General features: G+C 68.3%; 41 protein-coding genes and 1 riboswitch. Of the genes, 16 read left to right on the top strand and 25 right to left on the bottom strand.

Going from position 1 to position 48,683, the window contains the following annotated elements:
• Positions 1–116: 116 nt before the first annotated feature.
• Genes AC3WQR_RS24015 through AC3WQR_RS23995 form a run of 5 tightly spaced genes read left to right on the top strand, consistent with a single transcriptional unit; the run spans position 117 to position 4,724 of the window.
• On the top strand, positions 117–506 hold the full coding sequence (locus AC3WQR_RS24015; RefSeq protein ID WP_062473535.1) for an S-adenosylmethionine decarboxylase family protein: 390 nt from the start codon (positions 117–119) through the stop codon (positions 504–506).
• Between the two features lie 14 nt (positions 507–520).
• Positions 521–1,249 (top strand): nucleotidyltransferase family protein, encoded by a 729-nt coding sequence (locus tag AC3WQR_RS24010; RefSeq protein ID WP_492744109.1) that lies wholly within the window; start codon positions 521–523, stop codon positions 1,247–1,249.
• Positions 1,246–2,190 (top strand): hypothetical protein, encoded by a 945-nt coding sequence (locus AC3WQR_RS24005; protein ID WP_492744107.1) that lies wholly within the window; start codon positions 1,246–1,248, stop codon positions 2,188–2,190. The genes AC3WQR_RS24010 and AC3WQR_RS24005 overlap by 4 nt, the downstream gene beginning before the upstream one ends.
• A 6-nt stretch (positions 2,191–2,196) precedes the next feature.
• On the top strand, positions 2,197–3,588 hold the full coding sequence (locus AC3WQR_RS24000) for an aminopeptidase P N-terminal domain-containing protein (RefSeq protein ID WP_492744104.1): 1,392 nt from the start codon (positions 2,197–2,199) through the stop codon (positions 3,586–3,588).
• Positions 3,585–4,724 (top strand): hypothetical protein, encoded by a 1,140-nt coding sequence (locus AC3WQR_RS23995; protein WP_492744100.1) that lies wholly within the window; start codon positions 3,585–3,587, stop codon positions 4,722–4,724. Before AC3WQR_RS24000 ends, AC3WQR_RS23995 begins: the two co-directional genes overlap by 4 nt.
• A gap of 36 nt (positions 4,725–4,760) precedes the next feature.
• Here AC3WQR_RS23995 and AC3WQR_RS23990 read toward each other — a convergent pair whose 3' ends face one another.
• The 15 genes from AC3WQR_RS23990 to AC3WQR_RS23920 form a co-directional block, all read right to left on the bottom strand.
• Complete coding sequence (locus AC3WQR_RS23990) at positions 4,761–5,099, bottom strand: DUF3325 domain-containing protein (protein WP_319358189.1); 339 nt, start codon at positions 5,097–5,099, stop codon at positions 4,761–4,763.
• On the bottom strand, positions 5,099–6,748 hold the full coding sequence (locus AC3WQR_RS23985; protein WP_492744098.1) for a PepSY-associated TM helix domain-containing protein: 1,650 nt from the start codon (positions 6,746–6,748) through the stop codon (positions 5,099–5,101). Before AC3WQR_RS23985 ends, AC3WQR_RS23990 begins: the two co-directional genes overlap by 1 nt.
• A complete protein-coding gene (locus AC3WQR_RS23980) occupies positions 6,745–7,053 on the bottom strand; it encodes a DUF3649 domain-containing protein (RefSeq protein ID WP_420906996.1) in 309 nt (102 codons plus the stop codon). Before AC3WQR_RS23980 ends, AC3WQR_RS23985 begins: the two co-directional genes overlap by 4 nt.
• Positions 7,054–7,202: 149 nt before the next feature.
• Complete coding sequence (locus tag AC3WQR_RS23975; RefSeq protein ID WP_492744096.1) at positions 7,203–8,555, bottom strand: esterase-like activity of phytase family protein; 1,353 nt, start codon at positions 8,553–8,555, stop codon at positions 7,203–7,205.
• Positions 8,556–8,630: 75 nt separating this feature from the next.
• Entirely contained in the window at positions 8,631–10,940 is a 2,310-nt protein-coding gene (pbpC, locus tag AC3WQR_RS23970; RefSeq protein ID WP_492744093.1) for a penicillin-binding protein 1C, read from the bottom strand.
• A 33-nt stretch (positions 10,941–10,973) separates the two neighbouring features.
• Positions 10,974–16,985, bottom strand: coding sequence for an alpha-2-macroglobulin (locus AC3WQR_RS23965; RefSeq protein ID WP_492744091.1), 6,012 nt, complete (start codon positions 16,983–16,985; stop codon positions 10,974–10,976).
• Between the two features lie 123 nt (positions 16,986–17,108).
• Positions 17,109–17,585 (bottom strand): DUF2269 family protein, encoded by a 477-nt coding sequence (locus AC3WQR_RS23960; protein WP_492744089.1) that lies wholly within the window; start codon positions 17,583–17,585, stop codon positions 17,109–17,111.
• A complete protein-coding gene (locus tag AC3WQR_RS23955) occupies positions 17,582–17,959 on the bottom strand; it encodes a DoxX-like family protein (protein ID WP_492744087.1) in 378 nt (125 codons plus the stop codon). The genes AC3WQR_RS23960 and AC3WQR_RS23955 overlap by 4 nt, the downstream gene beginning before the upstream one ends.
• Positions 17,956–18,462: an SRPBCC family protein gene (locus AC3WQR_RS23950; RefSeq protein WP_159279106.1), complete on the bottom strand. Its 507-nt coding sequence runs from the start codon at positions 18,460–18,462 to the stop codon at positions 17,956–17,958. Before AC3WQR_RS23950 ends, AC3WQR_RS23955 begins: the two co-directional genes overlap by 4 nt.
• A complete protein-coding gene (locus tag AC3WQR_RS23945; protein ID WP_492744084.1) occupies positions 18,443–19,582 on the bottom strand; it encodes a saccharopine dehydrogenase family protein in 1,140 nt (379 codons plus the stop codon). Before AC3WQR_RS23945 ends, AC3WQR_RS23950 begins: the two co-directional genes overlap by 20 nt.
• Positions 19,579–21,189 (bottom strand): FAD-dependent oxidoreductase, encoded by a 1,611-nt coding sequence (locus tag AC3WQR_RS23940; protein WP_492744082.1) that lies wholly within the window; start codon positions 21,187–21,189, stop codon positions 19,579–19,581. The genes AC3WQR_RS23945 and AC3WQR_RS23940 overlap by 4 nt, the downstream gene beginning before the upstream one ends.
• A gap of 117 nt (positions 21,190–21,306) precedes the next feature.
• Complete coding sequence (locus AC3WQR_RS23935) at positions 21,307–22,863, bottom strand: polyamine aminopropyltransferase (protein ID WP_370680733.1); 1,557 nt, start codon at positions 22,861–22,863, stop codon at positions 21,307–21,309.
• On the bottom strand, positions 22,860–23,078 hold the full coding sequence (locus AC3WQR_RS23930) for a DUF350 domain-containing protein (RefSeq protein WP_062473571.1): 219 nt from the start codon (positions 23,076–23,078) through the stop codon (positions 22,860–22,862). The genes AC3WQR_RS23935 and AC3WQR_RS23930 overlap by 4 nt, the downstream gene beginning before the upstream one ends.
• Before the next feature lie 60 nt (positions 23,079–23,138).
• Positions 23,139–24,620 (bottom strand): DUF4178 domain-containing protein, encoded by a 1,482-nt coding sequence (locus AC3WQR_RS23925; RefSeq protein ID WP_070063341.1) that lies wholly within the window; start codon positions 24,618–24,620, stop codon positions 23,139–23,141.
• A gap of 106 nt (positions 24,621–24,726) precedes the next feature.
• Entirely contained in the window at positions 24,727–25,776 is a 1,050-nt protein-coding gene (locus AC3WQR_RS23920; RefSeq protein WP_101490731.1) for an SPFH domain-containing protein, read from the bottom strand.
• 176 nt (positions 25,777–25,952) lie between these two features.
• Between AC3WQR_RS23920 and AC3WQR_RS23915 the strand changes: the two genes are divergently transcribed.
• The 3 genes from AC3WQR_RS23915 to AC3WQR_RS23905 all read left to right on the top strand — a co-directional run bounded on the left by AC3WQR_RS23915 (position 25,953) and on the right by AC3WQR_RS23905 (position 29,371).
• On the top strand, positions 25,953–28,301 hold the full coding sequence (locus AC3WQR_RS23915; protein ID WP_062473579.1) for an NADP-dependent malic enzyme: 2,349 nt from the start codon (positions 25,953–25,955) through the stop codon (positions 28,299–28,301).
• Positions 28,302–28,481: 180 nt separating this feature from the next.
• Positions 28,482–28,895 carry a guanyl-specific ribonuclease gene (locus tag AC3WQR_RS23910; RefSeq protein ID WP_056574987.1) on the top strand — a complete coding sequence of 138 codons (414 nt, stop codon included), beginning with the start codon at positions 28,482–28,484 and terminating at the stop codon, positions 28,893–28,895.
• 50 nt (positions 28,896–28,945) lie between these two features.
• Entirely contained in the window at positions 28,946–29,371 is a 426-nt protein-coding gene (locus AC3WQR_RS23905) for a barstar family protein (RefSeq protein ID WP_095747788.1), read from the top strand.
• 285 nt (positions 29,372–29,656) lie between these two features.
• Here the strand turns inward: AC3WQR_RS23905 and rsmA are convergent, their stop codons facing one another.
• Genes rsmA through AC3WQR_RS23890 form a run of 3 tightly spaced genes read right to left on the bottom strand, consistent with a single transcriptional unit; the run spans position 29,657 to position 34,465 of the window.
• Positions 29,657–30,424, bottom strand: a complete 768-nt coding sequence (gene rsmA, locus AC3WQR_RS23900; RefSeq protein ID WP_139702942.1) for a 16S rRNA (adenine(1518)-N(6)/adenine(1519)-N(6))-dimethyltransferase RsmA — start codon at positions 30,422–30,424, stop codon at positions 29,657–29,659.
• Positions 30,425–30,450: 26 nt separating this feature from the next.
• Positions 30,451–31,854 carry a peptidylprolyl isomerase gene (locus AC3WQR_RS23895; protein ID WP_492744080.1) on the bottom strand — a complete coding sequence of 468 codons (1,404 nt, stop codon included), beginning with the start codon at positions 31,852–31,854 and terminating at the stop codon, positions 30,451–30,453.
• Between the two features lie 19 nt (positions 31,855–31,873).
• Positions 31,874–34,465, bottom strand: a complete 2,592-nt coding sequence (locus AC3WQR_RS23890; protein WP_492744078.1) for an LPS-assembly protein LptD — start codon at positions 34,463–34,465, stop codon at positions 31,874–31,876.
• Positions 34,466–34,597: 132 nt separating this feature from the next.
• On the opposite strand from AC3WQR_RS23890, the gene AC3WQR_RS23885 reads away from it, so the two are divergent.
• The 5 genes from AC3WQR_RS23885 (at position 34,598) to AC3WQR_RS23865 (ending at position 39,817) form a co-directional block, all read left to right on the top strand.
• Positions 34,598–35,695, top strand: a complete 1,098-nt coding sequence (locus AC3WQR_RS23885; protein ID WP_492744076.1) for an aminoglycoside phosphotransferase family protein — start codon at positions 34,598–34,600, stop codon at positions 35,693–35,695.
• Positions 35,696–35,774: 79 nt separating this feature from the next.
• On the top strand, positions 35,775–36,506 hold the full coding sequence (locus tag AC3WQR_RS23880) for a 16S rRNA (uracil(1498)-N(3))-methyltransferase (RefSeq protein ID WP_492744074.1): 732 nt from the start codon (positions 35,775–35,777) through the stop codon (positions 36,504–36,506).
• A gap of 106 nt (positions 36,507–36,612) precedes the next feature.
• The gene (locus AC3WQR_RS23875; protein WP_492744072.1) at positions 36,613–37,968 is read left to right on the top strand and encodes a M20/M25/M40 family metallo-hydrolase; all 1,356 of its coding nucleotides are present in this window, start codon (positions 36,613–36,615) and stop codon (positions 37,966–37,968) included.
• 100 nt (positions 37,969–38,068) lie between these two features.
• Complete coding sequence (locus tag AC3WQR_RS23870; RefSeq protein ID WP_095948391.1) at positions 38,069–38,533, top strand: YidB family protein; 465 nt, start codon at positions 38,069–38,071, stop codon at positions 38,531–38,533.
• Positions 38,534–38,638: 105 nt separating this feature from the next.
• On the top strand, positions 38,639–39,817 hold the full coding sequence (locus AC3WQR_RS23865) for an MFS transporter (RefSeq protein WP_095948392.1): 1,179 nt from the start codon (positions 38,639–38,641) through the stop codon (positions 39,815–39,817).
• 3 nt (positions 39,818–39,820) lie between these two features.
• Here the strand turns inward: AC3WQR_RS23865 and AC3WQR_RS23860 are convergent, their stop codons facing one another.
• Together AC3WQR_RS23860 and AC3WQR_RS23855 are read right to left on the bottom strand one after the other, a co-directional pair.
• A complete protein-coding gene (locus AC3WQR_RS23860; RefSeq protein WP_492744070.1) occupies positions 39,821–40,696 on the bottom strand; it encodes an alpha/beta hydrolase in 876 nt (291 codons plus the stop codon).
• Positions 40,697–40,846: 150 nt separating this feature from the next.
• Positions 40,847–42,358, bottom strand: coding sequence for a M20 family metallopeptidase (locus AC3WQR_RS23855; protein ID WP_492744068.1), 1,512 nt, complete (start codon positions 42,356–42,358; stop codon positions 40,847–40,849).
• 92 nt (positions 42,359–42,450) lie between these two features.
• On the opposite strand from AC3WQR_RS23855, the gene AC3WQR_RS23850 reads away from it, so the two are divergent.
• The gene (locus AC3WQR_RS23850; protein ID WP_492744066.1) at positions 42,451–43,305 is read left to right on the top strand and encodes a DUF72 domain-containing protein; all 855 of its coding nucleotides are present in this window, start codon (positions 42,451–42,453) and stop codon (positions 43,303–43,305) included.
• A gap of 33 nt (positions 43,306–43,338) precedes the next feature.
• On the opposite strand, the gene AC3WQR_RS23845 is transcribed toward AC3WQR_RS23850, so the two are convergent.
• Positions 43,339–43,854 carry a bactofilin family protein gene (locus AC3WQR_RS23845; protein WP_062473600.1) on the bottom strand — a complete coding sequence of 172 codons (516 nt, stop codon included), beginning with the start codon at positions 43,852–43,854 and terminating at the stop codon, positions 43,339–43,341.
• Positions 43,855–43,970: 116 nt separating this feature from the next.
• Between AC3WQR_RS23845 and AC3WQR_RS23840 the strand changes: the two genes are divergently transcribed.
• Complete coding sequence (locus AC3WQR_RS23840; RefSeq protein ID WP_492744064.1) at positions 43,971–44,903, top strand: ion transporter; 933 nt, start codon at positions 43,971–43,973, stop codon at positions 44,901–44,903.
• On the opposite strand, the gene AC3WQR_RS23835 is transcribed toward AC3WQR_RS23840, so the two are convergent.
• The 4 genes from AC3WQR_RS23835 to AC3WQR_RS23820 all read right to left on the bottom strand — a co-directional run bounded on the left by AC3WQR_RS23835 (position 44,848) and on the right by AC3WQR_RS23820 (position 47,908).
• Positions 44,848–45,435: an IMPACT family protein gene (locus AC3WQR_RS23835; RefSeq protein WP_095747369.1), complete on the bottom strand. Its 588-nt coding sequence runs from the start codon at positions 45,433–45,435 to the stop codon at positions 44,848–44,850. The two genes, AC3WQR_RS23840 and AC3WQR_RS23835, sit on opposite strands and share 56 nt — an antisense overlap.
• Before the next feature lie 37 nt (positions 45,436–45,472).
• Entirely contained in the window at positions 45,473–46,060 is a 588-nt protein-coding gene (gene metW, locus AC3WQR_RS23830; protein ID WP_070063357.1) for a methionine biosynthesis protein MetW, read from the bottom strand.
• The gene (gene metX, locus AC3WQR_RS23825; RefSeq protein WP_062473608.1) at positions 46,057–47,217 is read right to left on the bottom strand and encodes a homoserine O-succinyltransferase MetX; all 1,161 of its coding nucleotides are present in this window, start codon (positions 47,215–47,217) and stop codon (positions 46,057–46,059) included. The genes metW and metX overlap by 4 nt, the downstream gene beginning before the upstream one ends.
• Before the next feature lie 127 nt (positions 47,218–47,344).
• Positions 47,345–47,908, bottom strand: coding sequence for a TMEM165/GDT1 family protein (locus AC3WQR_RS23820; protein WP_062473609.1), 564 nt, complete (start codon positions 47,906–47,908; stop codon positions 47,345–47,347).
• Between the two features lie 9 nt (positions 47,909–47,917).
• Positions 47,918–48,104, bottom strand: a riboswitch (yybP-ykoY riboswitch).
• 259 nt (positions 48,105–48,363) lie between these two features.
• Here AC3WQR_RS23820 and rbp point away from each other — a divergent pair.
• A partial coding sequence (rbp, locus tag AC3WQR_RS23815) for an RNA-binding regulator (RefSeq protein ID WP_492744062.1) occupies positions 48,364–48,683 on the top strand: 320 nt, incomplete at its 3' end.

The raw sequence follows: 48,683 nt of genomic DNA, 5'->3' as shown, positions 1-48,683 counted from the left end.
GGGGATACGGGAGAACCCGAGATTTTACCGGGCGAGCCGCGCCCGGCCTCGATACAGGGCCAACACCCCGCTGATGCTCTCTTGTGTCGCAGGCCCGGCTGCTAGAGTTGCCCCCCATGCAAGGGCTGCACCTCACCGCCGATCTCCACGACTGCCAATGCGGCCTCCAATGGCTCACCGACGGGCGCGCGCTCGGCGAGGTCTGCACCAAGGCCGTGGCCGCCGCCGGGCTGCAGGCCGTGGGCAAGCTGGTCCACGGCTTTCCGGCCACGCCGCAGGGGCCGGGCGGCGTGACGGCCACGCTGCTGCTGGCCGAATCGCACCTGTGCATCCACACCTGGCCCGAGCAGCGCGGCGTGACGCTCGACGTGTACGTCTGCAACTTCGGCGCCGACCACTCGGCCAAGGCGCATGCGCTGATGGCGTGCCTGGTGGCGCTGTTCCAGCCCCGCCACAGCGAACGCAACGAACTGCAACGTGGCCGTGTGGCCGGGTCGGTGCAGTGATGGCGGTGCGCGCGATGATCCTGGCCGCCGGCCGCGGCGAACGCATGCGGCCGCTGACCGACGCCACGCCCAAGCCCCTGCTCGAAGTGCGCGGCAAGCCGCTGATGCAGTGGCCGATGGAAGCACTGGCCGAGGGCGGCTTCACCGAGCTGGTGGTCAACACCGACTGGCTCGGCGCGCAGGTTGCCGCCCGGTTCGGCGCGCGCCCTGTGCTGAATGGGCATGGCGCGCTGTCCATTTCGTATTCCGACGAGGGCCGCGACTTCGGCGGCGCGCTTGAAACAGCCGGCGGCATCGTGCGCGCGCTGCCGCTGCTGGGCGAGGTGTTCTGGGTCGCGGCGGGCGACGTGTTCGCGCCGGGCTTTCGCTTCACCCAGGCCGCGGTCGACCGCTTCCTGGCCAGCGGCAAGCTCGCCCACCTGTGGCTGGTGCCGAACCCGGCGCACAACCTCAAGGGCGACTTCGGCCTCTCGGGCGACGGGCTCGCGCTGAACCAGGCGGCCGACAAATACACCTTCTCGACCATCGGCCTGTACCGCGCCGCGCTGTTCGCGCCGCCGTATTGCGACATCCCGGCCGGCAACCCGGGCGGCGCCAAAGCCCCGCTGGCACCGATCCTGCGCGTCGCCATGGACAACCAGCAGGTGAGCGCCGAGCTCTACACCGGCGACTGGACCGACGTGGGCACGCCGCAGCGCCTGCAGCAACTCAACGCCGGGGTCGCGCCGGCAGCGGGCGCATGACGCTTGCGCCGCTGCCCGACGCCCTGCGCCTGCTGCCGCAGCGCCTGCAGGACCTGGCCCTGGCCACCGCCGCCGAACGCAACGACGGCGCGCCCGAAGACCCGCTGACCGTGCCGCTCTACGTGAGCGACTTCACGCGCCTGAGCCTCGCGCCCATGCGCCAGGGCTGGCACGTCGAGTACTTCGGCGACACCTGGGGCGACGCCTTCGACGAAACCCTGGCCTGCCTGAGCCGCCAGGACGTGGCCGACTGCATCACCTCGCTGTCGTTCAGCGGCCCCGACAGCGGGGCGAACGGCTCGCGCGAATGGATGTTCACGCCGCTGCTCGAGAGCCCGGTGATGTTTCCCCGCCTGCGCTCGCTGTTCATCAAGCCGACGCAGCCGGAGGACCACAACCAGTCGCTCGTCTGCACCAGCGACGGCATCCTCGAGGAAGGCGGCGACATCGCGCGCTGGGTGCGCAAGACGCCGCACCTGAGCGAACTGACGGTGCCGAACGCGCCGAACGCCGACTTCTTCGCCGTGCCGCTGCCGCAACTGAGCAGCCTGTGCGTCGGCGCCCATTTCGACACGCAGCACTTCATCCGCCACCTGGCCGCCGCAACGCAGCTGCCGGGCCTCAGGCTGCTGGATTTTTCCGAATCCACCGAGCAGCAGATGGCGTGGCCGGCCGACCGGACCCCCGGCGGCATCACGGCCTTCGAAGACTACGAGGCCTTGCTGCACAGCCCCGTGGGCGCGCAGTTGCGCGTGCTGAGGCTGCGCAACACCTGCCTCGACCTGGCCCAGCTGCAGCAGCTGCAGGGCGTGCGGCAGCGGCTGCAATTCATGGTCATCCAGTCAACGATCGGCGGCTACGTCAGCCACTTTGCGCAGGATGTGTTCCCATGGCGGCATCTGGTACCCGCGGACCCCGGACTTGCACCGTATCGAAAGTGAAATCCCATGCTCAATGACACCACGATCTACGCCGAGCGCCGCGCGCGCCTCGCTTCGCAACTGGGCAAGGACGGCATCGCCATCGTCCCGACCGCGCCCGAGCGCCAGCGCAACCGCGACAGCGACTTCCTGTTCCGCCACGACAGCTACTTCTACTACCTGACCGGTTTCACCGAGCCCAACGCCTGGCTGGTGCTGGCGGGCGACGGCCGCGCCACGCTGTTCTGCGCACCGAAAGACCTGGAGCGCGAGATCTGGGACGGCTACCGCCTCGGCCCCGACGCCGCCCCCGCCGCGCTGGGCGTGGACGAGGCCTTTTCGGTGAACGACCTCGACGCCAAGCTGCCGAAGCTGCTCGAGAACCGCTCGACCGTGTGGTTCCCCTTCGCCACCCACAAGGGCCTGGAAACCCGCATCGACGGCTGGCTGCAGTCGGTGCGGGCGCGCGTGCGCTACGGCGCGCTGTGCCCCGAGGAGCAGCGCGACCTGTGCGGCCCGCTCGACGAGATGCGCCTCGTGAAAGACGCGCACGAGCAGGACATCATGCGCCGCGCCGCGCAGATCAGCGCCCGCGCCCACATCCGCGCGATGCAGCTGTCGGCGCGCATGCTGCGCGAGGGCAAGGACGTGCGCGAGTACCACCTCGACGCCGAGCTGCTGCACGAGTTCCGCCTGGGCGGCTCGCAGTACCCGGCCTACGGTTCCATCGTCGCGGCCGGCGCCAATGCCTGCGTGCTGCACTACCGCGCCGACGCCGCGCCCGTGCGCCAGGGCGAGCTGGTGCTGATCGACGCCGGCTGCGAGCTCGACGGCTACGCCAGCGACATCACCCGCACCTTCCCGGCCGACGGCAAGTTCAGCGGCCCGCAGCGCGCGCTGTACGACCTGGTGCTGGCCAGCCAGGACGCCTCGGCCGCCGCCACCAAGGCCGGCAACCGCTTCAACGACCCGCACGACGCGGCCGTGAAGGTGCTGGCGCAGGGCATGCTCGACCTGGGCCTGCTCGACGGCAACAAGGTCGGCAGCGTCGACGACGTGATCGATTCGCGCGCCTACTTCCAGTTCTACATGCACCGCACCGGCCACTGGCTGGGCATGGACGTGCACGACTGCGGCAGCTATGTCGAACCCACGCAGGTGGGCGAGGTGAGCGAGCGCAAGGACCCGCTGTCCAACGAACTCATCAAGAACCGCCCGAGCCGCATCCTGCACCCGGGCATGGTGCTGACGCTGGAGCCCGGCATCTACGTGCGCCCCGGCGAGGGCGTGCCCGAGAAATTCCACAACATCGGCATCCGCATCGAGGACGACGCGATCGTCACGGCCACGGGCTGCGAACTGATTTCGCGGGGGGTGCCGGTGAAGGCGGATGAGATCGAGGCGTTGATGCGGGGGTGAGCACGGTCCGCAAGCGGCTCGCCAGGCTGGTGGACGACCGCCCGCCGTATTGGATGCAGCAGTGGCTGCTGCATCACAAGGAATCGGACCGGTTCGATGGACGTGAGTACCGCATCTACGACGTCCACGCGTCCAAGGGGCCGCCACTGTCCTCGGTCTGCGCCGAAGGCGTGATTTCGCGGATCAGCGATACCGCACTGGAATTGCGGGAGCCCGAGTCCGTCGTGTCCGCCTATGCGGTCTGGTTCGGTCTGCTGATGGCCGCGCCGCTGGTGGCCTTGCTGTTCCATGTAGACATACCCCAGACGATCATGGGCACGCTGATCGCGCTCTGGTTGATCGGCGTGACGCTGTACGCCGTGATTTTCGGCGCGCGCTCGATTTTTTTGACCTTCAGGGAGGTGCTGCGCCCCTCGCCGTTGAACGTCGGGATTCTGTGCGACCGGCGCAACCAAAGGCTGTGGTGGCGCGAGGGAGGGAAGGACCGCTGGGTCGCGTGGGACCGCATCCGTGTCGCCCATCGCAAGGGATGCCCCGCGACGCAGACCTCCGAAGACTTGCGTCTGCTGATGCTGAACAAGGACGATGCCCTCGTCACCACCGTGGAGCAGGGCACGGAGCCATTGACGTTGCCGCTGCCGAGCTGGGGCTTCGGTCATCGATGCACGCAATCGCATGAGAACGAGACGTGCAAGGCCGTCGTCGATTTCATCGCGGTGTTCATGCGTCACGGCCCCGAGCAATTGCCCGCCACCCGCTGGCGGACACCGGAACACGACCGCGAACGCCTGTTCCTGGACCTGGCTGGCACCCTGAATTTTTTCGCCGGGCCTCGTGCGCATGCATCAAGACCGTTGCGCGCCTTCTGCGCCGTGTTGATGGCACTGGCCGCACCGCTCCTGCTGCCACCGCAATGGCTGCATGCGCTCGCCGAATTTCGGCGTCGGCCGAGCGAATGGTCGGAAGCCACCCTGCAGGCGGTCGGGATCGATTCGCCGACGACCCGCCTGGCCGTGCCCGCGGGCAGCCGGCCGTTGCACGCGCCGCTCGATCAGGAGCAACGCGCTCTGGCGTGGATCTGGATCGCCACCGCCTTCGCGACCTACCTCATCGTGGGTTGGAAGAGCGTCCACTGAGTGCGCGGACGGGTGCGGGTCCGGATGCCCGCGCGATCACAGGCAGAACAGCAGACTGAGAAACGCAACGCCCCCTGCTGCAGACGCGATCCAGTGAAAGCGATGCGGCAACCCGCTCAACAACCCCACCGTCGCCAGCGCCGCCGCGGTCAGCGCTCCGAGCCACAGCACCCATCCCACCGACCCGCCCGCCGCCTCCAGGCTGGCCCACAGCGACAAGCACAGCAGCGCCGTCCCGCCGAGCTGCAGCCAGCGGCGCCAGGCGCCCGGCGTGCTGCCGCGGCCGAAGACGTCTTCGCTGTGACGGTCCATCGCGAGGCTCAGCGCGCAGAAGCCGGCCAGCGAGGCGGCGAACACCAACCCGAGCAGCGGCATCACGACCCCTGGCCCGACGCAGCGAGCTCGGTCGGCGGCGGCTTGACGGCTTTCTTCGGCGCGGCCAGCGCCTTGCGACGCTTGCGCTCCACCAGCCAGGTCGCACCCGCGAGCCCCAGGCCGAGCGCAATCGCCACGAGGTCGAAGCCCGCCACCGAACTCGGGCCGGTGCGCAGGCTCACGGTGAGCGGCGCGGGGCCGGTGAAGGCGTTGAGCACCGGCAGCAGTGCGAACAGCAGCGCGCCAAGCGCAAGCTGCGCCTGCCACATGCGCAGGGTCGGGCGCAGCAGGCCCAGCACGGCGGTGGCGCCCCAGACGATGAAGAACCAGCGGATCTCGGCCTCGTTGCGGCCGGCCACGTCGACCGGCAGCAGGCGGTTGGCCCAGAAGAAGGCGGCCATCGCCACGGGCAAGCCCGCGATCGCGCCGAGGTTCAGGCCGTCGACGAGCCGCAGGCCGACGCCGATGCGTCCGCCCTGCTTGAGGGTCTTGGCGTATTTCTGGCGCTCCTTCACGGCCCACAGCAAGAGGCCCGTCGCCACCATCAGGCAGCCCGCCAGGCCCGACACGAAGAACAGCGCGCGCAGCAGCGGATCGGCGAAACGGCCGATGTGCAGGCCGTAGAGCACGCCGCGCGTTTCGGCCGCGGCCTTGGGCACGTCGCCGAAGCTGCCGATGAGCGCGCCGGTCGTGCCGTTGAACTGCATGCTGGGCTGGTCGTACGACAGGTGCCGGCCTTCGGCCCGCGTGAGCGAGACCACGGCGTTGGCGTCGTTGGGCTGGTGCACCACGATGCGGCCCACGGGCGCGCCGTCCCAGTGGGCCGTGGCCTGCGCCACCATGGGCGCGAGGGGCGCCAGCGCGGCCTTGGTGCCCGAGGCCTTGATCTGCGTGCGCACGCCACCCGGGAAGGCCTCGGCGAAGAAGGTGTCGTTGCCGCCGTGCGCCTTGTAGGCCACCTGCGGCCCCCACGGCATGTACATGAACATCAGCGTGACCAGCCCGGTGTAGGTGATCATGGCGTGGTACGGCAGCGCGAGCACGGCGGTGACGTTGTGCGCGTCGAGCCACGAGCGCTGGCCCTTCTTCGGACGGAAGGTGAAGAAGTCCTTGAAGATGCGCTTGTGCGTGACGATGCCGCTGACGATGGCCACCAGCATGAACATCGCGCAGAACCCGACGATCCAGCGTGCCCAGAGCGCGGGCATGTAGTGCAGGTCGAAGTGCAGGCGGTAGAAGAACTCGCCGCCGCGCGTCTCGCGCGGCGCGGTGATCGCCTGGCCGGTGGCCGGATCGAGCATGGCGCGGTCGAAGCTGCGGCGCCGGTCCACGGGCGGCGAACCGGGTGGCGGCGGCGGCTTGGCCCACAGCAGGCTCACGCCGGGCTCGCGCTCGGTGGGCAGGGTGATGAACCAGCGCGTGGCATCGGGCGCGTGGCGCTGCATGAAACCCAGCGCGTTGTCGGCGGCCACCGGCTGCGGCACCGTGCCAGGCGTCACGGCATGCAGCTCCGGCTTCATCCAGAAGGTGATCTCGTCCTTGAAGTACGAGGCCGTGCCGGCCGCGAACACCATGAAGAGCACCCAGCCGACCAGCAGGCCCGACCAGGTGTGCAGCCAGGCCATCGACTGACGGAATCCTTCCTTCATGCGGCACCTCCGCCGCCCTGGGTCCACAGCAGCAACAGCAGGCCCTGCAGCGCCGCCGCGATGGCGAGGCCGGTCCAGGCGCGCCACGCCGAGCGCGCGGCGAAGACCCACATCACGGCCACGGCGTAGACGAGGAAGGAGGCCAGCGTGCCGGTCAGCGCGGCTTCGCTGCGCGCCATGCCGAAGAGGACGGGCAGGCCCAGCGCGAGCACGGCGGCCGACAGCGCGGCGACGCCGTAGCCGCCCGCGATGGCGGCGACGGCCCGCGACGCGACGCCCATCCGGTAGCGGAGGCCGGCGCTCACGACGGGCGCCGGACGACGTGCGAGGTCGTTCGGAAATTCATGGGACAGAGGGAGAGAGGAAACCTGGAGAATGAGAATCATACTCATCTTCTCGGTTTTTCTCGCCCCCGCCCATCCCGCGAGCGGGGCCTTGAAAGACGCGCGGCGCCTTACTTCGCCTGCAGCAACGCGCCGGCTTCGAGCAGCACCAGCTCGTTGTCGTCCGCCTTGTTCGGCTCGCGGCTGCTGGAGAACGGCAGGTTGTTGTCGTTGCCGACCACGATGTGCGTGGCGTCGACCACGTCGACGTTCTCGATGGTGAAGAACGGGAACTTCAGCACGCCATCGTTCAGCGGCTTGCGCGCGAGCTTGTTCGGGTCGGCGATGTTCAGCAGGTCGATGTAGCCGATCTTGCGCACCGCGCCGCCCACGTTCGCATCGCTCAGCTCGACCTTGTAGACGCGCTTGAACTTCGCGATGTCGTGGAAGCAGTCGGTGCGCTTCTGGCCTTCGGGGCAGGCCTTGTCGCTCGTGCCTTCGCCGTTGTCGCGCTCGATGATGAGGCCGGTGGTGCCGTCGATCATGTTGAAGTCGCCGATGGCGTGGCCGTTGGCTTCGAGCACGTACTTCCAGTGGCGGCCCGTCCATTTTTCGGACGCCACGTCGAACTCCAGCACGCGCAGCGCTTCCTTGCCGTCGACCTTCTCGTAGTCCTTGGCCTCGGCGTTCCACACCGGGCCTTCGAGCAGCGCGTAGAGCTTGCTGCCGTCCTTGGACGACGCCATGCCTTCGAAGCCCTTGGAGCGCTTGATCTGGAAATCGACCGCGCCGCCGGGCGCGCCCGGCGTGGTGACCGCCGGATGGTCGGGCGAGCGCACGGCCTTGCCGTCCACCTGCGTGTCGAACACCGCGAGCACCTTGCCCTTCAGGTCGGCCTTGATCAGGAAGGGGCCGAACTCCTCGCCGATCCACAGCGCGCCGCCGGCGAACTGGAAGCTCTCGGGATCGAAGTCCGAACCCGTCAGGTAGCGCTGCTTCGTGCCTTCGTGAACGATGCGGAACGGCACCTTCTTGTCGGGGTCGTGCAGGAAGATGGTGTTGATGCGATTGAACTTGCCGCTCTTGAAGTCCACCTTGTAGTGGTTCAGGTAGAGCATGAAGTCGGGCGAGTTGGCCTTCGCGCCGGCGCCGTTGTCGGTGAGGATCCAGAACGTGCCGTCGTCCATCTTCTTGATGCCCGAGTGCCCTTGCAGCGGCTGGCCCTTGAAGGGCACGGACACGCCGGTGCCACGGCCGGCCGAGAGGCCTTCGACGGTGCCCAGCGCCTCGACGCGCTTGCCCGAGGTGAACTTGCCGCTGACCTGCAGATCGGCCGGCGCGTCTTTCGGTGCGGCGACGAAGCTCTGCGCGGATAGCACGGCGTGGCCGGCGAGCGTGGCGGGGAAGGCGGTCTGTGCGGCCGCGCCACCGCAGGCGAGTGCGGTGGCCAGGGCGATGAAGGAGAGGGAGGCGAGACGCGTCATGGGCAGAAGAAAGGTTTCAGTCGAAACGCGAGACCATGCCGATTGCGCGTGACGGCGCCGTGACATCCACCGGCTTCAAGGTGCGATGTCCACCGTCACTTCGCGCGACTCGGCGCGGCCCTGGTCATCGACCGCACGCAGCACGTAGCGCCGGCCTGAATCGGCCATGTCCGGCATCCAGGTGATGCCTTCGCCGGGCGCGGCCTTGCCGACCAGGGCGTCATCGGTGAACCAGTAGATCGTCTGCGTGCCCGCCGCCGCTTCGGCGCGCAGCACGAGCGGCTCGGGCTTCTTCACACGCAGCGTGTGCCGCACGCCGCGCAAGGGCGAGGTGATGAGCGGTGCCGTCTCCGAGGCCTCGCCCTTCTCGCAGCCATCGGTCGGCAGGCTCGCGCGCGGCAGGCCCGCCTGGCGGAACAGCCGCCGCATGTCGCTGCCCCATTGCTCGACCACCTGCTGGCGCGCGTTGGGCTGCGGCCCGCACACCACCTTGCCGGTGGTTTCATCGACCCACACGGCGCGGTGCAGGTTGCTCACCTGGATCGGCGACTTGCCGGCGATGAACCATGTCGTGGTGCGCACCGGGCACAGCGCATCGGGCAGCCCGCCCGTCGCGGTGCACACCTGGACCTGGCGCAAGTCCGCCGGCTGGCGCGTCGCGATCTCGCCGGGATCGAGCCGCTCGGCGCGCAGCGCATCGACCATGCGCAGGAACAGCGGCGCGGCCGCATCGACGCCCACCAATGCGGGGTTGCTCGTGCCATCGAAGTTGCCGACCCACACCACGAGCACATGGCGGCCGAACACACCCGCGGTCCACGCATCGCGAAAGCCCCACGACGTGCCCGTCTTCCATGCGATGGCGGGGCGCGCGGGCAGCGTGGTGTCGGGGCGCGGCGTGTGGCGCAGCATGTCGAGCGTGATGAACGAGGCCTCTTCGCTCAAGAGGCGAAGCGGCTGCACCGGCCGCTCGTCGGGCGCGGGCTGCGTGTAGCGCAGCGGCTGCGAGATGCCGCCGTTGGCCAGCGTGGCGTAGAGGCCCGCGAGCTCCTCGGGCGTGACCTCTCCGCCGCCCAGCACCAGCGCGAGGCCGTAGTGCGATTCGCTCTGCAGCTTCTGCACGCCCGCGAGCCGCATGAAGTCGTAGAGCCCCGGCTTCGACAGCTTCGCAGCGACGGCCACCGCTGGGATGTTGCGGCTGCGGATCAACGCGTCCTGCGCAGGCAGCGGGCCCGCGAAGCGATGGTCGAAGTTCTCGGGCGTGTAGGGGCCGAAGGAGGTCGGTGCGTCCTTCAGCATGGTCTTCGGATGCAGCAAGCCCTGGTCGAGCGCGAGTGCGTAGACGAAGGGCTTGAGCGTGGACCCCGGCGAGCGCTTGGCCTGCGTGCCGTTGACCTGCCCCGCGATGGCGTCGTTGTGCCAGTCGGCCGAACCGATCAGCGCGCGCACCTGCATGGTCGAGGCGTCGAGCAGCAGCGCGCTCGCATTGGTCATGCCCACGTCGGCGTGCGTGCGCAGGTACTGGCCCATCACGCGTTCGAGCGTGGCCTGCATGCGCAGGTCGATGGTGGTGCGAACTTCCTGCACACCGCGCTCCTGCGCGAGCAGCATGTCGGTGGCGTGCGGCGCGAGAAAGGGGAGGCTGCCGCGCGACTGTGCCGAGAGCGCGAGCTGCGCATCGGGCGCATGCTGCTTCGCGGTCGGATCGCGCTCGGCCCACAGCGCCCACAGGCGTTCGCGTGCCGACTGCAGCTCGGCATTGCGGCCGCGCTCGGCAATGCGCTTGACCGGGTTCTGCGGAATCACCGCGAGCGTCAGCGCCTCGGGCAGGCTGAGCTTGGCGGCGTCCTTGCGAAAGTAGATGAGGCTCGCGGCCTGCACGCCTTCGATGTTGCCGCCGTAGGGCGCGGTGTTGAGGTACGCCTCGAGGATCTCGCGCTTGCTGAAGCGCGCTTCGAGCCAGAGCGCCGCGCCGATCTGCGCGATCTTGCCCATGGCCGTGCGGCTGTCGATGCCGTAGACACGCCGCGCCAGCTGCATCGTGAGCGTCGAGCCGCCCTGCCTGCGCTCGCCGCTGGCGATGCGCCACGCGCTGCGCACGAGCGCGGCGGGGTTGACGCCGGGGTGCCCGTAGAAGCGGCGGTCTTCGTACAGCAGCACCGCATCGACCAGCGTCGGCGAGATGCGGTCGAGCGGCACCCAGAGGCGGTATTGCTCGTCGCTTGCGAGGGTGAGGCGCAAGAGTTCGCCACCCTGCGCGTACACGGCGCGCGAGCTGCCGACGGTTTCGCTGAGGGGCGCGTGCGGCCAGAGACGCAGCAGCGCAAGCGGGACGGCCACCGCCAGCGCCCACAGCGCGGGCTTGCGCAGCCTTCCCAACTTCACGCTGAAGCGCATGACGGCCCCCGCTGCCTTGCGTCAGTTCGCGACGACCTGGAAGCGCGCACCCGCCGAGCGCGAATACACGCGCCGGTCGTACATCGCCTCGCCATACGCCGCAGGCACCACGAAGTCGCCGACGTTGGTGGCCCGCGCCTTGTAGGTCACTTCGAGCAGGTTCTTGTCGACGGCGCCGTAGAACACCACGCGGTCTTCACGGATGTCGGCGTACTGCACCTTCCACGAACCGCCGCCACCGAGGCGCTTTTTCCAGATCGGCGCATCGGCATTGGCTTCCTGGTCGTCGCCCACGGCCTGCAGCACCGGCTCCAGGCCGCCGGGCAGCAGGTCGACCAGCGCCACATCGTTGAGCTGTGCGCGCTCCAGGCTGCGCACGCGCACCCGCACGGTGACTTCTTCGCCGAGCCTGGCCTTGGTGATCGGGTTGCCCTTGGCATCGAGCACTTCATGGAAGATCTCCAGGCCCTGGTTCACCGGCGTGGCGGGCACGTTGCGCTCGAAGCCCTGTTCGGCCCAGCTGTAGTACAGGTTGAAGTCGCTGTCGTTCGACAGCTTGAGCCTGGCCGTGCCGGCGGGCACCGCGGCACGCGTGATCGGGTTCACCGAGCCCAGCGCGAGTGCCGCGGCCTGCCCTTGCGCGTTGACGCTCTGCGCCGTGAGCTTGCCCTCGGCGTTCTGCGCCACCGCTTCGAAGTACGCATCGACCGCGAGCAGCATCGAGGCCGACGACAGGCTGTTGTACCAGCCGTCGCGCACCATCGCGCCCATGCCTTCCCACACTTCGGGCTTCAGCGTCTTCAGGCGCGAAGGGAAGTGGCGGCCCACCAGGTGCAGCGTCATGCTGTCGTGCACCAGCGGGTCGTAGTAGGCGCCCCACACGTTGCGGCGCTGCTTCTTCTCGGTGCGCGCGAGCAGGTCGGACCACACCGGGTTGAGCAGCTCGTTGGCCACTTGCTCCTGCTTCACGAGCTGGTAGCTCGCGGCGAGGTACACGGCGCCCAGGTCGTCGCTCCAGCCTTGCGTCTGCTTGTTGCGCCACGCTTCGCGCAGGTTGGCCAGTGCGGCCGGCGCGATGATGCCCTGGCGCGTGAGCAGGTAGGCCGCCTGCGTGCGCTGGCGCCAGCCGTCGAGCGAGGTGTCGCCGCTGCCGAGCCAACCCTGCAGATAGGTGTTCGCCTTCTGCAGCAGGTCTTGCGGCACGGGCAGCTTGTGGTCCTTGGCTTCGATGAGCAGGTGCACCGCGTAGAGCGTGGCGAAAGCATCGGTGCCCGCGCCAGGCCACAGCGAGAAGCCGCCGTCGGCCGTCTGCCGTGCGCGCAGCTGCACGAGGTAGCGCTCGAAGGTCTTGCGCGCCTCGGGCATCGGGCCCTGCTCGGGCGTGCGGCCGCGCGCCATTTCCTTCACCAGCTCGGGTCGGCCCGACAGCAGTACCGCCGGGAAGGTCTGGCTCGTGATCTGCTCAGTGCAGCCGTGCGGGTAGACCTCCAGGTACTGCATGAGGCCGGTCGCGAAGGCCCACGGCGCGGCGGACACCGCCACATCGCTCTTGCGGAAGTTCGGATACAGGTCGGCCTTGCTGCTCAGCTCGCCCGCGCGCTGGAAGCTGCCCGCCTGCACCAGCGTGACGAACGGCGACGCAGGCCGCACGCTCACTTCGGTCGAGAGACGCGCGCTGAAGGTCTTGTGCGTCGAGGTGAACACCAGCGCAGAAGAACCCAGCACCGCCTGCTCGCCCGGCTTGGCGCGCACGTTGAACCTGGTGCTCGCTTCGCCGCGCTCGTTGACCTTGAGCGTCTGCGTCGCATCGCCCACCACTTCGAGCCCGCCCGAGGCGGTGAGCGTGAGCGCAATGGGCACGTCCTTGCCCGAGCCCACGATGTTGTTCGCGAGGCCCACGCCCACTTCGACCGTGTCGCCGGGCGCCATTGCGAGCGGCGCGTTCGGCAATATCACCATGTCGCCGCGCACCACGGTGCGGGTGCTCTTGGCGGCGGTGGTCTCATCGTTCACCGCGACGGCCATCACGCGCAGGCTGCCGTTGAAGCTCTCGGGCACGGTGTAGCTGAACTCGCGGCTGCCGTTCACATCGACGAGACCCGACCAGTACGCCACCGGCTTGTCGCGCTTGCGCTTGAACGGATTCAGGTGCTTGCCGAGCTCGCCTTCACCATCACCGCCGGGGGCGGCGCCCTGCATGAGCTTCTTGAACTCCGGCAGGATCAGGTCGAGTGTCTGCAGGGTGCCCACTTCGAGCGCCCGCTTCTGGAAGAAGTGCTTGAGCGGATCGGGCGTCTTGTAGCGCGCCACCTGCAGGATGCCTTCGTCCACCGCGAACAGCACGGCGCGCGTGGGCTTGTCGCTGGTGAGCTTCATCTTCACCGTCTGCCCCGGCTTCACGAGTTCGCTGCTGGTGAGCTGCAGGTTCGCGGTGCGCTTGGCCAGGCTGGTGGCGAAGGGCACGACGCCGTACGACAGCGGGCTCATGTAGACCTCGTCCGAGGCCGGGTCGCGCACGAAGTGCACGTTGATGTAGCCGGTGCCCTCGAAGTCCTTGGGCAGCACGATCTTCTGCACCGAGGCGGTCTTGTCGGTCTTGAACCATGCGTGGGCGTAGACCTTGTCGCGCTCGATGGTGATGAGGCCCGCGCCCACGTACGGCGCGCGGATGCTCACTTCGATCTCCTGGCCCGGCTCGTAGTCCTTGCGGTCGAGCGTGAGCTGCAGCTCGGCGTTGCGGTCCAGCGAGCGCGAAACGTTGGCGTTGCCCGCCACGCTGTACTCGACGCGGTTCAGCTCCAGCCCGCCGGCATTGCGCACCACGTAGGCGAAGTTGCCGGGCGTGGAGGTGTTCAGCGCGATGGTGTTGCCGGCCGCGACGATGGCCAGCGGCTTCTCGTCGATCACGATTTCCTTCTTGCGCGATTCGTAGCGGTAGAGGCCGTTGTCCTGCTTCACGAGCACCGACAGCACCTTGCGCTCCACGCGCTCGATCTTCAGGGCGTCCACGGCCGTCTTCTTGGCCTGCGGGTCGATCGCGATCACGGTGGCATTGCGCGCAGCGCCCTTGCTCACGTAGCTGGTGTCGCCATCGACCTTCACGCCCACGAGGTAGGGCATGTCGCTCACCAGCGTCTGCGCCTCGGCCGAAACGCTGCGCCCGCCCTCGGGCTCGAAGGCCTTGGCGAGCACGTGCACCTGGTACGTTGCCGCATCGAAGCGCGAGAGGCGCAGGTCGAACTCGGCCTTGCCCTCGGCGCTGGTCTGCACGCTGCCCAGGTCGTCGACCTGCTTCTCGGTGGCGCGCTGCGGATCGAAGAAGGCGTAGTCGGCGAACGCGCGGAACACCGGGAAGGCCGGGCTCAGCGTGAGCGTGCCCTCGACCTTGCGGTCGGGCGCGGGCGTGCCGAAGAGGTTCTGCACGTCGATGAGCGCCTTCAGGTCCTTGGGCCTGACCCAGCCTTCCGCCACTTCGCTGCTGAGCTTGGCGACGACCTTGGTGCGGTCGGGCAGGAACTCCTGCACCTTCACCGTCGTGCTGCCGATGAGCAGGCCCTGCACCTCGGGGTTGCCGGGCGAGGATTCGCGCGGCAGGTAGAGGTTGACGGTGTAGTTGCCGGTGGGCGAGGTGTCCTGCGTGGCGTGGGCGATTTCCGCCGCGCCGCCGGGGCCGAGCTTGAGCTTCTCGCGGCGCACGCTGAGGCCGCGCGCGTCGATGATCTCGGCCTCGAGCGGCAGGTCGCGCAACGACGTGGCCCAGTTGCCCGCCTTGACCATCAGCGCGATGTGCATGGTGTCGCCCGGGCGGTAGATGCCGCGGTCGCTGAACACGTAGGCGGTCATCTGGTTCGGCACGCCGGCCGCGCGCAGGCCGCCGACGTCGAAGCGCGAGATGTCGAGCGTGCGGTCGCTGCGGTTGAAGGGCAGGAAGCTCAGGTCGCCGTCCTTGCGCACGACCAGCACCACGGGCGCCTTCTCGCGCTGGTAGCCGACAAGGTTGGGCAGCTTGGCGGCGCCCGTGGCATCGGTGGATTGCGATGCCACGATCATGCCGTTGCGGCCCCACACCTCGACCAATGCGCCTGCCACCGGCTGGCCGTTGGCGATGCTCTGCACGAACACGTCGCGCGTGCCGTCGAGCGACTTCTTGGCGACGATGCCCAGGTCGGTGACGAGCACCAGGCGCTGGTCCTTCTGGTCTTCGGGGTTGCCGCTTTCGGGGTCGCCTTCGCCCTCGTACTGTTGCTGTTCTTCCTGTTGTTCCTCTTCGGGCTGCGCCTGCGTGGCATCGCCTTCGGCCTTCTTCTTGGCCTTGGGGTCGAAGCCCTGCACCTTGAGCAGGAACACGCCGCGGCGGTCGGCCACGTCGCTGCGCAGGTACTCGGCGAAATCGACGGTCTCGTAGTGCGCCTTGCCGGCGGGGATGCTGAGCGGAATCTCCTTCTGGAAACGGTCGACGAGGTTGTCCGACTGCAGGCCGCCGTTGAACTGCGGATGCGCGAAGTCGCCGTTGGTCTGCGTGACCAGGTGCTGCAACTGCTGCGGCAGCAGGCGCCCGATTTCCAGGCGGATGCCGGGCAGGTCGCGCACCAGGATCGGCAGCTTGCGCTCGCCCGAAAGTGCGAGCAGCGAGCCCTGGCTCATGATGGTGAGCTCGGGCGCGAAGGTCTTGAGCAGGCGCACGTCTTGCCGCGCCGCGCCGAGCTGGTAGCCGCCCGGCGTCTTCAGGCCCTTGGCCACGCGCACCAGCAGGTAGCGACCGCCCTCGGCTTGCGGGAGGCGGAAGCTGACCATCTCGGTCACTTCGCGTTCGCTGGCGATGGGCTGCAGATTGATCTTCTTCGCGCGGCGCAGCACCGCGTCGGTGACCTTCGCGGGGTCGGCGGACCAATCGAACTTTTCTTCGGGGTCGCCCTTGGCTTCTTCCGTGGCGGGCAGCAGCCAGGTCTGCACCACGCGCGCCATTTCGCGCTCGTGCACCGGCATCGAGGCCGTGACGTGCATCACATGCTCGGGCTCGCCGTTCTCGCCCGTGACGATGGTGGGGTCGATGCTCGAGATGTCGAGACTGAAGAGGCCGGGGATGTCGACCGCGCGCGAGAGGTCGCTGCGCTGGCCGGGGCCGCCCTTCTGCGCGACCGCGCCGGAGGTGAGGCTGAGCACCACGGGGCGCGTCTTCTCGGGAATGGGCAGCGGCTCGGACTGGAGGGTGGCGGTGAGGCGCAGCTTGTCGTAGCTGACGGTGAACTTCTCGCTCGCGCATTTGCCCACGCTGAAGATCGAGGTGCCGCAGGCCTGGTCATAGGTCAGCACCAGGCGCTTTTCGAACTCTGCCGTGTTCACGGGGTGCGAGAAACGCACCTGGAAGAGCGCGCGCCGCACGTTGGCCTGCACCGGGTCTTGATAGAACTCCGCGCCCGCGATGCGCGCGCTGAACTCGGGCGAGGTGAACTCGTACTTGCGCTGCTCGATCTCGATGTGCGGCGCGAGCGCGTCCTTCGCCAGCTGCACCTTGTAGGGCTGGCCGACCGGCCAATCCTGCGCGGGAAGGAACTCGAGCTTCTTCTGGCTGCTCCACGACCAGCGCCCGGCAATGGCCGGCTCGATGGTGACGCCGGTCGCCTCCTGGCCGATGCGCGCGATGGGCGCGACCGAGGCGGAGAAGTTGATGACGACCGGGTTGGGCCCTTTGTCGTTCTCGATCTGCGTGCGCGGCGGCGGCACGATCTGCGCGGTGGAAACGACGGGCTCGACGCGGTCGGGCGTGAGGCCGTGCCACCACTTCAGCAGCTGCGGGCTCGCGAACCAGCCGGCCAGCACCAGCAGTGCCAGCAGCACCACCCAGGCCAGCCGTTGCTGCAACCACTGCAGCCCGAAGAGAAGAAAGGCGCCCACGATGCGCAGCCACCCCGGAGGTCGCCAGGAACCGATGAGTCCGCGTGCCAGCGGACGCAGGAACCCGAGCACGCGGCCCAGTCCGGTGAAGAGCACGTCGCTGAGCGACGCGAGTTTTCGATTGGCAACTTGAAGCATGGACGCTCCCCCGATGTTTTTGTTGGCGCCTGACAGTCTCTGCCCGGTCTGTGAAGCCATGGCGCTGTGTGTGAAGTCTGCGTGAAAACCGCACAGGGCCCGCGCACCGGCCCGTCTCGAACGTCAGAACGAAAGTGCGGGCTTGTTCACCATCAACCAGAACACGACGGCCATGGCCACGAAGGCCGGGTAGCCCAGCAGTTCCCAGTAGCGCTGGTAGCGCAGATACAGCGACGGCAGCGCGGTGCCCTCGCGATGCGCCTGCGCCGCCAGGGCCGCCATGCGGATCTGCAGCCACACCACCGGCAGCCAGCACGCCCCCGCGAACGCGAACAGCCCCAGCGACAACGCCAGCCACGGCGTCGACAGCGGCCAGCCCGCCAGGTGCGCCAGCGCGAAGCCGGTGACCGGCTGCAGGATGACGGTGGGCGTGGTGAACCACCAGTCCGCGCGCACCACCAGCCGGCTCACCACCGCCTGCGCCGGCACGCTGCCGCTGCGGTTGGCAAAGAACATGTAGAAGGCCGACCCCAACCCCGTGCCGACCATCAGCACGCTGGAGACGATGTGCAGCCACTTGAGGACGAGGTAGGTGTTCATGGCGTGGCGCGTCGGTACAGATGCCAGAGCAGCGCGGCGATGGGCAGGTTCTTGAGCAGCGGGCCCAGCGGATGCAGCCACAGGTCCGGTTGCAGCGCGGTCGCCACGAGCGTCATGGCGAGCATCAACGCAAAGGCGGCCAGGTAGACGGTGCGGCCGGGTCGCAGCCACAGCGCCAGGCCGACCGCAAGATCGGCCGCCGCGCCGCCGACGATCAGCACCTGCACCAGCCACGGCGGCGAGGCGATGCCCGCGTCGGCCAGCACGCGCCGGCTCTGGCCGTCGAGTTCGACGATGCTGGCGACGGCGGTGAAGAGCCAGACGGTGACGAGGCTCAGGCGCAGCAGGCGGTCGTCGTCACGCGTCTTCGTCATGCCGCGTCGCTCCCATGCTGTGCCCGTTGCCACTGAACGACCTCGTCCGCATGCCCCGCGAGAAAGTCGCGCATGCGCGCGAAGCGCCGCTGTGTCTGCCGCGCGAAGACCTGGGCCACCACGGGCTCCAGCAACCAGCGCAAGGCTTTCGGTCCGGCTTCGATGGTGTAGACGTAGATCAGCACCGAATGACCGGGCTGTGTGTCCCGGTGTCGCATCGATGCGGCCCAGCGGCTGAAAGGAAAGGAACGGCCGACCATCGACGCCGCGGCCACATGCGGCCGGTCGAAAGTGACGAAGCGCGTGCGCATCGACAGGCCGCGCAACCAGCCGCCGCCGGTGTTCTCGGTTTCCGCGCCCACGAAAGGGCAGGGCGCGCCGCCCACCACGCGGGCGTTGCCGACCAGCGAGTCCCAGCGCGCACGCCAGACGTGATAGTGGAAGGCATCGAAGACCACGTCGGCCGGCGCCGGCATGTCGAATTCAAAGCGCTGGTGTGCCATGGCCTGCTGCGCTTGCCCCTTCGTCGATCACGTCCGTCACCATGCCCCAGCGCGCGAACTCGGGGTCGAACTCGGGCAGCGCGAGCAGCCCGGCGCAGGCGTGCGCGCCCACCGGCAACGCCTCGCCGCGCGCGAGCCGGCGCGCCAGCAGGATGGCGGCCATGCAGGGAATCTCGGGGCCGTGGTTGTCGTCGGCCGCGATGTGCCAGGCGCGGCGCGCGATGGCGCCGTGCGCATCGGTGCCTTCGACGCGCACCACCATGCCGCCCAGCGCGGTGCCGAACGCATCGAACACGCCACCCGTCGCGTGCAGCAACGGCGCCAGCTTCTGCGGTGCGCGCAGCAGGCCCGCGCGGCGCAGGAACGCCAGGAAAGCGAAGGCGTGCTGGGTCAGGCCGACTTCGAGTGCGGCGCGGAACATGACCGACTGCACGCCGGCGTAGCGCGCCGGAAAGAGTTCGAGATCGGGGATGTCGCACAAGGCGCCGCGGCGCGGCTTCATGCGCGCGAACTGCACCTTCGCGGGATGCGCCCAGCCGGGCTGCTCGGTCCAGCGGCCGCCCTGCCAGACGCGGATCGGCGCGCCGCAGTAGGCGAGCACGCCCGCGAGCGTGGCTTCGCCGCGCGGTGCGCCCTGTGCCGGCGCGATGCAGATGTCGATGCTGCGGATGCCTTGCCAGCCGGCGGCGAGGTGATCGACCACCGCCGACGACAGCGCGGGCACGGTGCTGGCGCCGGTCACGGCGGTGCGGCCTGCGCTGCGGAAGGCGGCGTCCATCGCGGCGGGAAAATCGCAGACGAAGCGCCGGCCGTCGGCCAGGTCGATGTAGTGCGCGCCGGCGGCTGCCACGGCCTGCGGCACGCGGTAGTCCTGGCCCTGGAACGGGCCGGCGGTGTGGATGACGAGGTCCACACCCAGGAAGCCCAGCCCCTGCGCGAGGTCGGGCGACTGCGCATCGACGCGCACACCGCGTGCACTGCCGCCCAGCGATTGCGCAAAGGCCGTGGCCCGCTCGAGGTCGCGCCCGCCGACGTACAGCTCGATGCCCGGGTCCTGCGCCAGTGCGCGGCTGATGCGCGCACCGAAGTTGCCGTAGCCGCCGAGCACCAGCGTCTTCATGCGAGGCTGGCTCCGGCGATGTGGCCGCGCGTGAAGGCTTCCTCGAAGATCGAATAGCCCGACCAGTCCGCGTGCGCGAACGACAGCCGGCCCGCGGCCACGCGGTCGCCGTGCGCGCCGATCTGCGCGAGCAGCCCGGGTCGCGGGATCGACATGGCGTGCCCATAGCGCGTGATCTCGACGCGCGTGGCGAGCGCGGGCAGGTCGGGGTGCGGCACCGACAGCTCGGCCAGCAGCTCGTCGCGCCATGCGGTCCACGGGCGCTCGAGCAGCAGCTGGCGGCCGTCGCCGGTGTCGTAGCCGCTCGGGCCCAGCGGGCGGTACCAGCTGAGCACGGTGCCGCGCGGCGTGGGGTCGAGCGCCTGGTGGCGCGCATCGACGTAGCCGAGGCCGCGCGTGCCGTAGATCACGTTGTCCCAGCTCGGCGCGGCGCCGATGCGGTCGGCCAGCGGGCCACGCAGGTGCACGTTGGCGACCAGCCACGGCGCGTAGCGCACGTGCGCGGCGGCGCTCGTCAGCAGCGAGGGCGGGTTCTCGACCACGCGCGCGGCGATGAAGACGGGCAGCGCGACGATGCAGCGCTCGGCCTGCCAGCGCACCATCGATTTCGAGGCCGCATCCCACGCATCGACCTCGACGCCGCCGCGCCCTTCGGCGATGCGGGTGACGACCTGGCCGGTGTGCAGGCGCTGGCCCAGCGGCGCGGCCAGCTGCTTCGTGAGCCAGCCGTTGCCTTCGGGCCAGGTGAGCACGCCGTCGCGATCGGGGTTGGTGTCGTTGACGCTGCCACTCGCGTCGCCGGGCGCATGAAAGCCGTGCCGGCTCGCGAAGTAGTGGATGCCGGCCCAGGCCGACACCTGCGCGATGCCGGCACCGTAGTCGTCGCGGCAGCAGTAGTCGAGGTACCAGCGCAGATGGGCATCGTCGAAGCCTTCGCGGTCGAGCCAGCCCGCGAAGGGCACGGCGTCGAGCGCGAGCAGCTCGGGCGTGACGGCGAAGCGCAGCGTGGGAATGGCGAAGTGGGCAGCGTGTTGCAGCGCGTCGATGCGCTGCGCGAAGCGGCGGTACTGCGCCTGCGTGCCGGCGCCCACGTCGTGCACGGGCAGCAGCCCGTCCTGCCATTCGCCGCGGAAGAACAGGCGCTCCTGCGGGCTGTGGCAGAGGTGGCGCTCGTCGTAGGTCCAGCGGCCGGCCACGCGGCGGCGCAGGCCGAGTTCTTCGAGCAGGTCCTGCACCTCGTGCGCGTCGTCGCCGGGCGTGGGCAGGTAGTGCGCGCCGAGCGGGCAGGCAATGCCGCCGACCGAGCCGCCGCGCGCGTTGCCGCCGGCGGTGTCTTCGAGTTCGAGCAGCGCGAAGTCGTCGATGCCCGCGAGACGCAGCGCGCGTGCGGCCGCCAGGCCGGCAACGCCGCCGCCGGCGATGACGACGCGGGTGCGCTTGACGGTGGCCGGGGCCTGCGACTTGAGCGTGGCGTCGCGCATGGCGTGGCCGCGCGCGACATCGATGCCGGTGAAGCCGCCTTCGATAACCGGCGGTGGCGCCTCGCAGCCGGCCAGCGCCAGGGCGCCTGCACCGGCAGCGACGCCAAGAAAGCCACGGCGCCTCATGGCACACGGTTCCTTCGTGGAACACCGCGGAACCGGCTTTGCCGGGCCGCAGGTGTTGCCCCCGGCAGGGGGTTGGCGAAGTGACACGAAGTGCGCGCAGCCTGGGGGCGAGCCATATCAGTGCGCCATGACCTTGCCCCACTCCTGCTCATAAGTGGTGACCAAGGTCTGGTTCGACAGGCGGTTCACTTCGGTCGGCACGCGCGCCATGTCGAGCGGAAAGTCGAACATCAAAGGCAGCGTTGCCGGCGTGAGAAAGCGCATGCCGCCCGGCAGCGCGTCGGGCTGCCGGTAGGGCCGGTGGCTCGCAATGATGTAGCCCCATTCGCCGAAGCTGGGCACGTGCGCGTGGTACGGCGTGGCCTTCAGGCCGACCGACTCGATGGTGCTCGCCACGGTCCAGTAGCTCTTGCGCGCCACCAGCGGCGAGGTGGTCTGGATCACGGCGTAGCCGCTGGCCGACAGGCGCCGGTCGAGCAGCGCGTAGAAGCTGTTGGTGTAGAGCTTGCCGATGGCGAAGTTGGTGGGATCGGGAAAGTCGACCACGATGACGTCGAAGGTGTCGCCCTCCTGCTGCAGCCACTGGAACGCGTCGGTGTTGACCACCTTCACCTTCGGCGACGACAGCGCGTGCCCGTTGAGCGCGGCCAGCGTCTCGTGCGTGGTGAAGAGCTGCGTCATGTTCGGATCGAGCTCCACCAGCGTGACCGACTCGACCGAGGGGTACTTGAGGATCTCGCGCACCGCCATGCCGTCGCCGCCGCCGAGCACGGCGACTTTCTTGGGCGCGCCGTGCGCGGCCATCGCGGGGTGCACCAGCGCCTCGTGGTAGCGGTACTCGTCGCGTTCGGCGAACTGCAGGTTGCCGTTGAGGAACAGCCGGTGGCCGAGCGCGCCGCGCGTGACCACGATGCGCTGGTAGGGCGAGCTGGCGCTGAAGACGATGCGGTCCTGGTAGAACTTGTCTTCCGCCAGCGTGGTGATGTGGTCGGCGCCCCAGAAGGCGCCGATGAGCGCGGCCAGCGTGAGAAAGCAGGCCACCGCATGCGCGCCGGCGCGGCGCAGCTCATGGCGGAACAGCCACAGCGCCCACACGGCCACCGCGGCGTTCATCACGCCGAACAGCAGGCCGGTGCGGATCATGCCCAGCTGCGGCACGAGGATCAGCGGGAACGCGACCGACACGGCGAGCGCGCCCAGGTAGTCGAAGGTCAGCACCTGCGACACGAGGTCCTTGAGCACGATGTTGCGCTTGAGGATGCGCATCACCAGCGGAATCTCGAGCCCCACCAGCGTGCCCACCACCACCACGAGGCCGTACAGCAGCAGCCGGAACGCGCCCGGCACGTAGGCGTTGGCCAGGAACAGGATCGCCGGCAGCGCGCCGCCGATCAGCGCCACGAGCAGTTCGATGCGAAGGAAGTGCGCCGGCAGCTGCCGGTCGAAATAGCGCGAGAGCCACGAGCCGACGCCCATGGCGAACAGGTAGGTGCCGATGATGGTGCTGAACTGCAGCACCGAGTCGCCGAGCAGGTAGGAGCTCAGCGCGGCCGCGCTCAGTTCGTAGACGAGGCCGCAGGCCGCGACAACGAACACGCTGGCGAGCAGCGCGATCTCCACGGGTTGCGGCCCCCGCGCATCCGGGGTGCGCGCGGGCAGGGCCGCGTCGCTCAATGGATTGCTGCGGCCACGATGACGCTGATGCCCAGGCACATGGCGGCCACGACGAGCGCCAGCGCCCTGTTCTGCTTCTCGACGATCTCGCCCCACAGGTCATAGGGGGTGATCTTGTCGATGATCAAGAAGCAGATCCAGAAGACCACCACGCCGATCAGCGCATACACGAGCGATCCGAGGACCACGCCCGGTTTCAGCCATTCAATTCCCATGGGGACCTCCAGTCGTAGCAATAAAGAGAGAAACAAGAGAGCGCCTGCGCGCGATCTTCGTCATTTGTGGCCGCCGCCGCTCGAATAGCCGCCGTACGAACCGCCCGAGCTGCGGTACCCGCTCGAGGAGCCGCCGCTGCAGTTGCTCATCATGATCAGCACGAAGAGGATGACCACGATGACGAGGATGATCGTGCCGCAGCCCATGCCCGACGCGGCGCTCACGGGCAGCGCGTCGCCGCGCGAGAACAGGTCTTTCTTGGCGTCGAGCTTGAAGGCCGTGGCCACCGCGCCGCTGTCGATCTTGCTGCCCGACGACCACGTCAGCTCGTTGGCCGAGCGCTCCATCGAGAGCAGCGCGCCGCCGCTGGCGAAGTCGCGGTTGAAGGTCTTCTGCCCGCGCTCGACCTGCCAGTAGAACTCGCCGGCCACGTAGGTGGTCTCGGCGTTGTAGGCGTACTGCTGCTGGTAGCGCTTGTTGAGGTAGGTGGCGGTGGTGCCGTTCTCGGCCATCACGGGCGCGCCGGTGGTCGGCTTGACCATGCTCCAGCCGTCTTCGGCATCGACCAGGAAGCTGAAGCCGCGCTTCTTGTTGTACAGCAGGTACTCGTCCCAGCCGAACTGCTCGTCGTCGCCGGGCTCCTGGCCCATGCGGTGCTGGAAGCCCACCACCTGCCACTGCGCGCCCTGCAGCTGGCCCACGCTGCCCAGCGCGATGAGCGGGCGCACCGGCTCGTTCTGCTCGGCGTGCTTGAGCTCGCCGCCGATGCCTTGCGACAGGTCGATGATGCTGTTGCACGAACCGCAGGTGATGCTCTTGCTGTCGGCCAGGTTGACCGTGACGGGCGAGCCGCAATTCGGGCAGTTGAAGCTGCGGCCCTTCTCGTCCTTCGCGGATTCGTCGCGCAGGCCGGTGAGTTGCAGGTCGTCGAGCTGCACCGAGCGGCCGAGGTAGGCGGTGGGCGGGGCGGTGCCGTAGTCGATGCTGAGCACCAGCCCCTTGTCGTTGCGCAGCTCGACCATCGCGAACGGTTGGCCGAGCTCGGGCAGGTGCGGCAACTCGCCCTGCGCGGAGGTCAGCGCCACCTGTTCGTTGGAGGCGACGGTGTAGCTCTGGCCGGCGAACGCGGTGGTGGCGCCCACGCGCAGGTCGGCGGGCGGTGGCGCGGCGCGCTGCAGGTCGAAGGGCAGCGCGAAGACGTAGGCGCCGTTGTCCTCGCTGAGCACGCCGGTGCGGTCGCCGTCGAGCGCGGCGATCCACTCGGTCCAGCGCCCGCCGGGGTAGGTGTACTGCAGCCGGCCGATCAGCGTGAAGGGCTTGTCCTGGATGCGGCCGGCGGCGAACAGCTGCAGCGGGCTGAAGTCGTCGAACAGCTCGGCCATCTTGCCGGTGCGCGCGAGCGTGTCGCCCTGGCGCACGACGGTGCTCTGGCAGTACGGGCAGACCGCGTGCGTCGATTGCGCCGAGCGGAATTCGACCGGCGCGCCGCAGCCGGGGCAGGGCGCGCGGTAGTAGCGTTGGGAGCCGGTTTCCTCAGCCATGGCGCACCGGGTGCGATGGCGCGGCCGGCCACGAATGATTCAAGCCCAAAAGGCCTCTGACGCCCGCTGGGCGGGCGTCAGTCGCTATCGAAAACATTGCGACGAATCAGACGAGCTTTTTCAGCAGTTCGGCCTTCTTGGCGTCGAACTCTTCCTGCGTGAGGATGCCCTTGGTCTTGAGTTCGCCGAGCTTCTCGAGCGTGGTCATCACGTCGGCGGCGCTCACCACGGCCACGGCCGGCTGCTGCGTCGTGGCCGCGGCCTGGGCCGCGGCGTTCGGGCTCAGGCCCTGCGCGAGGTTCTGCGCCAGCACCTGGCCGAGCGCCACGCCGGCACCCAGGCCCATCGCGTCGCCCGCGATGCCGCCGCCACCGGCCGCGCCTTCGGCGAACTTGGGAATGGCCTGCGCCGTCTGGTACTGCATGAACTTGCCCATGTCGTTGCCGACCATGCCCATGCCGATCTTCTGGTCGAGGATCTTCTGCAGCTCTTCAGGCAGCGAGACGTTCTGGACCGTGATGTTCTCGAGCTTGATGCCGATCTTTTCGAACTCGGGCACCAGCTGGGTGGCCAGCGCGGTCGCGAACTGGATCTGGTTGGCCGCCAGGTCGAGGAAGGGCAGGCCGCTGGAGGCGATGGCGTTGCTGATGTTCTGCAGCACCAGGCCGCGCAGCTGGCCGTCGAGGTCGGCCACGGAGTAGATGTCGCGCGTGCCGGAGATTTCGGTGTGGAACAGCTTCGGGTCGCCGATGCGGAAGCTGTAGTTGCCGAAGGCGCGCAGGCGCACGGCACCGAAGTCCTTGTCGCGGATCGTGATCGGCTGGGGCGTGCCCCACTTCTGGTCGACCTGCTGGCGGGTGCTGAAGAAATAGACGTCGCTCTTGAAGGGGGATTCGAAGAGCTTGTCCCAGTTCTTCAGGTACGTGAGCACGGGCAGCGTCTGCGTCGTGAGCTTGTACATGCCGGGGCCGAACACGTCGGCCACCTGGCCTTCGTTGACGAACACGGCCATCTGCGACTCGCGCACGGTGAGCGAGGCGCCGTTCTGAATTTCCATCTCGGCCATCGGGAAACGCCAGGCCAGCGTGCCATCGCCGGACTCGGTCCACTGGATGATGTCGATGAACTGTTTCTTGATGAAATCCATCAGGGCCATGGTCGTTCCTCTCGAGATGTTGTCGGTTTGTGTCCCAGCCGCACATATTGCCACAGGGCTTTGACGGCGCCCCGTGCTTTTGGTCATGCCTGCCACCGGCCATGCGGCGTAGGGCGGAATGGACCGAGGTCTACAATCGGCGCCCCCAGAAGAAGCGCCACCAGGAGCAACGGCACATGTCCGATTCGACCGCATCGTCCCCTTCGACCCCCACCCCGGAAGACAAGCGCGCCCTGTTGCGCCGTGCCGCCCTCGAGTACCACGAGTTTCCCGTCCCCGGCAAGATCGCCATCGCGGCGACCAAGCAGATGGTCAACCAGCGCGACCTGTCGCTGGCCTACTCGCCCGGCGTGGCCGCGCCCTGCGAGGAAATCGTCAAGGACCCGGCCAACGCCTTCAAGTACACCTCGCGCGGCAACCTCGTGGGTGTCATTTCCAACGGCACCGCCGTGCTGGGCCTGGGCGACATCGGCCCGCTGGCCTCCAAGCCGGTGATGGAAGGCAAGGGCGTTCTCTTCAAGAAATTCGCCGGTGTCGACGTGTTCGACATCGAGATCGACGAGAAGGACCCGGTCAAGCTGGTCGAGATCATCGCCTCGCTGGAGCCCACCTTCGGCGCCATCAACCTGGAAGACATCAAGGCCCCGGACTGCTTCTACGTCGAGCGCGAGCTGCGCAAGCGCATGAAGATCCCGGTGTTCCACGACGACCAGCACGGCACGGCCATCACCGTGGCAGCCGCCATGCTGAACGGCCTGAAGGTGGCCGGCAAGAACATCGCCGAAGTGAAGCTGGTCACCTCGGGCGCGGGCGCCGCGGCGCTGGCCTGCCTGAACCTGCTGCTCAAGGTGGGCCTGAAGCGCGAAAACGTGTTCGTCACCGACCTGGCCGGCGTGGTCTACGAAGGCCGCGAAGAGCTGATGGACGACGACAAGCGCCAGTACATGCAAAAGACCGACATGCGCAAGCTGTCGGAAGTGATCGCTGGCGCCGACGTGTTCCTCGGCCTGTCGGCCGGCGGCGTGCTCAAGCCGGAAATGGTCGCCAAGATGGCGCCCAAGCCGGTGATCTTCGCGCTGGCCAACCCGAACCCCGAGATCGCGCCCGAAGACGCCCATGCGGTGCGCAACGACGTGATCATGGCCACGGGCCGCACCGATTACCCGAACCAGGTCAACAACGTCCTGTGCTTCCCGTACATCTTCCGCGGCGCGCTCGACTCGGGTGCCACCACCATCACCGACGAGATGGAGATTGCCGCGGTGCACGCCATCGCCGAGCTGGCCCAGGCCGAGCAGAGCGAGCGCGTGGCCGCCGCCTACGCCGGTGAAAAGCTGAGCTTCGGCCCCGAATACCTGATTCCGAAGCCCTTCGACCCGCGCCTGATGATGAAGATCGCGCCGGCCGTGGCCAAGGCGGCCGAGGAAAGCGGCGTGGCGCTGCGCCCGATCAAGGACCTGGACGCCTACCGTGACAAGCTGCAGAGCTTCGTCTACGCCTCGGGCACCACCATGAAGCCGATCTTCGACGCCGCCAAGCGCGCGCCGAAGAAGCGCGTGGCCTACTGCGAAGGCGAGGAAGAACGCGTGCTGCGCGCCGCGCAGATCGTGGTGGACGAAGGCCTGGCGCGCCCGACGCTGATCGGCCGTCCGGCCATCATCGCCCAGCGCATCGAGAAGTTCGGCCTGCGCCTGAAGGAAGAGCTCGACTACGACGTGGTCAACGTCGAGCAGGACCACCGCTACCGCGACTTCTGGCAGACCTACCACCGCATGACCGAGCGCAAGGGCCAGACGGTGCAGACCGCCAAGATCGAGATGCGCCGCCGCCTCACGCTGATCGGCGCCATGCTGCTGCACAAGGGCGAGGTCGACGGCATGATCTGCGGCACCTGGGGCACCACGCTGATCCACCTGCACTACATCGACCAGGTGATCGGCAAGCGCCCCGGCGGCTGCGCCAGCACCCCGCAGGACGTGCCCGTGTACGCCTGCATGAACGGCCTGCTGCTGCCCGACCGCCAGGTGTTCCTGGTCGACACGCACGTCAACTACGACCCGACGCCCGAGGAACTGGCCGAGATCACGACCATGGCGGCCGAGGAAATGATGCGTTTCGGCCTCAAGCCGAAGGCCGCGCTGCTGTCGCACTCCAACTTCGGCACCAGCAACGAGCCCAGCGCCGTCAAGATGCGCAAGACGCTCGACCTGCTGCGCGTGCAGGCGCCCTGGCTCGAGGTGGACGGCGAAATGCACGGCGACGTGGCCCTGGACAGCAAGCAGCGCGCGGTCGTCATGCCGCACAGCGCGCTCGCGGGCGACGCCAACCTGCTGGTGTTCCCCAACATCGACGCCGCCAACATTTCTTACAACCTGCTCAAGACCGCGGCCGGCGGCAACATCGCCATCGGCCCGGTTCTGCTCGGCGCGGCCAAACCTGTGCACATTCTCACGGCGAGCGCGACTGTTCGCCGCATCGTGAACATGACAGCCTTGACAGTGGCCGACGCAAACGCCGAGAGATAGGCCATTTGGCGAGAGTGGACGCCAACTTAAGGCGTCGCTTTCTGCCCTCGCGACTGCTCAAACTTTGGGCAGTCGCTTGCTATTTTCGCCAGCGTGGTGCACACTCGCGGGCTTGAATTTGCGGGTTAACCCCGAGGTTGAGCGCAATTCAAACCCCCCGCTCTTTTCTTGTGGTGCCCCATGGCGGCTTACGCCTCGATCACGTCCTCTGTCACTAAGTTTGCGCTCACCAGCTTGATGCTGGTGGCTCTGACGACGGGGGCCGAGGCCCGCGGATGGTTCGGCGCCGACAAAACGTCCTCCGAGGCATCGATTGCCCTGACCGATCTGCCGGTCCAGGGCCAGCGAACCTACCAGGCCATCCTTGACGGTGGCCCCTTCCGGTACGACAAAGACGGCACGGTATTCGGCAATCGCGAACGCATCCTGCCAGCGGCACGCCGCGGGCATTACCGCGAGTACACGGTGCCAACGCCCGGCGCGCGCAACCGCGGCGCCCGGCGAATCGTTTGCGGTGGCGAGCAGCGCACGGCGCCCGAAGCCTGCTGGTACACGGCGGACCACTATGCGAGTTTCAGACGGATTGCGCCATGAGCGATGACAACGACCTGAGCGGCGCCCCGAAGCGCCCCGACGAGATGATGATGACTATGGAAAGACCAGCGGATATGACCTTATCCCTTCGAGCCGTACGCCCGAACATCGTGCAATCGATCCGCGCGTTCCGCGTGAACGACCTGCAGGATGCCGCCAACGCGGCCGGCCAGCACTTCCTGTACGCCAACCTGGGCAACGCCCAGACCAAGCAGGACGTGCTCGACCTGATTGCCCAGCAGTTCACCTTCCCGGCGCACTTCGGCAAGAACTTCGACGCGCTGTACGACTGCATGACCGACCCGTTGCATAAATCGGGCCCGCAGCCTGGTTTCGTCATCGTGCTCGAACAGATTCCGGCCAACGCCAAGTTCGACAAGGAAGCGCGCGAGCAACTGCTCGACATCTTCCGCGACGCTTCGGACTACTGGGGCGATCGCAAGGTCCCGTTCCGCTGCTTCTATTCTTTTCTGTAGCCCGTTCTGCATCCACCAGCCAAGCAGAACGGGCGAACGAGGCTCAGCCGACCGCTGAAACCCTCGATGGCATCGAAGTCAACACCACCGCCACGGCAGCCGCTGCGGCCACGCCGGCCGCCAGCACCGAGCCGGCCGGCGAGAAAATGCCGACCGACAAGCTCGTCGACGTGTCGCCCCTGGCGCTGCGCATGAGCAGCCCCTTCAACGCGGGGTACTGGCTGGCAGCTGCGTAACTGCAACCGCTCGCCGCCACAAAAAAAGCCCGTCATCGACGGGCTTTTTTCATGGGGGAACGGCCTGCGCCAGTGCGACGTATTCGGCCACCGGCACCTCCTCGGCCCGGCGCTGGATGTCGAACTCGCCGGTGAAGCCGTGCTCCCCCAGCCACTTGCCCAGCGTGTGCCGCAGGATCTTGCGGCGCTGGCTGAAGGCGACCTGCACGATCTCGCCGAGCCGCGCCGCATCGACCGCCGGCGGCTGCGCGAGCGGCACCATGCGCACCACGGCGCTGTCCACGCGCGGCGGCGGATCGAAGCTCTCGGGCGGCACGAACAGCACGTTCTCCATGTCGTAGCGCCACTGCAGCATCACGCTCAGGCGGCTGTAGTCCGAGGTGGCGGGCCGGGCCACCATGCGGTCGATCACTTCCTTTTGCAGCATGAAGTGCTGGTCGGCGATCAGGTGGGCATAGCCCAGCAGGTGGAACAGGATCGGCGTGGAGATGTTGTAGGGCAGGTTGCCCACCACGCGCAGCGGTTTCGGTTCGGCCTTGGCCGCGAGTTCGGCGAAGTCGACCTTGAGCACGTCCGACTCGATGACGTCGAGCTGCGGATGCTCGCGCAGCCGCTTGGCCAGGTCGCGGTCGAGCTCGATGACCGTGAGGCGGCCGAGCCGCTCGACCAGCGGCTGCGTGAGCGCCGCCAGCCCCGGCCCGATCTCGACCATCGCATCGCCGGGCTGCGGCGCGATCGCCTGCACGATCCCGTCGATGATCCCGCCGTCGGACAGGAAGTGCTGTCCGAACCGCTTTCTTGCAATGTGCTGTGCCATCGCGGCCTAAGACGCTGCCGCGGCCATCAGGACTGCGGCGTCTCGCGGTATTCGACGTAGGCGCGCGCGCGCACTTCCTGCACCCAGGTGGCGAAGGCTTCTTCGACGCGCTGCTCACGCAATGCGGCACGCGCGGCTTCGCGCTGCTCCGACTGGCTCAGCTTGGCTTCGCGGCGGCCGACCACCTGGATCAGGTGGACACCGAAGCGCGACACCACGGGGTCGCTGATCTGGCCCGGCGTGAGCCGGTCCATGGCTTCCTCGAACTCGGGCACGAACTGGCCGGGGCGCGACCAGCCGAGGTCGCCGCCTTCCTTGGCGCTCGCGTCCTGCGAGTTGTCGCGCGCCAGGCCGGCGAAGTCGGCGGTGCCGGCCTGCACGCGGCGCTTGAATTCCTGCAGCTGGGCCACCGCCTGCGCGGTCGTGCGCTTGGGGTCGTTCAGCAGCAGGATGTGGCGCACCTGGGTCTGGGTGATGGACGCATCCGACGAGCCCACCTGCGCCTTGGTCAGCACCTTGAGCACGTGGAAGCCGGCGCCCGAGCGCACGGGCCCGGCGATGCCGTTCACCGCGGTCGATTGCGTGGCCTCGACGAACACCGGCGGGTAGCGGTCGGCGCTGCGCAGGCCGAGCGCGCCGCCGTTGGCGCGGTCGGGCGAATCGGAGTTTTCGCGCACCAGCTTGGCGAAGTCTTCGCCGCTGCGCGCGCGCTGTGCGAGGTCGGTGGCCTTCTTCTGTGCGGTCGCGACCTGCGCCTCGGTGGCGTTCTCGGGCACGGCCACCAGCAGCTGGGCGATGTTGAGGTTGAGCAGGGCGTTGTTCTTGACGGCGCTCTCGCGCTGGTCGCGCAGGTACTCGTCGGCCTCGGTGTCGCTGATCTTGACCTTGGACTCGACCTCGCGGTCGCGCAGGCGCGTGAGCAGCAGCTGGTCGCGCAGGTCGTTGCGGAACTCGCGCGCCGAGATGCCTTCGGCCGCGACGCGGCTGCGCAGTTCGGTGAGGCTGATCTCGTTCTGGCGCGCCACGGTCTGCTCGGCCTGGTCGATCGCCACGTCATCGACCTTGATGCCGTTTTCCTTCGCCAGCTGCAGCTGCGCGCGTTCGGTGATCAGGCGCTCCAGCACGAGGCGCGTGAGCTCGGCGCGCGGCACGCGCTCGGCGTCCGGGTTCTCGCGGATCAGGCGCGTGACACGCGACTGCACCTCGGTGTTGGTGATGGGCTCGGAGTTGACCAGCGCCACGATGTACTCGGCCGCGCGCTGCACCGGCGCCGCCGCGGGACCGGCAGGGCGCGCCGCCGGCGGCACGATCCGGGGACCGGCACGCATGATGTCCGTGATGCCGCTGCCGGAACGAAAGCCCTGTGCGCCGGCCGTTGCGGCGATGGCCGCAAGGCAACCCAGGGTGATGAGGGAACGGATGTGTTTCATGGCGTGAACGGTCGTCGTTTCAGTCGTAATTGGTGAAGCGGCTCGGGGCTTCGGTCGGTTGACGCAGCGGCTGGTAGCGCTGCACGTTCTGCCGCAGGGCCTGCATCGGGCTCGAGCCGATGCTGGAGAAACCGACGAATTCGAGCTGGAACATGATGCGGGTGTTGGCCGTCACCTGGCCGGTGGTGATGCGCTGCAGCACCACACGGCTGATCCAGCAGCAGCCGTCGTACTCGACCCCGAGCACGCCGTCCGTGAGCTTCTTGTCCTGCAGGCTGTAGTTCAAGCGACCCACGGCGTACCAGCGTCCACCGCCTTCGCCCTTGCCCGGCCCGAGGTCCTTGCCCTTGTCGCCCCACAGATCGTTGAGCGGCCATTGCCAGCCGAAGTCGATCGACTTGTTGCCGTCGGTGGCCGTGGGCGTGCTCGGCGCCTGGTAGCGGAAGGCGGCGCTGAGGTTGCGGTACGGGCCCGGGTTGTAGCGCGCGCTGATCGCGCTGCGCGTGGAACGGCGCGAATCGGGGTTGTACTGGAGCAGCGTGTCCAGGCTCCACTTGGGCGTCCAGTTGATCTGGGCGCCCAGCAGCAGGTCGCTGGTGCGGTCGGTGACCGGCGCGACGCCCGGCAGCGTGACCTTCTGGTCGGCGAAGCGGAAGCGCTGCGCGATGCCGAAGCGCACGGCTTCGACGCCGGTGCCCGGATCGATCAGGCGGGACGTGACGCCCAGCGTGAGCGCGTTGGTGTCCGAGATGCGGTCCGCGCCCGAGAACGCGTTCTCGGTGTAGATGGTCGCAAAGCTGAAGTCGTTGGCGGCCGAGTCGTAGTTCGGCAGCATGCTCTGGTTGCGGTACGGCGTGTACACGTAGTACGCGCGCGGCTCCAGCGTCTGGCGGAAGGCACGGCCGAAGTAGCTGGCGTCGCGCTCGAAGACCAGGCCGCTGTCCAGGCTGAAGGTCGGCACGACGCGGTTCGACGAGGTCGGGAAGAAGTACAGCTGGCTCGGGTTGTACGGCATCCCGTTCACGTAGTCGATGCCGTTGACCGACACCTTCGGAATGGACGACTGCGGCAGGTAGTAGTTGTACGAGGTCGCGTGCAGCTGCAGCTTGGGGATGACGAAGGAGCTCGGCGTGAGGAACGGCCGGCTGATCGCCGCCTGCGCGAACACGCGGTCGCCGTCGGGCTGCGACTGCTGGATGGCGTCGAAGCCGGGCTGGCCGGCCAGGATGCTGTTGACGCGAAAGCGCGAGTAGTCGGTGTTCAACGAGACGTCGAAGCCGTGCCAGTCGTACTTGGCGTAGTTGGCCGTGATCTGCGGCACGCGGTCGTACGAGGGCACGACCGGCGACAGGTTGTACTGCAGCGTCTGGTAGCGCAGGGCGCGCACGGCGCCGCTCCAGTCGCCCTTGGACCAGTTCAGCGAGGCATCGTTCGGCAGCTGGCGCTGCGCCAGCGTCGGCGTGCGCGTGAAGTCACGCCAGTAGTCGTTGTCGCTGACGCGGTTGATGTTGAGGCTGGCGGACAGCGAATCCAGGCCCAGGGCCTTGGCATCGAAGTCGTGGTGGTGGTTGAGCCACAGGCCCCAGCGCTTGCTGCTGTCGGGCGGCTTGCCGAAGTTCAGGTCCTTGAGCGCAATCTCGCCGTTGTTCAGCTTCTGCAGCTGCTCGGCGCGCGCCTCGTTGTAGCGCTGGCCCACGAGGCGGTCGCTGCCCATCAGGTCCAGACGGATGCTGCCGCTGTAGTCCTTCTCGAGATAGCGGAACTCACTGGCCAGGTTGAGCCCGCGCTTGCTCATCAGCGTGGGCGTGAAGGTGGCGTCGCGGTTGGGCGCGATGTTCCAGTAGTAGGGCTGCGCGACCTCGAAGCCGTTGGTGTTGTCCAGCCCGATGGTGGGCGGCAGCAGGCCGCTCTTGCGTTCGTTCGACAGCGGGAAGGTCACGCGCGGGATCGGCGGCGTCGTGATGCCCATGAAGCTCATGCGCGCATCGATGGCGACGCCCTCGTTTTCCTCGGTGTCGGTGGTCAGCGTGGCGGCGGTCAGCAGCCAGGCCGGCATCCAGCCGGGAAAGTCTTCGCGGCGGCAGGTGGTGTAGCTGGCGCGCCGCGCGATCGAGATGTTGGAGTCGACGAAGTCGATGCGTTCGGCCTCGCCGTGGCCGCCGGTCGCGAGGAAGCGGTAGCGCACGTTGTTGAAGAAGCCCTCGAAGGTCTCGAGCTTGAGTTCCAGCTCCGGACCTTCGTACACGTTGCCGGCCTGGTTGACCCGCACGTTGCCGGTGGCCTTGGCGCGGTCGTCCGGCTGGTAATACTCGAGGCGGTCGGCCGTGATGGCGACCGGGCCACGGCGCAGCGTGGCGTTGCCCTCGACCACGGTCTCGAGGTCGGGGCGGCCGGAAATGCGGTCGCCAGTGACGAGGCTGGGCAGCTGGCTGCGTTGCACGGGCGTCAGCGTCTCGGTGAGCAGCGGCGTGCGCTTCAGCGTGAGCGGTCCCTCAAGCACACCGGCTTGCTGGGCAAAGGCGCCATGCGCGTGCAGCAGCGCCAGCGACAGCACGGCCAGTGGCAGCGGCGGGCTCGAACGTCGCAAGGCAGCGCGTGGGGTCGTAGGCATCGATTCGGAACGAAAAATCGTCGGGACGGCGCGGCAAGCCGGCGGGTTGCGGGGTCCGGCAGCCACCCCGCCCGGTCGGATCGACCTCGAGCAGGGGTGCCGCGCCAGGCGGATTTGTAGAATTGATTATCCATGACAGCACCTTCGACCCCGGCGTCCACGACCCCACACCCCGCCCAGGCCATTCTCTGGACAGATCCGCAGCGGGCCGAAGCGTTCCGGGGCTGGCTGGCCGGCATTGCCGACGCCCGGCAACTGCGCCCGGACACCGTCCGGCTGGCGTCGGCCGACGCGAGCTTTCGCCGCTACTTCCGCCTCGACACCACCGACGGCGGCACGCGCATCGTGATGGATGCGCCCCCCGACAAGGAAAACAGCGCCCCCTTCGTACAGGTGGCACAGCTGATGACCGAGGCCGGCGTGACGGCGCCGCAGGTGCTCGAATGGGACCGCGACCACGGCTTCCTGCTGCTCGACGACCTGGGCCGCCAGACCATGCTCGACGTGATCGATCCGGCCCGCCCGGACGCCAACCGGCCGCTCTACGACCTGGCCATCGACGCGCTGATCCGCTGGCAGCTGGCCTCCAAGCCCGGCGTGCTGCCGCCCTATGACCGGGCCCTGCTCGAGCGCGAACTGGCGCTCTTTCCCGAGTGGTACATCGGCAAGCACCGCGGCGTGGCCGTGGAAGGCCAGCTGAAGGAGCGCCTGGACCGCGCCTTCGCGCTGATCGTCGAGAACAACCTCGCGTCGCCGAGCGTCTACGTGCACCGCGACTTCATGCCGCGCAACCTGATGGTGGGCGACGACGCCGGCCAGCCGCTGGGCGTGCTCGACTTCCAGGACGCCGTCTACGGCCCGATCACTTACGACATCGCCAGCCTGATGCGCGACGCCTTCCTGAGTTGGGACGAGGAGTTCGTGCTCGACATCACCATCCGCTACTGGACCGCCGCGCGCAAGGCCGGCCTGCCGGTCGACGAGGACTTCGGCGCCTTCTACCGCGCGGTCGAATGGATGGGCCTGCAGCGCCACCTCAAGGTGGCCGGCATCTTCGCGCGCCTCACGCTGCGCGACGGCAAGCCGCGCTACCTGGCCGACACACCTCGCTTCATCGCTTACATCCGCGCCACCACCAGCCGCTACATCGAATTGAAGCCGCTGCTGCGCGTGATCGACGAGGTCGAGGGCACCACGGCCGTTACCGGCTTCGCCTACGGCCGAGTCTGAAGAGAAACTGAAAAAATCCGAAAAAGAAAATCGCTGTAGCGCCCGCACCACGGGCGCCGTCAGCTCCTGATTTCATCGCATGCCCCGTTTTCACTGCTCCGTGCCGCTGACCGCCGGCGCCAGCCTGGCGCTGCCGCCGGGCGCCGCGCGCCATGTGCAGGTGCTGCGCATGCAGCCCGGCGACACGCTCACCCTGTTCGATGGCGCGGGCGGCGAGTACGCCGCGACGGTCGAGCGCATGGGCCGCAGCGAGGTCGCTGTGACGGTCGGCGACCACACGCCCGTCGAGCGCGAAGCGGCCCGCGCCGTGCACTTGGCGGTCGGCATGCCGGCCAACGAGCGCATGGACTGGCTGGTCGAGAAAGCCACCGAACTCGGCGTGACCAGCATCCAGCCGCTGGCCACGGCGCACGGCGTGCTCCGCTTGTCGGGCGAGCGCGCCGAGAAAAAACGGGCGCACTGGGAAGCCATCGCCGTCGCGGCCTGCGAGCAATGCGGGCGCAACCGCGTGCCGGTGATCCATCCGGTGCAGTCCTTCGCGGGCTGGCTCGGCAGCGCTGCTGCCGCGGATACGGCAGCGACGCGCTTGGTGCTGAGCCTGGCCGAGGGCACGCGCGCCGTCTCCGCCGTGGCCGCCGAGACACCCACCACGCAACCGGCGCTCGTGCTGAGCGGCCCCGAAGGCGGCCTCAGCGCCACCGAGGAACAGGACGCCATCGCGCGCGGCTTCGCACCGGCCACGCTCGGTGCGCGGGTGCTGCGCGCCGAAACCGCGGCGCTCGCAGCGCTGGTGTCGCTCGTCGGCGCCTGAACTGTTTGGGGGGTGTTTTCCGCGAGGCGCACACCGGGCGCCTGCGGAACAATGGCCGCTTCGTTTTTCCTTGTTCACTCCGCCTCCCGGAAGGACCGCTCCCCCCATGCCTCGTTCATCCCGCGCGTTTCGTCTCGCCCCCCTTGTCCTGGCCGCGCTGTGCGCCATGCCCACCGTTCACGCCCAAAGCCAGGCCGTTGCGCCCACACCGGCGCAGGTCAGCCCCGCGGTCGACCAGGCCTACACCCAGCTCATGGCGTCGCCCGCGATCCGCAAGCTGCTGGAATCGGTCAAGGCCGACCACGAACGCACGGTCGAAGAACTGAAGACGCTGACCGAGATCGAAGCGCCGCCCTTCAAGGAACAGAAGCGCGCCGAAGCCTTCCTGGCGCGCCTGAAAGCCCTCGGCCTGCCCGACGCGAAGATCGACGCCGAAGGCAACGTGATCGGCCTGCGCAAGGGCACGGGCAACGGCCCCAAGCTGCTGATCTCGGCGCACCTCGATACGGTCTTTCCGGCCGGCACCGACGTGAAGGTGAAGGAGCGCGACGGCAAGCTCTTCGCGCCCGGCATCGGCGACGACACGCGCGGCCTGTCGGTGCTGCTGTCGTGGCTCAAGGTGCTCAACGACAACAAGATCCAGACCGTGGGCGACCTGATGATCGTTGCCAACGTCGGCGAGGAAGAGCTGGGCAACCTGCGCGGCATGAAGGCCATCTTCCGCGACCACCTGGACATCGACGGCATGGTCGGCCTGGAGCCCTCGCCCGACGGCCACGTGCTGGTGCTCGGCACCGCGAGCCACCGCTACGAAGTCACCTTCAAGGGGCCGGGCGGCCACAGCTTCGGCGCCTTCGGGCAGGTGCCCAGCGCGATCCACGGCATGGGCCGCGCCATCGCCAAGATCGCCGAGGTGCGCACGCCCAGCTTCCCCAAGACCACCTTCACCGTCGGCACCGTCGGCGGCGGCACCTCGGTGAACACCATCGCGCCCGATGCGCGCATGGCCATCGACATCCGCTCGGACGACATGGCCTCGCTGCTGGAGACCGAGAAGAAGATCCTCGCCACGCTCGACGAGGCCGTGGCGGAAGAAAACAAGCGCTGGAACGTGGCCAGCCTGAGCGTGAGCACCAAGCTCATCGGCGACCGCCCGGGCGGCCGCACGGCGCCCGACTCGGTGATCGTCGAGGCCGCCACGCGCGCCAACAGTGCTTTCGGCCACAAGACGCTGCTGCGCGGCGGCAGCACGGATGCGAACGTTCCCATTTCGCTGGGCATCCCGGCCATCATCATCGGCGGCGGCGGCAAGTCGGGCGGATTCCACTCGCTGGGCGAGTCGATTGACGTGACAGATGCATGGAAAGGCGCGCAGAATTCGCTCGTCACCGTGCTCGGCCTGGTCGGTGTGCAGGGCGTCAGCCCCGCGCTCCTGCCGAAACGCGCAGCACGCAGCAAGTAATTTGTCACGTTGCCAGTTCGAAAGTGGCCGCGCCACTTTCGGCAAGCGGGTCGCCACATTGGAAAATGTGAGCGTTTCTGTCACACACCAAGGAATGGTCATGGGGTTGCTCGATTCGGTACTCGGTCAGGTGCTAGGAGGCGCTGCACAACAGCAGCAACCGCAAGGCGGTGGCCTCGGGGGATTGGGAGATCTCGGAAGCCTCGCCGGCGCCCTGGGCGGCCTGCTTGCCAACAACGGCGGGCAGGGCGGCCTCGGCGGCATGGTCTCGAAATTCGAGCAGGCGGGCATGGGCGACGTGATCGGCTCCTGGATCGGCAACGGTGAAAACAAGCCGGTGTCGGGCGATCAGTTGCAGAACGCGCTGGGCGGCGACACGATCGCCGCCATCGCTTCCAAACTCGGCATCAACGCACAAATGCTGCTGCCGATGCTGGCCACCATGCTGCCGGCCCTCATCAACCAGCTCACGCCGCAGGGCAAGGTGCCCGAGCAAGGTCTCGGCAACCAGGACGACCTGCTGGGCTCGCTCAGCGGTCTGCTGCAAGGCAACAAGCCGACCTGACCTGCCACCCGGCGAATTTCATTCTCAGAATTCCGGCGCCCGCGAGGGCGCTTTTTTTTGGCCGGCGCCTTGCCTTCGCCGGCCAATCGCGTAGAACCGCGCCCCATGAATCGCAATCTGTGGCTCCTGGCCATCTGCCAGGGCCTGCTCCTGACCAACAACGTCACCTTCATCGCCATCAACGGTCTCGTCGGCCTGGGCATCGCGCCACAGGGCTGGATGGCCACGCTGCCCGTGATGGGCTACGTGGTGGGCGGTGCGCTGAGCACGGGGCTGGTGGCGCGCACGCAGCAGCGCTTCGGCCGCCGCGGTTCGTTCCAGATCGGGCTGGCGGTAGCGGTCGGCTCGGCGCTGCTGTGCGCCTACGCGGCGTCCTCGAAGAACTTCTGGCTGCTGTGCTTCGCCACCGTGGTCGCCGGCTACTACAACGCCAACGCCGGGCTCTACCGTTTCGCGGCGGCCGAGCTGGCACTGCCGGCCTGGCGCGAGAAGGCCGTGTCGATGGTGATGGCCGGCGGCCTGATCGGCGCGGTGGCGGGGCCGAACCTAGCGACCTTCACGCGCGAGGCGCTCTCCGTGCCCTTCGCCGGCGCCTACATCGCGCTGGCGGCGGTGGCGCTGCTCTCGATGGCGGTGATGCATTTCATCGAATTCCCGCCCTCGCCGACCCGCAAGGAAGCCGGCGGCGGCAGGCCGCTGGGCGAGATCATGCGCCAGCCCGTGTTCATCGTGTCGGCCGCCGCGGGCGCGCTGAGCTACGGCGTGATGAACCTGCTGATGGCCGCCACGCCCATCGCGATGCAGATCTGCAGCCTGCCGTTTTCCGACGCGGCGCTGGTGCTCGAATGGCACGTGATCGGCATGTTCGCGCCGGGCTTCTTCACCGGCCACCTGATCCGCCGCTTCGGCGCGCTGCCGGTGATGGGGGTGGGGCTGGCGCTGAACCTCGGCTGCATCGTGGTGGCGCTGTCGGGCGTGGACCTGCACCACTTCCTGGTCGCGCTGTTCCTGCTGGGCGTGGGCTGGAATTTCCTGTTCACCGGCAGCACGACGCTCTCGCTCACGGCCTACACGGCCGAGGAGCGCGACCGGGCCCAGGGCGCGCTCAACTTCTGCGTGTTCGCGACGCTGGCGCTGACCTCGTTCGCCTCGGGCGTATTGGTGACCACGCAGGGCTGGCAGCTGTTGAACTACGGCTCGCTGGTGCCGGTGGCCCTGACCGGCGCCGCGCTGCTCTGGCTCGCGCAGACGCAACGCCGGCGTGCGCCGGTGGCCAAGGCCTGAGGCTCAGGCCACGCGCGCGGGAACAGCCGCCGCCGGAAACCGCCGGTCGAGCCAGCGCTGCAGCGTGTCGAACACGGGCTCCGCATCGAGCTCGTTGAAGAGCTCGTGGTACAGCGCGTCGAAGCACTTCGCCTCGACGTTGCCGCTGGGCGCCGCGGCCACCGCGAAGGCACGGCTGGCGGCCGGCCGCACGAGCCGGTCGTCGCCCGCGTAGATCAGCAGCGTGGGCACCGGCCAGCGCGCCGCGTGCTGCTGCACCGTGGCGCCTTCGTACGCGAGAAAACGCGCCAGCCGGCTGCCGATGCGGTCGTGCGTGAGCGGATCGTCGCGGTAAGCCTGCACCACCACCGGGTCGTGCGAGAGGTAGTTGTCGTCGAGCCCGTTGCTCACGCGCAGGTTGGGCGCGATGCGCGGCAGCACGGCCAGCAGCATCTTCTGGACGCCGTTCAACCCCGGGTCGAGCCCCGGCGACGACAACACCAGCGCATCGACCGGCCGCACGCCGCGCGCCACCAGGCTCGCGGCGACCAGGCCGCCCAGGCTGTGGCCCAGCAGCACCAGCGGCACGCCGGGGTTCTCGCGGCGCGCATCGTCGATCACCAGGGCCAGGTCGTCGACCAGCCGCAACTCGCTGGGCAGGCCGCCGCGCGCGCCGGTGGATTCGCCGTGCCCGTGATGGTCGTGCGCCCAGACCGCGAAGCCCCAGCCGTGCAGCTGCTTGGCCAGGCCGTGGTAGCGCCCCGCGTGCTCGCCCAGCCCGTGCACCACGACCACCACGGCGCGGGGCCTGCCGGCGGCGGGCAGCCGCCGCAGCGCCAGCGTCTCGCCGTCCGGCGTGGACAGCGCCACGCGGTGCGGCAGGGGCAGCGCGTCGTTCATGGGTGCACCCTTGGCGCTGCGCGCCTTCCCGCCAGGCGGGAGCGAGCTTGCTTGGGGCGGCCCGGCGCGGCGCTCATTGGTGCACCCTTGGCGCTGCGCGCCGTCCCGCCAAGCGGGAGCGCGCTTGCTTGGGGCGGCCCGGCGCGGCGCTCAAGCCGCCACCGGCTCCGCAGCCGCGGCGCGGTGCGCGACGGGCAGGGCCGCAATGACCTCGGCCACGGCGGCCGTCAGCTTCTTGGCGTAGGGCACGTGCAGGAACTCGTTGGGGCCGTGCGCGTTGCTCTTCGGGCCCAGCACGCCGCAGACCATCATCTGCGCGGTCGGGAAGCCGGCGCTCAGCATGTTCATCAGCGGGATCGTGCCGCCCTGGCCGATGTAGCCGCAGGAGGCGCCGAAGTGCGCGCGCGAGGCCTTATTGAGCGCGTCCTCGAACCACGGCGTGATGGTGGGGGCGTTCCAGCCGGTGGCACCGCCGCCGCTTTCGAAGGTGACGCGCGCCTGGTAGGGCGCGTTGTCTTCGAGCAGGGCCTTGAGCTTTTGCACCGTCTCGGCCGCATCGACCAGCGGCGGCAGGCGCAGCGAGAGCTTGAAGGCGGTGTAGGGGCGCAGCACGTTGCCCGCGTCCTTCAGGGCCGGGAAGCCTTCGGCGCCGGTGACCGACAGCGTGGGCTTCCAGGTGCGGTTGAGCAGCGCCTCGACCGGGTCGGTGGTGGTCGGCAGCGCGAACATGGTCGAGCCGCCGCAGTCGTAGTGCGCCCACGGGAAGCGCTTGTAGACCTCGTCGCCGAGGATGGCCGCGGTGGCCTTGGCCTGCGCCAGCCGGTCGGCCGGCACTTCGCAATGGAAGCTGGCGGGCAGCAGGCGGCCGGTGGCGCTGTCTTCGAGGCGGTCGAGCACCTGCCGCATGATGCGAAAGCTCGAGGGCACCAGGCCCGAGGCGTCGCCCGAGTGGATGCCTTCGGTCAGCACCTCGACCTTGAGCGTGCCGCTGGCCATGCCGCGCAGCGAGGTCGTGAGCCACAGCTGGTCGTAGTTGCCGGCGCCCGAATCCAGGCAGATCACCAGCTCGACCTCGCCCAGGCGCGGACGCAGCGCGTCGACGTAGGGCAGCAGGTCGTAGGAGCCGCTTTCCTCGCAGGTCTCGATGAGGCCGACGATGCGCGGGTGCGCCACGCCCTGGGCCTTGAGCGCCTGCAGCGCGGCCACGCTGGCATACACGGCGTAGCCGTCGTCGGCGCCGCCGCGGCCGTAGAGCAGGCCGTTCTCGTACTTGGGCGTCCACGGGCCGAGGTCGTTGCGCCAGCCGGTGAATTCGGGCTGCTTGTCGAGGTGGCCGTACATGAGCACGGTCTCGGTCATGTTCGTACCGGTGGCCGGCACTTCGAAGAACAGCACCGGCGTGCGGCCTTCCAGGCGCACGATCTCCAGCTTCAGGCCCTCGACCTTCTGCGCCTCGACCCAGGCCGCGGCGTTGCGCAGCACGGTCTCCAGGTAGCCGTTGGCCGACCAGTCCTTGTCGAAGCCGGGCGACTTGGCGGGAATGGCGATGTAGTCGGTGAGTTGCTTGACGATGTCGCCGTCCCATCGGGCGGTGACATCTGAGAGGGCGCGCGTCGCGTCGAGCGTGCCGGCGGGCATTTCACTGTGCAGGGGGGCGTTCATCGGGGGATTCTCCGCGGGGACGAAAAAACGCATTTTGCGCCTCGCGGCGAGCGCGCGTAGAGTGCGGGCGATCTCAAAACCCGGAGCGCAATGTGAGCAAGGCAACATCGACGCGGATCAAGGTGGGGATCGGCGGCTGGACCTACGAGCCCTGGCGCGACAACTTCTACCCCAAGGGCCTGGCCCACGCGAAGGAGTTGAACCACGCCAGCCGGCAGGTGAGCGCCATCGAGATCAACGGCACCTACTACAGCACCTTCAAGCCCGAGACCTTCCGCAAGTGGCGCGACGACACGCCCGACGACTTCGTGTTCTCGATGAAGGCCTCGCGCTTCACCACCAACCGCAAGGTGCTGGCGACCGCGGGCGAGTCGATCCAGCGCTTCATCGACAGCGGCGTGGCCGAGCTGGGCGACAAGCTCGGGCCGATCGTGTGGCAATTCATGCCGACCAAGCAGTTCGATGCGGAAGACTTCGAGGCATTCCTGGAGCTGCTGCCCAAGAAGGAAGGCAGCCGCGTGCTGCGCCACGTGATGGACGTGCGCCACGAGAGCTTCATCACGCCCGCCTACAAGGCGCTCGCGAAGAAGCACAAGGTGTCGACCGTGTTCACCGACGCGGACAAGTTTCCATCGTTCGAGGAGCCCGAAGGCGACGTCGCCTATGCGCGGCTCATGATGGCCGACGCGTCGCTCGCCACCGGCTACGCGCCCAAGGCGCTGGACACCTGGGCCGCGCGCGCGCAAGGCTGGACCACGACGCCGAAGGTGCGCGACGTGTTCGTGTATTTCATCAACGGCGCCAAGGAAAAGGCCCCGGCCGCGGCCGGGGCCTTGCTGCAGCGCCTGGGGTGGACCCCGCCGGCTGCAGACGCAGCAATGGCCGCCGCCGCGGACAAGCCGAAGCCGGCGGCCAAAAAGGCCCCACCGAAAAAGAAAGCGCCCTGATCGACGGTCGTCAGACCGGGCGCGTCAGGTGCCTCAGGCGGCGGCCTGCAGCGACGGCTTGGCGCCGAAGCTGATTTCGCCGGACAGCTGGCCGCCTTCTTCGATCACGATCTTGCCGTAGCGGATCTTGCCGGTGACCTTGCCGGTCGAGTGGATGACGAGCTTCTCGCGCACGGTGAGGTTGCCGTCGAACACGCCGCGGATCTCGGCGATGTCGATCTCGGCCGAGCCCTTGAACTCGCCCTGTTCGGCGATCTGCATCAGGCGCGAATCCATCGTCGCCTCGACCAGGCCTTCGACCACGAGCGTGTCGCAATCGGTGATCTCGACGCCCTTGAGCTTGATGTTCGGGCCGACGGTGAGCTTGCTGCCGCCTTCCTTGGCAGCAGGAGCGGCCGCCGGGGCCAGGCCGGCCTGCGCAGTCAACGAGGAGGGATTGACGGGAGTGCCCGAGAGATTGGTGCCCGAACCAACCAGCGGTGCGGGACGGGACGTCAGCGAGTCGGTGTCACGATCACGCTTGCCGAAAAAGGGGGACTGTGTGGCCAATGGGGAGCTCCTCAAGAAAGGGGACTATCGTAAGAACGCACTCACGGCATGCGGCACTTCATTGCGCAATAAGCGTAACTGAATAAGTCGCCCCGGGGCCCCTGACAATGCCCCGCATGACCCGCCTGATCCGACCGAACATCGAAGCCCTGTCCACGCCCGCCGCCACCGACTCGCGGTTCGACAAGCCTGCGCGCGGCTGGCGGCGAACGCTGTTCACCGTGATCTTCGAGGCCGACACGCCCGCCGGCCTGTGGTTCGACCTGACGTTGATCGCGGTGATCGTGATGAGCGTGCTGGTCGTCATCCTGGACAGCGTGCAATCGATCCGCGACCAGTGGCGGCCTCTGTTCAATGCCCTCGAATGGGTGTTCACGATTCTCTTCACGCTGGAGTACATCGCGCGGCTGTGCTGCGTGAACAAGCCGCTGCGCTACGCGCTGAGCTTCTACGGCGTGATCGACCTGCTGGCATTGCTGCCGACCTTTCTCGTGGCCTTCGCGCCCGAGCTGGCGTACCTGATCGACGTGCGCATCCTGCGGCTGCTGCGCGTGTTCCGCATCTTCAAGCTCTCGCGCTATTCGGTGGAGTACCGCGCGCTGGTGTCGGCGGTGGCATCGAGCCGCCGGAAGATCACGGTGTTCGTGGGCTTCGTGATGCTGGTGGTGCTGGTGATGGGCACGCTGATGTACGTGGTCGAAGGCCCGACGCACGGCTTCACCAGCATTCCGGTGGCGATCTACTGGGCCATCTCCACCATGGCCACGGTCGGCTTCGGCGACCTCGTGCCCAAGACCGACCTGGGCCGCGCGATCGCCTCGGTGATGATGCTGCTGGGCTGGGGCGTGCTGGCCGTGCCCACCGGCATCGTGACCGCCGAGATGACGCGGCGCGGTGTCGACGACGACCTGGCCGAGCCGATCGCGCTCGCATCGCGCGGCGTGCTCGCCCTGGCGGTGGAGCCGGCCCCGGGCAAGGTGCCGGCGAAGCGGCTCACGCCGTCGGCCAGACGACGCGCCCTTGCGCAGCATCGTCGAGGCGCGCGATGAAGGCATCGGCCTCGGGTGCGGGCAGCGCGAAGGCAAAGCGCACGTCGTCGCCGTGCTGCACGTCTTCCAGCACCGCGCCGATGGCGGCCAGCTCGCGCCGCACCAGCCCCTCGAGCGCATAAGGCACGGCGCACTGCAGGTGGCGCTGGCGCACGAGCGGCACCAGCGTGGCGCCGAGCAGCGCCTGCGCCACGGCATCGGTGTAGGCCCGCACGAGGCCGCCGGCACCGAGCTTCACGCCGCCGAAGTAGCGCACTACGGTCGCGAGCGCACCTTCCACCTGCTGGTGGCGCAGCACCTCGAGCATGGGGCGTCCGGCCGTGCCGCCGGGCTCGCCGTCGTCGTTCGCAGCCGACTGGCCGCCGGCCATCAGGGCCCAGCACACGTGCGCAGCGCCCGGATGTTCGGCGCGCAGCGAGGCGACCACCGCCAGCGCGGCCGCGCGGTCGGGCACCGGTTGCACGCAGCCGATGAAGCGGCTTTTCTTGATGAGCAGGTCGCTGTGAACCGGCTGCGCGAGCGTGAAGCTCATTCCGACCCGATGTCCGTGCGGTGCAGGGGCGGCGTGCTCAGCCGCCCCGCTCGAACTTGAACACCGCCGTGCTGGCGCGCGCGTTGGGCAGCCAGCGCACGTCGCGCCCGTTCTGCAGGCCGAAGGCGTCGAGCACGCGCAGGTTGTTCTTGCCGGCCAGCACCTCGAAGTCCTTGTAGGTGCCGACGCGGATGTTGGGCGTGTCGTACCACTGGTAGGGCAGGCGGCGCGTCACGGGCATGCGCCCGCGCGCCACGCTCAGGCGGTTGGGCCAGTGCGCAAAGTTGGGAAAGGCGACGATGCCGAAGCGGCCCACGCGCGCGGTCTCGCGCAGCATGACCTCGGCATTGCGCAGGTGCTGCAGCGTGTCGATCTGCAGCACCACGTCGAAGGTGGCGTCGTCGAACATCGCCAGACCTTCGTCGAGGTTGAGCTGGATCACGTCGACGCCGCGGCGGATGCACTGCAGCACGTTGCCGTCGGCGATCTCCACGCCGTAGCCGGTGCAACCGCGCTCGCGCTGCAGCAGGTCGAGCAGGGCGCCGTCGCCGCAGCCCAGGTCGAGCACGCGCGAGCCTTGGGGCACAAGCTGTGCAATCAGTCGTTGATGTGCAAGGTCGCTCATTGGAATTCCTTGGCGACGCGTTCGAAGTACGAGCGCACCACGCCCATGTAGCGCACGTCGTCGAGCAGGAAGGCGTCGTGGCCGTGCGGCGCGTCGATCTCGGCGTAGCTCACGTTGCGGCGGTTGTCGAGCAGCGCCTTCACGATCTCGCGGCTGCGCGCGGGCGAGAAGCGCCAGTCGGTCTTGAAGCTCACGAGCAGGAACTTGGCCGTGGCCTGCGCGAGCGCGGTGCTGAGCTGGCCGCCGTGGTGGCGCGCGGGGTCGAAGTAGTCGAGCGCGCGGGTGATCAGCAGGTAGGTGTTGGCGTCGAAGTACTCGCTGAACTTGTCGCCCTGGTAGCGCAGGTAGCTTTCGATCTGGAACTCGATGTCCTGCGTGGAATAGCGGTAGTCGAGCCCCGCCACCTCGCCCTCGACGGCGCTGCGCAAAATGCGCCCGAACTTGGCGTTCATCACGTCGTCGCTCAGGTAGGTGATGTGGCCGATCATGCGGGCGATGCGCAGCCCGCGCTTGGGCACCACGCCGTATTCGTAGAAGTGGCCGCCGTGGAAGTCGGGGTCGGTCACGATGGCGCGGCGCGCCACCTCGTTGAAGGCGATGTTCTCGGCCGTGAGGTTGGGCGCGCTGGCCACCACCACGGCGTGCCGCACGCGGTCGGGGTACTGCAGCGTCCACGACAGCGCCTGCATGCCGCCGAGGCTGCCGCCCATCACGGCCGCGAGCGTGCGGATGCCGAGCGCATCGAGCAGCGCCGCCTGGGCGTCGACCCAGTCTTCGACCGTGACCACCGGGAAGTCGGCGCCGTAGACGCGGCCGTTGGCGGGGTTGACGTGCATCGGCCCGGTCGAGCCGAAGCAGGAGCCGAGGTTGTTGACGCCGATCACGAAGAAGCGGTCGGTGTCCAGCGGCTTGCCCGGGCCCACCATGTTGTCCCACCAGCCCTCGGAGCGGGCCTGGCCCTCGTACACGCCCGCGACGTGGTGCGAGGCGTTGAGCGCATGGCACACCAGCACCGCATTGCTGCGCTCGGCGTTGAGGGTGCCGTAGGTTTCGTAGGCGAGCGTGTAGCCGCTGATCGAGGCGCCGCTGCGCAGGGCCAGCGGACCTGCGAACTGCATCGACTGCGGGGTGACGACCAAAGGTGACGACGACGACATGAATGAAAAAACCCGGCCTCGCCAAAAACGAGCCGGGTTCGGCAGCCGTCTTTAGCAGAATTTATAAAGCGCCCGCAAGCTGAAGCAAATCGGCGCAGGGCAAGTATAGCCCCGTGACTTTTTCCTGCTACCAGCCGACGATCATCACGACGCCCAGCACCAGGAAGATCGCCGCCGAGATGCCGTGCACCAGCTTGATCGGCACGCGCCGCACGATCTTGTCGCCCAGCCACACCACCGGCGCATTGGCCAGCATCATGCCCAGCGTGGTGCCGACGACGACCCAGGCGTAGTCCTGCGTGAAGCGGGCGGCCAGCATGACGGTGGCGATCTGGGTCTTGTCGCCCATCTCGGCCAGGAAGAAGGCGATCACGGTGGTGCCGAAGACGCCGAACTTCGAGACGCCGGGGGCGTCGTCTTCATCGAGCTTGTCGGGAATCAGCATCCAGACGGCCATGGCGATGAACGAGCCGCCCAGGATCCAGCGCAGCACTTCGGGGCCGAGCCAGCGCGTGATGTAGTTGCCGACCGCGCCGGCCAGCGCGTGGTTGATGACCGTGGCGACAAAGATGCCGAACACGATCGGCCAGGGTTTCCTGAAGCGCGCGGCCAGCAGGAGGGCCAGGAGTTGGGTCTTGTCGCCCATTTCGGCGAGCGCGACCACGCCCGTTGCAACGAGAAAAGCTTCCATGATGGATGTGGGGTTCCTTGGGCCGAAGGACGCAATTGACCGCACAACACCTTCGGCCATATTCCCGAAGTTGTGCGGTCAAAGGTCTCGCCAGGTGTGTTCACTGCACGCGCCATGTCCTCGTGGGGCAAGGACAAGTCTGTTGACGCGGGCCCTTCTCGTATGCGGAAGGCGGCTACTCCCCAATGACCGGCAAATTGTAGCCGCATCGTCAATTCCCCCGGCTCAAACAGGTAGGCGTGCGCTAACTTCCATTAGTTTCGAAAGGTGCTACCTCAAGACGCAAATTCCTGCTTGCTTTTTTGATATTTCACCCATAATGCACGAGCATCCCTCTTGATTTTGGGCGGGAGCAATTCGGTGATCGGTCAGTTTCGCGCGGCTCGGCGGCTCTCGTTTGAGTGATGCTTTCGGGACTCCATCGCTTTTCTTGATGTGTTTATAGGAGTCCCTTGATGGGCAACAAACTCTACGTCGGCAACCTGCCTTACTCGGTGCGCGACGGTGATCTCGAGCAGGCCTTCGGCCAGTTCGGCGCAGTGACCAGCGCCAAGGTCATGATGGAGCGCGACACGGGTCGCTCGAAGGGCTTCGGCTTCGTCGAGATGGGCAGTGACGCGGAAGCACAGGCCGCCATCAACGGCATGAACGGCCAACCCCTGGGCGGCCGCAGCGTGGTCGTCAACGAAGCACGTCCCATGGAAGCCCGTCCCCCCCGCAGCGGTGGCGGCGGCTACGGCGGCGGCGGTGGTGGTTATGGCGGCGGTGGTGGCGG

It is taken from the genome of Variovorax sp. FW305-3-2-15-B-LB1 (assembly GCF_058787635.1).
The sequence above is the reverse complement of the archived record's forward strand: the minus strand, read 5'-3'. Positions and strand labels throughout refer to the sequence as shown.

Excerpts from the sequence above, each read along its gene's own strand:
- AC3WQR_RS24015 (WP_062473535.1), top strand. The coding sequence starts at position 117 with ATGCAAGGGCTGCACCTCACCGCCGATCTCCACGACTGCCAATGCGGC.
- AC3WQR_RS24010 (WP_492744109.1), top strand. The coding sequence starts at position 521 with ATGATCCTGGCCGCCGGCCGCGGCGAACGCATGCGGCCGCTGACCGAC.
- AC3WQR_RS24005 (WP_492744107.1), top strand. The coding sequence starts at position 1,246 with ATGACGCTTGCGCCGCTGCCCGACGCCCTGCGCCTGCTGCCGCAGCGC.
- AC3WQR_RS24000 (WP_492744104.1), top strand. The coding sequence starts at position 2,197 with ATGCTCAATGACACCACGATCTACGCCGAGCGCCGCGCGCGCCTCGCT.
- AC3WQR_RS23990 (WP_319358189.1), bottom strand. The coding sequence starts at position 5,099 with ATGCCGCTGCTCGGGTTGGTGTTCGCCGCCTCGCTGGCCGGCTTCTGC.
- AC3WQR_RS23985 (WP_492744098.1), bottom strand. The coding sequence starts at position 6,748 with ATGAAGGAAGGATTCCGTCAGTCGATGGCCTGGCTGCACACCTGGTCG.
- AC3WQR_RS23975 (WP_492744096.1), bottom strand. The coding sequence starts at position 8,555 with ATGACGCGTCTCGCCTCCCTCTCCTTCATCGCCCTGGCCACCGCACTC.
- AC3WQR_RS23965 (WP_492744091.1), bottom strand. The coding sequence starts at position 16,985 with ATGCTTCAAGTTGCCAATCGAAAACTCGCGTCGCTCAGCGACGTGCTC.
- AC3WQR_RS23960 (WP_492744089.1), bottom strand. The coding sequence starts at position 17,585 with ATGAACACCTACCTCGTCCTCAAGTGGCTGCACATCGTCTCCAGCGTG.
- AC3WQR_RS23955 (WP_492744087.1), bottom strand. The coding sequence starts at position 17,959 with ATGACGAAGACGCGTGACGACGACCGCCTGCTGCGCCTGAGCCTCGTC.
- AC3WQR_RS23950 (WP_159279106.1), bottom strand. The coding sequence starts at position 18,462 with ATGGCACACCAGCGCTTTGAATTCGACATGCCGGCGCCGGCCGACGTG.
- AC3WQR_RS23945 (WP_492744084.1), bottom strand. The coding sequence starts at position 19,582 with ATGAAGACGCTGGTGCTCGGCGGCTACGGCAACTTCGGTGCGCGCATC.
- AC3WQR_RS23940 (WP_492744082.1), bottom strand. The coding sequence starts at position 21,189 with ATGAGGCGCCGTGGCTTTCTTGGCGTCGCTGCCGGTGCAGGCGCCCTG.
- AC3WQR_RS23930 (WP_062473571.1), bottom strand. The coding sequence starts at position 23,078 with ATGGGAATTGAATGGCTGAAACCGGGCGTGGTCCTCGGATCGCTCGTG.
- AC3WQR_RS23925 (WP_070063341.1), bottom strand. The coding sequence starts at position 24,620 with ATGGCTGAGGAAACCGGCTCCCAACGCTACTACCGCGCGCCCTGCCCC.
- AC3WQR_RS23920 (WP_101490731.1), bottom strand. The coding sequence starts at position 25,776 with ATGGCCCTGATGGATTTCATCAAGAAACAGTTCATCGACATCATCCAG.
- AC3WQR_RS23915 (WP_062473579.1), top strand. The coding sequence starts at position 25,953 with ATGTCCGATTCGACCGCATCGTCCCCTTCGACCCCCACCCCGGAAGAC.
- AC3WQR_RS23910 (WP_056574987.1), top strand. The coding sequence starts at position 28,482 with ATGGCGGCTTACGCCTCGATCACGTCCTCTGTCACTAAGTTTGCGCTC.
- AC3WQR_RS23905 (WP_095747788.1), top strand. The coding sequence starts at position 28,946 with ATGACTATGGAAAGACCAGCGGATATGACCTTATCCCTTCGAGCCGTA.
- rsmA (WP_139702942.1), bottom strand. The coding sequence starts at position 30,424 with ATGGCACAGCACATTGCAAGAAAGCGGTTCGGACAGCACTTCCTGTCC.
- AC3WQR_RS23895 (WP_492744080.1), bottom strand. The coding sequence starts at position 31,854 with ATGAAACACATCCGTTCCCTCATCACCCTGGGTTGCCTTGCGGCCATC.
- AC3WQR_RS23890 (WP_492744078.1), bottom strand. The coding sequence starts at position 34,465 with ATGCCTACGACCCCACGCGCTGCCTTGCGACGTTCGAGCCCGCCGCTG.
- AC3WQR_RS23885 (WP_492744076.1), top strand. The coding sequence starts at position 34,598 with ATGACAGCACCTTCGACCCCGGCGTCCACGACCCCACACCCCGCCCAG.
- AC3WQR_RS23880 (WP_492744074.1), top strand. The coding sequence starts at position 35,775 with ATGCCCCGTTTTCACTGCTCCGTGCCGCTGACCGCCGGCGCCAGCCTG.
- AC3WQR_RS23875 (WP_492744072.1), top strand. The coding sequence starts at position 36,613 with ATGCCTCGTTCATCCCGCGCGTTTCGTCTCGCCCCCCTTGTCCTGGCC.
- AC3WQR_RS23870 (WP_095948391.1), top strand. The coding sequence starts at position 38,069 with ATGGGGTTGCTCGATTCGGTACTCGGTCAGGTGCTAGGAGGCGCTGCA.
- AC3WQR_RS23865 (WP_095948392.1), top strand. The coding sequence starts at position 38,639 with ATGAATCGCAATCTGTGGCTCCTGGCCATCTGCCAGGGCCTGCTCCTG.
- AC3WQR_RS23860 (WP_492744070.1), bottom strand. The coding sequence starts at position 40,696 with ATGAACGACGCGCTGCCCCTGCCGCACCGCGTGGCGCTGTCCACGCCG.
- AC3WQR_RS23855 (WP_492744068.1), bottom strand. The coding sequence starts at position 42,358 with ATGAACGCCCCCCTGCACAGTGAAATGCCCGCCGGCACGCTCGACGCG.
- AC3WQR_RS23840 (WP_492744064.1), top strand. The coding sequence starts at position 43,971 with ATGACCCGCCTGATCCGACCGAACATCGAAGCCCTGTCCACGCCCGCC.
- AC3WQR_RS23835 (WP_095747369.1), bottom strand. The coding sequence starts at position 45,435 with ATGAGCTTCACGCTCGCGCAGCCGGTTCACAGCGACCTGCTCATCAAG.
- metW (WP_070063357.1), bottom strand. The coding sequence starts at position 46,060 with ATGAGCGACCTTGCACATCAACGACTGATTGCACAGCTTGTGCCCCAA.
- metX (WP_062473608.1), bottom strand. The coding sequence starts at position 47,217 with ATGTCGTCGTCGTCACCTTTGGTCGTCACCCCGCAGTCGATGCAGTTC.
- AC3WQR_RS23820 (WP_062473609.1), bottom strand. The coding sequence starts at position 47,908 with ATGGAAGCTTTTCTCGTTGCAACGGGCGTGGTCGCGCTCGCCGAAATG.